Source organism: Catenulispora pinisilvae (assembly GCF_015356865.1).
Classification (GTDB): domain Bacteria; phylum Actinomycetota; class Actinomycetes; order Streptomycetales; family Catenulisporaceae; genus Catenulispora; species Catenulispora pinisilvae.
This window is the reverse complement of the sequence record NZ_JAAFZA010000005.1, coordinates 57672-115342: the sequence shown is the minus strand read 5'-3', so window position 1 is coordinate 115342 and position 57671 is coordinate 57672. Positions and strand designations below refer to the sequence as shown.

47 protein-coding genes and 1 pseudogene (2 of these 48 cut by a window edge) are annotated in these 57671 nt (G+C 70.4%); 24 read left to right on the top strand and 24 right to left on the bottom strand.

Going from position 1 to position 57671, the window contains the following annotated elements; translation table 11 throughout:
• The 3 genes and pseudogenes from IZR01_RS02940 to IZR01_RS02930 form a co-directional block, all read right to left on the bottom strand.
• Window positions 1-439 carry the 5' end (the start) of a metal ABC transporter permease gene (locus IZR01_RS02940; protein ID WP_194922770.1) on the bottom strand. It extends 467 nt beyond the left edge of the window, so 439 of the gene's 906 nt are visible here — the first part of the coding sequence; it begins with the start codon at window positions 437-439; its stop codon lies off the left edge, out of view.
• Between the two features lie 179 nt (window positions 440-618).
• Window positions 619-1392: pseudogene (locus IZR01_RS02935) on the bottom strand (metal ABC transporter ATP-binding protein); the annotation flags it as partial.
• Between the two features lie 146 nt (window positions 1393-1538).
• On the bottom strand, window positions 1539-2489 hold the full coding sequence (locus IZR01_RS02930; protein ID WP_194893091.1) for a metal ABC transporter substrate-binding protein: 951 nt from the start codon (window positions 2487-2489) through the stop codon (window positions 1539-1541).
• Between the two features lie 264 nt (window positions 2490-2753).
• On the opposite strand from IZR01_RS02930, the gene IZR01_RS02925 reads away from it, so the two are divergent.
• Window positions 2754-4136 carry a glycine--tRNA ligase gene (locus tag IZR01_RS02925; protein ID WP_194893092.1) on the top strand — a complete coding sequence of 461 codons (1383 nt, stop codon included), beginning with the start codon at window positions 2754-2756 and terminating at the stop codon, window positions 4134-4136.
• 185 nt (window positions 4137-4321) lie between these two features.
• Here the strand turns inward: IZR01_RS02925 and IZR01_RS02920 are convergent, their stop codons facing one another.
• Entirely contained in the window at window positions 4322-5095 is a 774-nt protein-coding gene (locus tag IZR01_RS02920; protein ID WP_194893093.1) for a hypothetical protein, read from the bottom strand.
• A gap of 165 nt (window positions 5096-5260) precedes the next feature.
• Here IZR01_RS02920 and dusB point away from each other — a divergent pair, with 165 nt between their 5' ends.
• Window positions 5261-6454, top strand: a complete 1194-nt coding sequence (gene dusB, locus IZR01_RS02915) for a tRNA dihydrouridine synthase DusB (RefSeq protein ID WP_194922769.1) — start codon at window positions 5261-5263, stop codon at window positions 6452-6454.
• A gap of 77 nt (window positions 6455-6531) precedes the next feature.
• Here dusB and IZR01_RS02910 read toward each other — a convergent pair whose 3' ends face one another.
• On the bottom strand, window positions 6532-7083 hold the full coding sequence (locus IZR01_RS02910; protein ID WP_194893095.1) for a YceI family protein: 552 nt from the start codon (window positions 7081-7083) through the stop codon (window positions 6532-6534).
• A gap of 336 nt (window positions 7084-7419) precedes the next feature.
• On the opposite strand from IZR01_RS02910, the gene ppdK reads away from it, so the two are divergent.
• Window positions 7420-10140 carry a pyruvate, phosphate dikinase gene (gene ppdK / locus IZR01_RS02905; protein WP_194893096.1) on the top strand — a complete coding sequence of 907 codons (2721 nt, stop codon included), beginning with the start codon at window positions 7420-7422 and terminating at the stop codon, window positions 10138-10140.
• A gap of 138 nt (window positions 10141-10278) precedes the next feature.
• On the opposite strand, the gene IZR01_RS02900 is transcribed toward ppdK, so the two are convergent.
• Window positions 10279-10746, bottom strand: a complete 468-nt coding sequence (locus IZR01_RS02900; protein ID WP_194922768.1) for a DinB family protein — start codon at window positions 10744-10746, stop codon at window positions 10279-10281.
• Window positions 10747-10804: 58 nt separating this feature from the next.
• Between IZR01_RS02900 and IZR01_RS02895 the strand changes: the two genes are divergently transcribed.
• The 7 genes from IZR01_RS02895 (at window position 10805) to IZR01_RS02865 (ending at window position 19904) form a co-directional block, all read left to right on the top strand.
• On the top strand, window positions 10805-11710 hold the full coding sequence (locus tag IZR01_RS02895; protein ID WP_194893098.1) for a sigma-70 family RNA polymerase sigma factor: 906 nt from the start codon (window positions 10805-10807) through the stop codon (window positions 11708-11710).
• 56 nt (window positions 11711-11766) lie between these two features.
• Window positions 11767-12090: an EthD family reductase gene (locus IZR01_RS02890; protein WP_194922767.1), complete on the top strand. Its 324-nt coding sequence runs from the start codon at window positions 11767-11769 to the stop codon at window positions 12088-12090.
• A gap of 157 nt (window positions 12091-12247) precedes the next feature.
• Window positions 12248-13537, top strand: coding sequence for a deoxyguanosinetriphosphate triphosphohydrolase (locus IZR01_RS02885; RefSeq protein WP_194922766.1), 1290 nt, complete (start codon window positions 12248-12250; stop codon window positions 13535-13537).
• A gap of 21 nt (window positions 13538-13558) precedes the next feature.
• The gene (gene dnaG, locus IZR01_RS52945) at window positions 13559-15703 is read left to right on the top strand and encodes a DNA primase (RefSeq protein ID WP_194893101.1); all 2145 of its coding nucleotides are present in this window, start codon (window positions 13559-13561) and stop codon (window positions 15701-15703) included.
• A 127-nt stretch (window positions 15704-15830) separates the two neighbouring features.
• Entirely contained in the window at window positions 15831-17003 is a 1173-nt protein-coding gene (locus IZR01_RS02875; protein ID WP_307856597.1) for an RNA polymerase sigma factor, read from the top strand.
• Window positions 17004-17104: 101 nt separating this feature from the next.
• Complete coding sequence (locus IZR01_RS02870) at window positions 17105-18760, top strand: FGGY family carbohydrate kinase (protein WP_194922765.1); 1656 nt, start codon at window positions 17105-17107, stop codon at window positions 18758-18760.
• Between the two features lie 37 nt (window positions 18761-18797).
• A complete protein-coding gene (locus IZR01_RS02865; protein ID WP_194922764.1) occupies window positions 18798-19904 on the top strand; it encodes a DUF8094 domain-containing protein in 1107 nt (368 codons plus the stop codon).
• A gap of 212 nt (window positions 19905-20116) precedes the next feature.
• Here the strand turns inward: IZR01_RS02865 and IZR01_RS02860 are convergent, their stop codons facing one another.
• Window positions 20117-21070, bottom strand: a complete 954-nt coding sequence (locus IZR01_RS02860) for a hypothetical protein (protein ID WP_194893104.1) — start codon at window positions 21068-21070, stop codon at window positions 20117-20119.
• 319 nt (window positions 21071-21389) lie between these two features.
• Window positions 21390-22109, bottom strand: coding sequence for a TetR/AcrR family transcriptional regulator (locus IZR01_RS02855; RefSeq protein WP_194922763.1), 720 nt, complete (start codon window positions 22107-22109; stop codon window positions 21390-21392).
• A gap of 106 nt (window positions 22110-22215) precedes the next feature.
• Here IZR01_RS02855 and IZR01_RS02850 point away from each other — a divergent pair, with 106 nt between their 5' ends.
• A complete protein-coding gene (locus IZR01_RS02850; protein ID WP_194922762.1) occupies window positions 22216-23451 on the top strand; it encodes an ABC-2 transporter permease in 1236 nt (411 codons plus the stop codon).
• Window positions 23452-23616: 165 nt separating this feature from the next.
• The gene (locus IZR01_RS02845; protein WP_194922761.1) at window positions 23617-25683 is read left to right on the top strand and encodes a phosphocholine-specific phospholipase C; all 2067 of its coding nucleotides are present in this window, start codon (window positions 23617-23619) and stop codon (window positions 25681-25683) included.
• 81 nt (window positions 25684-25764) lie between these two features.
• Here the strand turns inward: IZR01_RS02845 and IZR01_RS02840 are convergent, their stop codons facing one another.
• Entirely contained in the window at window positions 25765-26697 is a 933-nt protein-coding gene (locus IZR01_RS02840; protein ID WP_194893108.1) for a helix-turn-helix domain-containing protein, read from the bottom strand.
• Window positions 26698-26951: 254 nt separating this feature from the next.
• Between IZR01_RS02840 and IZR01_RS02835 the strand changes: the two genes are divergently transcribed.
• Window positions 26952-28340 carry an MFS transporter gene (locus IZR01_RS02835; RefSeq protein WP_438939686.1) on the top strand — a complete coding sequence of 463 codons (1389 nt, stop codon included), beginning with the start codon at window positions 26952-26954 and terminating at the stop codon, window positions 28338-28340.
• 52 nt (window positions 28341-28392) lie between these two features.
• Here the strand turns inward: IZR01_RS02835 and IZR01_RS02830 are convergent, their stop codons facing one another.
• Genes IZR01_RS02830 through IZR01_RS02820 form a run of 3 tightly spaced genes read right to left on the bottom strand, consistent with a single transcriptional unit; the run spans window position 28393 to window position 31238 of the window.
• The gene (locus tag IZR01_RS02830) at window positions 28393-29346 is read right to left on the bottom strand and encodes an ABC transporter permease (protein ID WP_228558847.1); all 954 of its coding nucleotides are present in this window, start codon (window positions 29344-29346) and stop codon (window positions 28393-28395) included.
• The gene (locus IZR01_RS02825; protein WP_194922760.1) at window positions 29336-30124 is read right to left on the bottom strand and encodes an ABC transporter ATP-binding protein; all 789 of its coding nucleotides are present in this window, start codon (window positions 30122-30124) and stop codon (window positions 29336-29338) included. The genes IZR01_RS02830 and IZR01_RS02825 overlap by 11 nt, the downstream gene beginning before the upstream one ends.
• A 13-nt stretch (window positions 30125-30137) precedes the next feature.
• Window positions 30138-31238 carry an ABC transporter substrate-binding protein gene (locus IZR01_RS02820; RefSeq protein WP_438939623.1) on the bottom strand — a complete coding sequence of 367 codons (1101 nt, stop codon included), beginning with the start codon at window positions 31236-31238 and terminating at the stop codon, window positions 30138-30140.
• A gap of 414 nt (window positions 31239-31652) precedes the next feature.
• Between IZR01_RS02820 and IZR01_RS02815 the strand changes: the two genes are divergently transcribed.
• On the top strand, window positions 31653-32885 hold the full coding sequence (locus IZR01_RS02815; RefSeq protein WP_194922759.1) for a serine hydrolase domain-containing protein: 1233 nt from the start codon (window positions 31653-31655) through the stop codon (window positions 32883-32885).
• A gap of 113 nt (window positions 32886-32998) precedes the next feature.
• Window positions 32999-33571 (top strand): TlpA family protein disulfide reductase, encoded by a 573-nt coding sequence (locus IZR01_RS02810; RefSeq protein ID WP_194922758.1) that lies wholly within the window; start codon window positions 32999-33001, stop codon window positions 33569-33571.
• A gap of 164 nt (window positions 33572-33735) precedes the next feature.
• Here the strand turns inward: IZR01_RS02810 and IZR01_RS02805 are convergent, their stop codons facing one another.
• On the bottom strand, window positions 33736-34584 hold the full coding sequence (locus IZR01_RS02805) for an oxygenase MpaB family protein (protein ID WP_194922757.1): 849 nt from the start codon (window positions 34582-34584) through the stop codon (window positions 33736-33738).
• A gap of 214 nt (window positions 34585-34798) precedes the next feature.
• Here IZR01_RS02805 and IZR01_RS02800 point away from each other — a divergent pair, with 214 nt between their 5' ends.
• Window positions 34799-35578, top strand: a complete 780-nt coding sequence (locus IZR01_RS02800; RefSeq protein ID WP_194922756.1) for a ricin-type beta-trefoil lectin domain protein — start codon at window positions 34799-34801, stop codon at window positions 35576-35578.
• Window positions 35579-35630: 52 nt separating this feature from the next.
• The gene (locus IZR01_RS02795) at window positions 35631-36827 is read left to right on the top strand and encodes a beta-propeller fold lactonase family protein (RefSeq protein WP_194922755.1); all 1197 of its coding nucleotides are present in this window, start codon (window positions 35631-35633) and stop codon (window positions 36825-36827) included.
• 520 nt (window positions 36828-37347) lie between these two features.
• Here the strand turns inward: IZR01_RS02795 and IZR01_RS02790 are convergent.
• On the bottom strand, window positions 37348-38559 hold the full coding sequence (locus IZR01_RS02790; protein WP_194922754.1) for a cytochrome P450: 1212 nt from the start codon (window positions 38557-38559) through the stop codon (window positions 37348-37350).
• Between the two features lie 107 nt (window positions 38560-38666).
• Here IZR01_RS02790 and IZR01_RS02785 point away from each other — a divergent pair, with 107 nt between their 5' ends.
• Complete coding sequence (locus IZR01_RS02785) at window positions 38667-39197, top strand: hypothetical protein (RefSeq protein ID WP_194893117.1); 531 nt, start codon at window positions 38667-38669, stop codon at window positions 39195-39197.
• Window positions 39198-39338: 141 nt separating this feature from the next.
• On the top strand, window positions 39339-40256 hold the full coding sequence (ppk2, locus tag IZR01_RS02780) for a polyphosphate kinase 2 (RefSeq protein ID WP_194893125.1): 918 nt from the start codon (window positions 39339-39341) through the stop codon (window positions 40254-40256).
• A 50-nt stretch (window positions 40257-40306) separates the two neighbouring features.
• Here ppk2 and IZR01_RS02775 read toward each other — a convergent pair whose 3' ends face one another.
• Window positions 40307-41119 (bottom strand): SGNH/GDSL hydrolase family protein, encoded by an 813-nt coding sequence (locus tag IZR01_RS02775; RefSeq protein ID WP_228558846.1) that lies wholly within the window; start codon window positions 41117-41119, stop codon window positions 40307-40309.
• Window positions 41120-41230: 111 nt separating this feature from the next.
• Here IZR01_RS02775 and IZR01_RS02770 point away from each other — a divergent pair, with 111 nt between their 5' ends.
• Genes IZR01_RS02770 through IZR01_RS02760 form a run of 3 tightly spaced genes read left to right on the top strand, consistent with a single transcriptional unit; the run spans window position 41231 to window position 43895 of the window.
• The gene (locus IZR01_RS02770) at window positions 41231-41905 is read left to right on the top strand and encodes a response regulator (protein ID WP_194922775.1); all 675 of its coding nucleotides are present in this window, start codon (window positions 41231-41233) and stop codon (window positions 41903-41905) included.
• Entirely contained in the window at window positions 41902-43386 is a 1485-nt protein-coding gene (locus IZR01_RS02765) for an ATP-binding protein (protein WP_194922753.1), read from the top strand. The genes IZR01_RS02770 and IZR01_RS02765 overlap by 4 nt, the downstream gene beginning before the upstream one ends.
• Complete coding sequence (locus IZR01_RS02760; protein WP_228554254.1) at window positions 43383-43895, top strand: hypothetical protein; 513 nt, start codon at window positions 43383-43385, stop codon at window positions 43893-43895. The genes IZR01_RS02765 and IZR01_RS02760 overlap by 4 nt, the downstream gene beginning before the upstream one ends.
• Here the strand turns inward: IZR01_RS02760 and IZR01_RS02755 are convergent.
• The 5 genes from IZR01_RS02755 to IZR01_RS02735 all read right to left on the bottom strand — a co-directional run bounded on the left by IZR01_RS02755 (window position 43879) and on the right by IZR01_RS02735 (window position 49667).
• Window positions 43879-45228 carry an acyltransferase family protein gene (locus tag IZR01_RS02755; protein ID WP_194922774.1) on the bottom strand — a complete coding sequence of 450 codons (1350 nt, stop codon included), beginning with the start codon at window positions 45226-45228 and terminating at the stop codon, window positions 43879-43881. The genes IZR01_RS02760 and IZR01_RS02755 overlap by 17 nt on opposite strands.
• A gap of 78 nt (window positions 45229-45306) precedes the next feature.
• Window positions 45307-46104 carry an SDR family oxidoreductase gene (locus IZR01_RS02750; RefSeq protein WP_194922752.1) on the bottom strand — a complete coding sequence of 266 codons (798 nt, stop codon included), beginning with the start codon at window positions 46102-46104 and terminating at the stop codon, window positions 45307-45309.
• A complete protein-coding gene (locus IZR01_RS02745; RefSeq protein WP_194922751.1) occupies window positions 46104-46988 on the bottom strand; it encodes an amidohydrolase family protein in 885 nt (294 codons plus the stop codon). The genes IZR01_RS02750 and IZR01_RS02745 overlap by 1 nt, the downstream gene beginning before the upstream one ends.
• Window positions 46985-48685 carry a class I adenylate-forming enzyme family protein gene (locus IZR01_RS02740; protein ID WP_194922750.1) on the bottom strand — a complete coding sequence of 567 codons (1701 nt, stop codon included), beginning with the start codon at window positions 48683-48685 and terminating at the stop codon, window positions 46985-46987. Before IZR01_RS02740 ends, IZR01_RS02745 begins: the two co-directional genes overlap by 4 nt.
• Window positions 48686-48740: 55 nt before the next feature.
• Entirely contained in the window at window positions 48741-49667 is a 927-nt protein-coding gene (locus tag IZR01_RS02735) for an NADP-dependent oxidoreductase (RefSeq protein WP_194922749.1), read from the bottom strand.
• A 76-nt stretch (window positions 49668-49743) separates the two neighbouring features.
• On the opposite strand from IZR01_RS02735, the gene IZR01_RS02730 reads away from it, so the two are divergent.
• Complete coding sequence (locus IZR01_RS02730) at window positions 49744-50124, top strand: winged helix-turn-helix transcriptional regulator (protein WP_194894505.1); 381 nt, start codon at window positions 49744-49746, stop codon at window positions 50122-50124.
• 125 nt (window positions 50125-50249) lie between these two features.
• On the opposite strand, the gene IZR01_RS02725 is transcribed toward IZR01_RS02730, so the two are convergent.
• The 3 genes from IZR01_RS02725 to IZR01_RS02715 all read right to left on the bottom strand — a co-directional run bounded on the left by IZR01_RS02725 (window position 50250) and on the right by IZR01_RS02715 (window position 54378).
• Complete coding sequence (locus IZR01_RS02725) at window positions 50250-51773, bottom strand: MFS transporter (protein WP_228558844.1); 1524 nt, start codon at window positions 51771-51773, stop codon at window positions 50250-50252.
• 85 nt (window positions 51774-51858) lie between these two features.
• Window positions 51859-52509, bottom strand: coding sequence for an alpha/beta hydrolase (locus IZR01_RS02720; protein ID WP_438939685.1), 651 nt, complete (start codon window positions 52507-52509; stop codon window positions 51859-51861).
• Window positions 52510-52950: 441 nt separating this feature from the next.
• Entirely contained in the window at window positions 52951-54378 is a 1428-nt protein-coding gene (locus tag IZR01_RS02715) for a hypothetical protein (protein WP_194922746.1), read from the bottom strand.
• A 107-nt stretch (window positions 54379-54485) separates the two neighbouring features.
• Between IZR01_RS02715 and IZR01_RS02710 the strand changes: the two genes are divergently transcribed.
• Complete coding sequence (locus IZR01_RS02710) at window positions 54486-55064, top strand: CocE/NonD family hydrolase (protein ID WP_194922745.1); 579 nt, start codon at window positions 54486-54488, stop codon at window positions 55062-55064.
• Between the two features lie 13 nt (window positions 55065-55077).
• Here IZR01_RS02710 and IZR01_RS02705 read toward each other — a convergent pair whose 3' ends face one another.
• A protein-coding gene (locus IZR01_RS02705; RefSeq protein WP_228558850.1) for an AfsR/SARP family transcriptional regulator crosses the window boundary here: on the bottom strand, window positions 55078-57671 show its 3' portion. Its footprint extends 571 nt past the window's final position; the window shows 2594 of its 3165 coding nt (coding positions 572-3165); its start codon lies beyond the right edge, outside the window; its stop codon occupies window positions 55078-55080.

Here is a 57671-nt window from a genome sequence, read left to right as displayed (position 1 = left end):
TGACCAGCAGCACGCCGACGGCCAGCGCCGCGATCGCCCACACGTCGCCGGCCGACGTGGACAGGATCGAGCCGAACAAGTACGAGTTCAGGTTCGCGTTGCCGCCGGACAGCGAGATCAGCATCGAGCCGCCGGCCAGCCCGCCGTAGAAGAGCATGGCCAGGGCCACGTCGCCGCTGGCCTTGGCGCGTTCCCGGATCAGCTCCACGGCTGCGGCCCCGCCCACCGCGACCAGCACCGCGCCCCACACCGGCGAGGTGTTCGTGACCAGGCCCAGGCCCACGCCGGTGAGCGCGACGTGCCCGAGCCCGTCGCCCATCAGCGCCAGCCGCCGCTGTACCAGGTAGGTGCCGATGGCCGGGGCGGCCAGCCCGATGGCCAGCGCGGCCAGGAAGGCGCGCTGCATGAAGGGCAGGCTGAAGATGGTGTCGTTCAGCATGCGGGGCCTGCCTCGGGGCTTTCGTAAATGGGGGAAATGCGAGGGCTTCCGGAAATGCGGGGGCTTTCAGGGACACGCGGGCTTCGGGGAATCTCGGAGCCGCGGGAAATGCGCGGGCCGCGGACGCTCATCGTCTCCACCGGCGCGTGTCCCGGCGGAAGTTCCGGCGTCCCGGGCGCCTCGGCCGTCCCGGCGTGCGGATGGACGTGGATGTGTCCGACCTGTGCGTGCCCGGCGTCCAGCTCGCCGTGCTCGATCGGCACGCCGTCGTACCGGACGGTCCCGGCGCGCAGCACGACCGTGCGGTCGATGAGCCGGGCCAGCGGGCCCAGCTCGTGCAGGACCAGCAGCAGCGTGGTGCCGTGCGCGGACAGCTCCGCCAGCGTGTCGGCGAAGGCCTGCTGGCTGACCAGGTCCACCCCGGCCATCGGCTCGTCCATGATCAGCAAGTCCGGGCGGCGGGCCAGGGCCCGGGCGATCAGCACCCGCTGTTGCTGGCCGCCGGACAGCGCGGCCACCGGGTCGCCGACCCGGTCCAGCATCCCGACCGTGGCCAGCGCCTCGCGCACGGCGGCGCGGTCGCCCCGGGTGCGGCGGCTTATCCAGGTGCGTGGGCCGAGCAGGCCTGAGGCGACGACCTCGCCGACCGTGGCCGGCACCCCGGCCGCGGCGGTGGTGCGCTGCGGCACGTAGCCGACCCGCTGCCAGGCCTTGAACTCCGGCAGCGGAGTGCCGAACAGCTCGACCCGGCCGCCGTCCGTCGGATACAGCCCGACGACCGTCTTGACCAGCGTGGACTTGCCCGAGCCGTTGGCTCCCAGCAGTGCGACGGTCTGGCCGCCGGGCACTTCGAGGTCCACTCCGTGCAGGATGGCCCGGCCGCCGAGGGAGACGGTCACGTGCCGCGCGGCCACCACCGGCGCGACCGGTGCGTCGTCGGCCGGGCCGGTCATCCCGGCGATCATGCCGAGGCTGTCGGTCGCGCCGAAGTTCCCGGCCGCACCGAAGCTGCCGGCCGCGTCGGAGCCCCCGGCCACGCCGGATCCGCCGGCCGCCCCGGAGCCGGGGCTCCCGGCCGGGTGCCGGACCTCGCGCCCCATCAGGAACACCCCAGCGCACTGCGCAGCGCGGCCAGGTTGTCGCGCATGATCGACAGATAGTCCTGCTTCGAGGGGTCCTTGACCCCCTCGATCGGATCGAGCACCGCGGCCTTGGTCCCGGTGTCCGCGGCCAGCGTCCGCGCGGTCTTGGGGCTGGCCAGAGTCTCGAAGAAGACCGTGGTCACGCCCTTAGTCTTGATCAGGTCCTGGATCTTCGCGAGGTGGGCCGCGCTGGGCTCGTCGTCCGGGGACAGGCCGGCGATCGGGACCTGGACCAGGCCGTAGCGCTCGGCGAGGTAGCCGAACGCCGCGTGGCTGGTGACGATGTCCTTGCGCTGGCAGTGCGCCAGTCCGGCCCGGTAGTCGGCGTCCAGCGTCCGCAGCTCGCCGTCCAGCGCGGACTGGTTGGCCTGGAAGTCGGCGGCGTGCGCGGGGTCGATGTGCTGGAGCTCGGCCGAGACCGCGTCGGCGATCTTCGCGAAGTCGACGGGGTCCAGCCAGACGTGCGGGTCGGCGCTGTGCGCGTCGCCCTCGCCGAGGTCGCCGTGGTCCTCCAGGTGCACCACGGTGGCGGTGTCCAGGGCGGCCTTGGGCTTGTTCTGCGCCACCGCGGCGTCCACGGCCGGTTGCAGGCCCTTCTCGTAGATCGCCAGGTCCGCCTTGCTGACCGCGCCGACCTGGGACGGCGTCAGCTCCAGGTCGTGCGGCTCGGCGCCGGGCTTGGTGAGGTTCCGGACGCTCACGTGGTCGCCGCCGATCTGCTCGGCGAGGTGGGCGAAGGGGTAGAAGCCGGCCACCACGTCGAGCCGGCCGTCGGCGGTGTGCTGGTCGGACTGCTTCAGACAGCCGCTCAGGGTCAGCGCCGCGATCAGGACGGCGACCAGGCCGCCCACGCGCGCCGGGACCCCGGGCCGGAAACGGCGGCGGGGCTCGGCGGTGCGGAACGGCATGCCTCCATGGTCGCTGAAAATGAAAATGATTGTCAATTCTCATGATCTTGCACACGATCCGGGGGCGGTGCGGGCCGGTCCGCGGTGGATCGCGGCGGATCCGTCCGCAACGTCCTCCTCCGGCCGCCGCACAATGCGCGACCTGGGCGGGAAACCATTCCGAAACCGCCGTGGGAACCCGCTAAGCTGGGCCATCATCCGAAACCCGGCATCCGGCCGGGCTTCGCCACCGTGGATGCGGTGGCAACAAGAAAGAGAGCGACTGTGGCCGCCGACAAGATCGAGACCATCGTCCGGCTCGCGAAGAGCCGAGGCTTCGTCTTCCCCTCCAGCGAGATCTACGGCGGTACGCGTGCCGCCTACGACTACGGGCCGCTCGGCGTGGAGCTGAAGGAGAACATCAAGCGCCAGTGGTGGAAGACCATGGTCACCGGCCGGGAGGACGTCGTCGGCCTGGACTCCTCGGTCATCCTGGCGCGCGAGGTGTGGGAGGCCTCCGGCCACGTCAAGGAGTTCACCGACCCGCTGACCGAGTGCCAGTCCTGCCACAAGCGGTTCCGCGAGGACCACCTCATCGAGGCCTACGAGGCCAAGCACAACCGGGTCCCCGAGCGCGGACTGGCCGACCTCAACTGTCCGAACTGCGGCAACAAGGGCACGTTCACCGAGCCCAAGGTGTTCAACCTGATGCTCCAGACCCACCTGGGCGTCACCATGGACGAGGCGGGCCTGGCCTACCTGCGTCCGGAGACCGCGCAGGGCATCTTCGTGTCCTACAAGACGGTCCGCGACGCCTCGCGCAAGAAGCCGCCGTTCGGCATCGGCCAGATCGGCAAGTCGTTCCGCAACGAGATCACGCCGGGCAACTTCATCTTCCGCACCCGCGAGTTCGAGCAGATGGAGATGGAGTTCTTCGTCAAGCCCGGCGAGGACGAGACGTGGTTCGAGTACTGGCTCAACGAGCGCTACAACTGGTGGACCGACCTGGGTCTGAAGGCTGAGAACCTGCGCTTCTACGAGCACCCGGCCGAGAAGCTGTCGCACTACTCCAAGCGCACCGTCGACATCGAGTACCGCTTCAACTTCGGCGGCCAGGAGTTCTCCGAGCTGGAGGGTGTCGCCAACCGCACCGACTTCGACCTGGCCACGCACGCCAAGCACTCCGGTGAGGACTTCACCCAGCTGGAGCAGGAGACCGGCGAGCGCTGGACGCCGTTCGCGGTCGAGCCGGCGGCCGGCGTCAACCGCGGCATGCTGGCGTTCCTGCTGGACGCCTACGCCGAGGACGAGGCCCCGAACGCCAAGGGCGTGATGGAGGTCCGCAAGGTGCTGCGGCTGGACAAGCGGCTGGCGCCGGTGAAGGCCGCCGTCCTGCCGCTGTCCCGCAACGCCGACCTCTCGCCCAAGGCGCGCGACCTCGCGCAGCTGCTGCGCAAGAACTGGAACGTCGAGTTCGACGACGCCGGCGCCATCGGCCGCCGCTACCGCCGCCAGGACGAGATCGGCACCCCGTTCTGCATCACGGTGGACTTCGACACGCTCGACGACCAGGCCGTGACGGTTCGGGAGCGGGACTCGATGGAGCAGCAGCGGGTGGCCTTGGACCAGGTCCAGGGGTACCTCGCGGCCCGGCTGATCGGCGCCTGAGGCGCTGCTGACGTACTTGCTGTCGACGTACGAGCTACTGACGTACGAGCTACTGACGTACTGCTGAGGCACTACTGAGGCAGCAATAGGGTGGGCCACCGGGGACTCCGGAGGCCCACCCTTCATCGTGCGGCCACGAGACTCGCGCCGGTGGGGTCAACCGAACCCCACCGACGCCTCCCAGCTCAGTGGTGGTGCTTCTTCTGCTCCCCGGGCGGCGGGCACATGGCCGAGGCCCGGGCCATCGACTCCCCGTTCACCTGCCACTGCCCCTTCACACCGGTCGGCACCATGCTGTACTCGACCCGGTTGCCGAGGGAGTTCTTCGCCTGCAGGGCCTTGCCCGGGGTGTGGGTCGCGACGTTGCCGCTCACCACGCCGGACAGGTCCTCGCAGAAGCCCACGGTGGCCTGCTCGGGGGTCAGGTTCTCCACCACCACGTTCGACAGGACCGTGAAGCCCACCGGCTGGTGCTTGGTGTCGATCCACTGCTGGGCCCAGGCGTGGGCCGCCTCGTAGCCGGTCCCGGTCCAGTAGCGCTTCAGGTCCGCGGTCGCGGCCTGGGTCGGCTGGTAGGCCGCGGCGTACATGGCCTTGTACGCCTGCGAGGCGTTCCACAGCACGATGTGGTGCGTCAGGTCCTGGAACGCGGGCGTGGTCGCGTAGAGCACCTGGATCGTGTTGGGCAGCACTATGCCCGGCTTGGGCGGCGCCTTGTGGTGCGCGCTGGACTCGGTGTCCGGGCTCTGGCCGTTGGCCGCCGGCTGGTTCTCGGTCGACGGCGGCGGGATGTCCGCGGCGTGCGGGTTCGTGTTGCACGCCGAGATCCCGATCGCCATGAACACCCCCAGCGCCCCGGCCAGCAGGCCGGTCGCCATTTTGTCGCGCCCACGCTCCGGCCCCCGCCCCCGCGGGCCGTTCGCTGCCGCACCGCTGCCGCCGGTGCGGTTGCCTCTCACCACTTCTCCACTCACTCTCGCCCACCCGCTGTTCTGCTGTTCCAGCGGTCCCCCCGCCGGTTTCTTAACTCTTTCCTTATGACGTTCAGACTAACGGGCCGGTTGTCCGAAGGCCGACTGGAATATCCGAACGGGTGTCCCGTCGTGCTATGGGATCCTGGAACGGTGACTTCCCCAGACAAACCGAACCTCACTCTGGGCTCCCTGCCCGTTGCGCCGCCCGTGGTGCTCGCCCCGATGGCCGGCATCACCAACGTGGCGTTCCGCCAGCTGTGCCGCGAGCACGGAGCCGGGATCTACGTCTGCGAGATGGTCATGACCCGCGCCCTGGTGGAGCGGAACGAGAAGACCCTGCGCATGGTGACCTTCGCCGGCGACGAGAAGCCGCGCAGCCTTCAGTTGTACGGTGTGGATCCGGTCACAGTCCGCAAGGCGGTGGAGATGATCGCCGCCGAGGACCTGGCCGACCACGTGGACATGAACTTCGGATGCCCAGTTCCGCGCGTCACACGCAAGGGCGGCGGCGCGGCTCTGCCCTACAAACGCCGGTTGTTCGGCCAGATCGTCGAAGCCGCGGTCCAAGCCGCCGCCCCGGCCGGCATCCCGGTCACCGTCAAGATGCGCATCGGCATCGACGAGGAGCACCACACCTTCCTGGAGGCCGGCCGCATCGCCCAGGACGCCGGCGCCGCCTGGGTCGCGCTGCACGGCCGCACCGCGGCCCAGCGCTACAGCGGCGAGGCGGACTGGACCGCCATCAAGGCCCTGAAGGACGAACTCGACGTCCCGGTCCTCGGCAACGGCGACATCTGGGAAGCCGACGACGCGCTGCGCATGATGAGCCAGACCGGGGCCGACGGCGTGGTGGTCGGACGCGGCTGCCTGGGGCGACCCTGGTTGTTCGCAGACCTCGCGGCAGCCTTATCGCCGCGAGGGTCGGCGACCGACGAGCACAGCGCAGACCTCGCGGCGGCGTTCGCGGGCCGCACCGAGCGCAAGCTCCCCGACCTCGGCGAGGTCATGGCCACCATGCGCCGCCACGCCGAACTCCTGGCCTCCTGGCTCGGCACCGAGCGCGAGGGCGTCATCGACTTCCGCAAGCACGTGGCCTGGTACCTCAAGGGCTTCCCGGTCGGCGGCGACATCCGCCGCGGCCTGGCGATGTCCTCGTCACTGGCCGAACTCGACGCCTTCTTCGCCCGCCTGGACCCGGCCACCCCGTTCCCGACCGACACCCTCGGCAAGCCCCGCGGCCGCACCAACTCCCCGGGCAAGGTCACGCTGCCCTACGGCTGGCTCGACGACCGGGACGACGACACGGTGCCGGCCGGCGCGGAGATGGAGGACTCGGGTGGGTGAGGCGCGCCGCTTCAGGTGCAGAAAGAGCGCCGGGACCCTCCAGGCGGTCCCGGCGCTCAGTCCGGTGATCGAACGGCTCAGCTCTGCTTGATCGCCGAGATCTCCAGCTCGATCTGGATCTTGTCGCTGACCAGCACGCCGCCGGTCTCCAGGGCGGCGTTCCAGGTCATGCCGAACTCCTTGCGGCTGACCGTGGTCTTGGCCTCGAAGCCGATGCGGGTGTTGCCGTAGGGGTCCACGGTGGTGCCCAGGAACTCGACGTCGAAGTCGACCGGCTTGGTGACGTCCTTGACGGTCAGGTCGCCGCGCAGGGTGAACTGGTCCTCGCCCTTGGGCGTGATGCCGGTGGACTTGAAGGTCATGTCCGGGTACTTCTCCTGCTCGAAGAAGTCGCCGGAGAGCAGGTGGCCGTTGCGCTGCTCGTTGCGGGTGTCGACGCTGGCCACCTTCACCGTGGCGGTCGCGCTGCTCTTCTCCGGGTTCGCGCCGTCGAGGTGGATCTCGCCCTCGAACTCGTTGAAGCCCCCGCGCACCTTGGTCACCATGGCGTGCCGGGCGATGAACCCGACCGAGCTGTGTGCGACATCAAAGGTGTAATCGCCGGTCAGGGACGCGTAGTCGGTGCTCATTGTGGCTGCTTCCTCCTGCTGGGCTCGGAGCACGGGCGCCGAGGATCTTGATTGAGGCTTCAACTAACCTATCGTCCCCCACAGCACACCCTGCGGTACTTTCATTCCCCGCGATTCCCGGCGGGGTCCGCACGGGTGACCCGCCCCGCGCCCCGGCACCCCCGGGTGAGGCGGCTCACAGGAACGAAACGCTTGAATCGGGGTATAGCCCAGGCGAACACGCCCGGCCGACGCGCTACGCTCCGCAGCGTCAGGGCAGTGCGGCGGGACACCCCCTCAGTTCCGTCCCGTCGTCGCCGCGGTGTGTGCCACACAGATCAGTCAGGGAGTATCTGCGTGCCGAAGTTCGTGTACGACTTCACCGAAGGCAACAAGGACCTCAAGGACCTGCTCGGCGGCAAGGGTGCCAACCTCGCCGAGATGACCAACATCGGGCTGCCGGTCCCTCCCGGCTTCACCATCACCACCGACGCCTGCCGGGTGTATCTGGAGCAGGGCCAGGAGCCGCCGGAACTGCGGGAGCAGGTGTCGGAGTACCTCGACGCGCTTGAGGCGAAGATGGGCAAGAAGCTGGGCCAGGCCGACGGCCCGCTCCTGGTCTCGGTCCGCTCCGGTGCCAAGTTCTCCATGCCGGGGATGATGGACACGGTCCTGAACATCGGATTGAACGACGAATCGGTCCACGGTCTGGCCGCCCAGGCCGCCGAGGCTGAGGCCGGTGGACAGACGGGACGCTTCGCCTGGGACTCCTACCGCCGGCTGATCCAGATGTTCGGCAAGACCGTGCTGGGCATCGACGGCGAGCACTTCGACGAGGCCCTGGACACCGCCAAGCACGCCAAGGGCACGCAGAACGACCTGGACCTGGGCGCCGATGACCTGCGCGGCCTGGTCGAGGCGTTCAAGGCGATCGTGGAGAAGGAGGCCGGCCGCCCCTTCCCGCAGGACCCGCGCGAGCAGATGGACCTGGCGATCCGCGCCGTGTTCGAGTCCTGGAACGGCGACCGCGCCAAGCTCTACCGACGCCAGGAGCGCATCCCCAACGACCTGGGTACCGCGGTCAACATCTGCTCCATGGTCTTCGGCAACCTCGGCATGGACTCCGGTACCGGCGTCGCCTTCACCCGCGACCCGGCGTCCGGCCAGACCGGCGTCTACGGCGACTACCTGCAGAACGCGCAGGGCGAGGACGTCGTCGCCGGTATCCGCAACACCATGCAGCTCGAAGAGCTCGGCTCCCTGGACCCCAAGTCCTACGCCGAGCTCACCGCCATCATGGCCAAGCTCGAAGAGCACTACCGCGACCTGTGCGACATCGAGTTCACTATCGAGTCCGGCAAGCTGTGGATGCTCCAGACCCGGGTCGGCAAGCGCACCGCGGCCGCCGCCTTCCGGATCGCCGTCCAGCTGGTCGACGAGGGCCGGATCAGCTCGGACGAGGCCGTGGACCGGGTCACCGGCGCGCAGCTGGCGCAGCTGATGTTCCCGCGCTTCGATGAGAACGCCAAGGCCGACCGCATCGCGACCGGTATGAACGCCTCCCCGGGCGCCGCGTCCGGCAAGGCCGTGTTCGACTCCTACACCGCGGTCAAGTGGTCGCGCTCGGGGGAGAAGGTCATCCTGATCCGCCGCGAGACCAACCCCGACGACCTCAACGGCATGATCGCGGCGCAAGGCATCCTCACCTCGCGCGGCGGCAAGACCTCGCACGCCGCGGTCGTCGCCCGCGGCATGGGCAAGACCTGCGTGTGCGGCGCGGAGTCGCTGGACGTGGACACCAAGGGCCGCCGGATGACCGCGCCGAACGGCGAGGTGGTCGAGGAGGGCGACGTGATCTCGGTCGACGGCACCAACGGCGCCGTCTACCTCGGCGAGGTCCCGGTCGTCGCCTCCCCGGTGGTGGAGTACTTCGAGGGCCGGCTCGGTGCCGACTCCCCGAAGGCCGGCGACCTGGTCAAGGCCGTGCACCGGATCATGACCTGGTCCGACGAGCGCCGCCGGCTCTACGTCCGGGCCAACGCCGACACCCCCGAGGACGCCGCCCGCGCCCGCCGCTTCGGCGCGCAGGGCATCGGCCTGTGCCGGACCGAGCACATGTTCCTCGGCGAGCGGCGGGCGCTGATCGAGCGCCTGATCCTGGCCGGCGACGACGACGAGGAGCGCCAGGGCGCCCTGGGCGAGCTGCTGCCGATGCAGCGCGACGACTTCGTCGCGATCTTCACCGCCATGGGCGGCCTGCCGGTGACCGTGCGCCTGCTGGACCCGCCGCTGCACGAGTTCCTGCCGGACATCACCGAGCTGTCGGTGCGGGTGGCGGTGGCCGAGGCCCAGGGCGAGCACAACGAGGGCGACCTGCGGCTGCTCCAGGCCGTGCACAAGATGCACGAGGCCAACCCGATGCTGGGCCTGCGCGGCGTGCGCCTGGGCCTGGTCATCCCCGGCCTGTTCATGATGCAGGTCCGCGCGATCGCCGAGGCCGCGGCGCAGGTCGCCAAGGCCGGCGGCGTGGCCCGGGTGGAGATCATGGTTCCGCTGGTCGGCGCGGTCCAGGAGCTGGAGATCGTCCGCGACGAGGCCCAGCAGGTCCTGGACGAGGTCAAGGAGCGCACCGGCGCCGACGTCCGCAGCCTGATCGGCACGATGATCGAGCTGCCCCGCGCGGCCCTGACCGCCGGCCAGATCGCCGAGGCCGCGCAGTTCTTCTCCTTCGGCACGAACGACCTGACGCAGACCACGTGGGGCTTCTCCCGCGACGACGTCGAGGGCGCGTTCTTCTCGGCGTACCTGGAGCGCGGCATCTTCGGCGTCTCGCCGTTCGAGACCCTGGACCGCGAGGGCGTCGGCAAGCTGGTCCGCATCGCCGTCGAGGAGGGCCGCAAGGCCCGCCCGGAGCTGAAGCTCGGCGTCTGCGGCGAGCACGGCGGCGACCCGGACTCGGTGCACTTCTTCCACGAGGTGGGGCTGGACTACGTGTCCTGCTCGCCGTTCCGCGTGCCGGTGGCGCGGCTGGAGGCGGCCCGGGCGGCGATCGAGTCGGCGGGGAGCGATTCCCGGTGAGGTAGGTAGTCGACAGTGATGCGGCCGGGTGTCCTTCGGGGCGCCCGGCCTGCTTTCATTCCGCGGCCGCTACTGGTGTCGCAGGTATCGCAGACCCCGCAGGTAGCGCGAGCGCAGACCCCGCAGGTCTCGCGGCGCTCACCGCCCCACATCCCCGTCGATCAGCTCCCGCAAGATGTCCAGCTGCCCGGCATGCCGCGCCAGCTCCTCGACCGTGTGTACCAGGATCCAGCGCAGCGTCCGGTCCTCGCGCGCCGAGACCGCGTCCAGGTCCTCCAGCGATGCCCAGAGTGCGTCGGCCCGCGCCGTCGCCGCGCGGTAGCCCGCCACGCACCCCGCGACGGTGTCCGTCTGCGCCACCTCCATCGAAGTGTCCGGGAACGGGTCCCGGCCGAGGAACGCCCACTCCAGCCACACCAGCTCCGCCCCGGACAGGTGCTTCAGCATCCCCAGCGGGCTGGTGCCGGACGGGACGCCGGGGCGGCGCGCGACGTCGTCCGGCAGTCCCTCGACCTTGCGGATGATCGCCTCGCGCAGGTAGCGCAGAAAGGCGAGCAGCGTCTCCTTCTCCCCGGCGACGACGGCGGGCGGGCCCAGATCGCTCATGAGCGCAACGCTAACGTTCGCGTGGCCGCAGTGGGTGGGGCCTCCGTAGGCTGGACCAGTGGACCTCGAAGCGCACCGGGCGGAGCTCACCGCGTACTGCTACCGCATGCTCGGTTCCGTCCACGACGCCGAGGACCAGGTCCAGGAGACGCTGCTCCGGGCCTGGAAGGCCCGCGACCGCTTCGACCCGGCCCGCGCCTCGCTGCGGACCTGGCTCTACCGCATCGCGACCAACGTCTGCCTGACCGCGCTGGAATCCCGCAGCCGCCGTCCGCTGCCGTCCGGCCTCGGCGCGCCCAGCCGCGACACCGAGGCGGCGTTGCGGCCGGCGCTGGACGTCCCCTGGCTGGAGCCGTTCCCGGACGCCCGCTTCGACGCCGACGCCCGCGCCGACCTGCGTCTGGCCTGGATCGCCGCGGTGCAGGAACTGCCCGCGCGGCAGCGGGCCGCGCTGGTGCTGCGCGACGTCCTCGACTTCTCCGCCGCCGAGGTCGCGCAGCAGCTCGGCACCAGCGTCGCCGCCGTGAACAGCGCGTTGCAGCGGGCCCGCGCGGCGGTCGACAACCTCGGCGACGCCACCGACGTCCGCGAGACCCCCGACCCCGAGCGGCACGCCACCATCGAGCGCTACCTCCACGCCTTCGAGGCCGCCGACGTCCCGGCCCTGGTGAAGCTGCTCGCGGACGACGTGGTCATGGAGATGCCGCCGGTCCCGCTCTGGTACCGGGGCCGCGACGACTACGGCCTGTTCATGGAGCGCGTCTTCCGTATGCACGGTCCGGGCTGGCGCGCCGTGCCCACCACCGCCAACGGCCAGCCGGCGCTCGCCGCTTACGCCCCGACCGCCGCGGGCACCCACAAGCCGCACACCCTCCAAGTCTTCACCGTCGTCGGCGGCCTGGTCACAGCCAACGTGGTGTTCGCCGACCCGGCCCTGTTCGAGATTTTCGGCCTGCCGCGATGAGTCCGGCCGGTGCCGCCGGTATGTACAGGCGAGACACCGACCGAGAGGAACCCGTCATGAGCACCGAACCAGTCCGCTTCCTCTTCCTTTGGGAGCAGCCGACCGACCCCGAGGCCTTTGAGAAGCACTACCGCGAGGTCCACATCCCGCTCGCCCGCGAACTCCCCGGCCTACGCTCCTACGCCATCACCGACGACCCCCAGCCGGTCCGCGGCGAGCCCTACTACCGGATCGCCGAGCTGCGCTGGGACTCGATGGACGAGTTGCGCACCGCGTTCGCCTCCCCGGCCGGCCAGGCCTGCGCCGAGGACGCCACCGGCATGGCGGAGAACGCCGCCGCCCGCTCCATGATCCTCGGTGCGCCGCAGGAACTGTTCTAGTAAGAAGGACACACCGCATAACCACACCGGCCTAACAAGGACACACCGCAAACGGCCGCCCCGGGGACAACCCTCCCGGGGCGGCCGCGTCGTCGAGCAAGCCGCCTCGCCGCCGAGTCTTCAGTTCCTGTTGGTCCGCGCGGGTTACCGTGGGGCCGTGAGCGATGTGTACACCGACGCCGACCGACAGCGTCATCTGCCCGACCATCCCAGCAACAAGTGGCGGACGGCCTTCGAGCGGGACCGAGCCCGGGTGCTGCACAGCGCGGCGCTGCGCCGGCTGGCGGCCAAGACCCAGGTGGTGGCGCCGGGCTCGAACGACTCGGCGTACGGCGCCTACCTGGACAGCCCCCGCACCCGGCTCACACACAGCCTGGAGTGCGCGCAGATCGGCCGCGAACTCGGCAAGGAACTGGGCGCCGACCCGGACCTGATGGAGACCGCCTGTCTGTCCCACGACCTCGGGCACCCGCCGTTCGGCCACACCGGCGAGGAAGCGCTGGCCCTGGCCACGGCCGACTGCGGCGGCTTCGAGGGCAACGCGCAGTCGTTCCGGATCCTGGTCCGGCTGGAGGCCAAGGCGCTGGGCCCGAACGGGGAGCCCGGCGGGCTGAACCTGACCCGGGCCGCGCTGGACGCCGCGACGAAGTACCCGTGGACCCGGGCCGAGGGCCAGGCCCGCGGCACCGCGAAGTTCGGCGTCTACGCCGACGACGAGCCGGTCTTCGAGTGGATGCGGCACGGCGCGGTGCCCGGCCGGGGCTGTTTCGAGGCGCAGGTGATGGACTGGTCCGACGATGTGGCCTACTCGGTGCACGATCTTGAGGACGCGCTGCACGCCGGCTTCCTCGTCCCCAAGACCCTGCTTTCGCTGACCGAGCAGGCCGAGCTCTTCGAGCTGACCGAGATCCGCTACGCATCGGGAGCCAGCGCCCCCGAACTGTCCGACGCACTGGCCCGGCTGCAAGCCCTGGACTACTGGCCCGGCGACTACGACGGCTCGTTCGCCGCGCAGGCCGCGCTGAAGAACGCCACCAGCAGCCTGATCGGCCGGTTCTGCCAGTCCTCGGCCGCCGCCACCCGCGCCGCGGCCGCCCAAGCCGCCGGCCTGGACCCCGGCCAGGACGCCGGCCCGTTGACCCGGTACGCCGCCGACCTCGTCGTGCCGCGCGAGACCCGGCTGGAGTGCGCGCTGCTCAAGGCGATCACCGCGCGCTACGTGATGCAGCGCGACGACGCCCGCGAGCGCCGCCGCCGGCAGCGGGAGCTGGTCACCGGCCTGGTCGAGGGGCTGTCGGCGCTGCCGGAGTACCTGGAGCCGGCCTTCCACGCCTGGTACGCCGAGGCCGCCGACGACTGCACCCGGCTGCGGGTGGTCGTGGACCAGGTCGCGTCACTCACCGATGACGCCGCGTACGCGCTGAGCACACGACTCGGAACGGTCTGACACCCCCGATAAGCTTTCTCCGTGGCCGGACGGATCAATGACGACGATATCGAGCGAGTACGCAGGGCGGCCTCGATCGTCGATGTCGTCGGCGCCGTCGTGCAACTCGCCAACGCCGGCGGCGGCAACCTGAAGGGACTGTGTCCCTTCCACGATGAGAAGTCGCCGTCCTTCCAGGTCAGCCCGGCGAAGAACTTCTACCACTGCTTCGGCTGCGGCGTCGGCGGCGACGTCATCAAGTTCGTGATGGAGTACGACCACCTCTCCTTCACCGACTCGATCGAGCGCCTGGCGGGCCAGTACCAGATCGAACTGCGCTACACCGAGGGCGGCTACACCAAGCAGGGCGAGCGCAGCGAGCGCACCCGGCTGTTGGAGGCGCACAAGGTCGCCGCCGAGTACTTCGTGGACCAACTCGCCACCCCGGCCGCCGTCCACGCCCGCGAACTGTTGAGCTCGCGCGGCTTCGACCCGACGGCGATCGAGCGTTTCCGGGTCGGCTACGCACCGGAGTCCTGGGAGATGCTGGTCCGGCACCTGCGGGCCCGCGGATTCGTCGACAAAGAGATCCTGACCAGCGGTCTGGCCTCCGAGGGCCGGCGCGGCGCGATGGACCGCTTCCGCAACCGGCTGATGTGGCCGATCGCCGACCTGTCCGGCGACGTCATCGGGTTCGGCGGGCGCCGGCTCACCGACGACCCGGACACCCCGAAATACCTCAACAGCCCCGAGACCCCGATCTACAAGAAGTCCTCGGTGCTGTACGGCCTGGACATGGCGCGCCGCGAGATCGTCAAGCAGGAGCGCGCGGTCGTGGTCGAGGGCTACACCGACGTGATGGCCTGCCATCTGGCCGGAGTCCCGACCGCGGTGGCCACCTGCGGCACCGCGTTCGGCGAAGACCACATCAAGATGCTGCGACGGCTGCTGGCCGACCGGAACCAGTTCCTCGGCGTGGAGGTGGTGTTCACCTTCGACGGCGACTCGGCCGGGCAGAAGGCGGCCATGCGCGCCTATCTGGACGAGGACAAGTTCGTCACGCAGACCTTCGTCGCCGTCGAACCCAACGGGATGGACCCCTGCGATCTGCGGCTGTCCAAGGGCGACGCCGCGGTCCGCGAACTGGTCGCCACCCGGACCCGGCTGTTCGAGTTCGTGATCCGCGCCGAACTGGCCAAGCACAACCTCGACGAGCCCGAGGGCCGCATGCACGCCCTGCGCGCCACCGCCCCGATCGTGGCGAAGATCCGCGACGCGGCGATGCGCAGCGACTACACCCGGCAGCTGGCCGGCTGGCTCGGGATGGAGGAACCGGAGGTGCGGCCCGCGGTGCGCCGGCTCGTCGCGGCTTCCGGCGGCCGTACCGACGCCGCGGCCGCCGCCGATGCCGCCGGGGCCGGCGGTTACGGGGCCGGGGGCGGCCGTGGCGGCGACTGGAACGACCGCCGGGGGAATCAGGGCTCGAACAACCGGCGCGGCGGCCAGGGCGGCTATGGCGGCGGTCGCGGCCAGGACGGTCCCGGAGGCCGCGGTGGCGGTGGCGGTGGCGGCCGGGACGGCGGCTGGGGCGATCGCGGTGGCAACCGCGGCAACTACGGCGGCGGCGGAAACCGTGGCGGTTACGGCGGCAACGGCAACGGTAATGGCGGTTACGGCAACGAGCCGGCCGGCCTGTTCGGCGCCGAGGCCGCGACCGTTCCCAGTCCCCGCGATCCGGTCGCCGGCGCCGAGCGCGAGGCGTTGAAGATGGCGTTGCAGTTCCCACAACTGGCCGGCGCCACCTTCGACGGGCTGGCGCCCGAGGAGTTCACCGTTCCCGCCTATGCCGCGGTCTGCGCGGCGGTGCGCGGCGCCGGCGGATGTACCACCGCCAATGACAACAATTGGACCGGTCGCATCCAAGATCAGGCCCCTGATGACGCCATCCGCGGCCTGGTCACGGAGCTCACCGTCGAGCGGGTCAACGTCCGCGGCGCCGCTGACGAGCGGTATGTCGCCGAAGTCATGACAAGGGTGCGCATCCACACCGTGGACCGGCGTATCAAGGACGTGAGATCCAAACTCCAACGGCTGAATCCGGTTACCGGACAAGAGGAATACAACAAACTCTTCGGTGAACTGGTCGCGTTGGAGCAATACAAGCGTGGCCTGGCGGAAGTCTCATAACGGTCACGGTTTCGTGACCGGCGTGGAACACTGATCTTGGTTCAGTTTCCGTTATCTGGGATAGCTCAGCGGTACGCGGGGTAAGCGTGTGGCGAAGACGTCGCGAACCCCCCACTTGGAGCTTGTCGTGAACAGTGCTGTCGCACAGGGACCGGTGGCCCTCCTCGACACCCTCGCGCCGACCCCCCACCCGACTTCCTCGTCCGTGGCCGAACCCAGGACCGCAGTGGTCCTGGACGACCCGGAAGCCCTCGGTTCCCTGCGGATGCCCGGCCCGGCCGCACCGGAGATCGCAGAGCTCGAAGCGGTGCTGGAGGAAGAGGCCGAGACCGAGCCGGAGAAGGAAGCAGAGGCCGACCACAAGGTCAACGCCTGGGCCGATTCCGCCGGACCGGCCGGTGACCTGTTCCGGCAGTATCTGCGGGAAATCGGTCGGGTGCCGCTGCTGAACGCGGTCTTGGAGGTGGAACTCGCACAGGCCGTGGAAGCCGGTCTGTTCGCCGAGGAGAAGCTGACTTATGAGACCAACCTCAAGCCGCAACTGCGGCGGGAGATGGCCATCCTGGTCCTGGAGGGCCAGGCCGCCAAGCGCCGGCTGATCGAGGCGAACCTGCGGCTGGTGGTGTCCATCGCCAAGCGTTATCTGGGCCGTGGCATGTCGATCCTGGACCTGGTCCAGGAGGGCAACCTCGGTCTGATCCGGGCCGTGGAGAAGTTCGACTACACCCGCGGCTACAAGTTCTCCACGTACGCGACCTGGTGGATCCGGCAGGCGATGAGCCGGGCGCTGGCCGACCAGGCCCGCACCATCCGGGTGCCGGTGCACGTGGTCGAGCTGATGAACCGGGTGGTGCGCCTGCAGCGCCGGCTGTTGCAGGAGAACGGCGTCGAGCCCTCTCCGGACGACATCGCCGAGGTGCTGGGCGTGGCCTGCGAGCGGGTCGTGGAGGTGCTGCGCCTGGCCCAGGAGCCGGTGTCGCTGCACGCCCCGGTCGGCGAGGAGGACGACGTGGCGCTCGGCGACCTGATCGAGGACGCCGACGCGGTCTCGCCGGCCGACTCGGTCGCCGTGGTGATGCTGCGCGAGCACCTGGACGCGCTGCTGTCGACGCTCGGCGAGCGGGAGAAGCGCGTGGTGCAGTTGCGCTACGGGCTCACCGACGGCCAGCCGCACACTCTGGAGGAGATCGGGCGCACCTTCGGCGTCACGCGCGAGCGGATCCGGCAGATCGAGGCCAAGACCCTGGCCAAGCTGCGCGGACACACCTACGCCGACCAGCTGCTTGACTACCTTCGATGACGGTGGGTCACCCTCGGGTGACTGAATCGCTGCGAATGCCACGAAACAGTTGGCGCCGAGGCGGTTTCCGGCGCGCGGCGCATACGGCATGATCTGGCGTCATGCCGATCGTCGCGGGTATCGATTCCTCGCCCAGCACCACTCGAGTCGTCGTCTGCGATGCCCTCAGCGGGAAAGTGATGCGCAAAGCGGCGGTCGCCCACGCGGCCGCCGCCGACGACGACCCGCACGAGTGGTGGAACGCACTGGTCAAAGCATGTGACGGCGACATCCTGGACGGAGTGCAGGCGGTCGCCGTCTCCGGACAGCGTCAGGCCCTGGTCGCCCTGGACAACGCCGGGGGAGTGGTCCGCCCGGCACTGATGTCCACGGACTTCCGCGCCGCGAACTCCGCCGACGACCTCGTCGTCGAGGGCGGCGGTCCGGGCGCCTGGGCCGCCGCGGTCGGCTCGGTGCCGACCGCGGCCTTCCCGATAGCCAAGCTGCGCTGGCTGGCCCAGCGTGAACCGGAGAACGCCGCGCGGGTGGCCGCCGTGCTCCAGCCGCACGACTGGCTCACCTGGCTGCTGCTCGGCGGCGCCGCGGGCCCGGTCACCGACCGCGGCGAGGCCTCCGGCACCGGCTACTGGTCGCCGTTCTCCAACGACTACCGCACGGCCCTGCTGACCCACGCCTTCGGCCGCGAGGTCGCGGTGCCGCGGGTGCTCGGCCCGGTCGAGCCCGCCGGCGCCACCAGCGCGGGCGTTTTAGTCGCCCCCGGCACCGGATCGGCGATGGCGCAGGTGCTCGGCCTGTCCGCGGAACCCGGCGACGTGGTGATCAGCGTCGGTGCCACCGGCACGCTGTTCGCCGGCGGTCTGGAGCGGCCGGTGGCCGACCCCAGCGGCATCGTCTCCGGGTTCGCCGACGCCACCGGCGGCTTCCTGGCCATGACCCGCACCGGCGAGGCGATGGCGACGCTGGAGGCCGCGGCGAAGATGACCGGCGTGGATCTACAGACGTTGTCGCGCCAGGCGCTGGAGTCCACGCCCGGCGCGCAGGGCGTCGTGCTGGTGCCGCCGACCGCCGGCCAGCCCGGCTCGCTGACCGGGCTGCGGCTGGCCCGGATGACCGCGCCGAACCTGGCGCGGGCGGCCGTGGAAGGACTGCTGTGCGGGATAGCCGAGGGACTGGACGCGCTGGCCGCGCAGATGGCCTCGGTGGGCACGCCGCTGCGGCGCGTCATCCTCACCGGCAAGGGCGCGCGGCTGGACGCGGTGCGGCTGATAGCGCCGGCGATCTTCGGCGTCCCGGTCGCGGTCGCGGTCTCCGGCTCCTTCGAAGACGGCCCCGGCGGCGGGCTCACGTCCACCGGCGTGTTCGCCGCCCTGGACGCCACCGGCGTGCCCAAGCCCGGCTCCGGCCGGCCCACCGGCGCGGTGATGCTCGGCGGCAGCGAGATCATGGCGATCGGCGCGGCCCGGCAGGCGGCGTGGGTGCTGGCGGCCTCCACGGCCCCCGGCGGCGAGGCGCCCAAGGCTCCGCCGACGTGGAACGAGTCCGTGATGTTCAAGGACTCGCCGAACGCGAAGGCCGGCATCGGGGCCGGGGTGCGGGCGCAGTTCGCCGGGGCGCGGGAGGCGACGCTGGCATCCATGGGGGTCCTTGCCACGCCGCCTTCGCCGACGAACCCGACGAACCCGACGGGCCCGGCGCTCGCGGCACCCGGCGGGAATGGCGTAGGAAGTACCGTCCCGGCGGGCATACTGCCGCAGTAACCTGCGCTCTCCGCAGAAGGACAGTGCAAGGAGCGATATGCGTAGGTGGGGAACGGCCGACCGCAGGGGCTCGGCGGCCGTGCTGATACTGGGCTTGGCGCTCGCGGGATGCTCCACCGGCGGAACGGTGAGCGGCAGCGCGAAAACCGCGACGGGTAAGGACTCCGGCACCACGACCCCCGGTCGAGGTGGCGCGTCGACAGCCCCGTCGGTCGCCTCGGGCCGACAGGGCCTGCCGACCGCGCCGCCACCGCCGGACACCACGGTGTCCCAGGCCGACGCCGCGGCGGCGCTGAAGGCGTATCAGAGCACGAACAACGCCGCCGACGCCGGTCTGGACACCGCCGCGATGGCGAAGATCGAGAGCGGGTCACAGCTCGCCCTGGACCAGACCACCCTGGTCTACGACCAGGGAATCGGCGGCGACCGGGCGAAACAGGCCAAGATGCCGAGCACGTATACCAACCCGGTGTTCTACCGCGTTCCCGCCACCACCTATCCGCGCGGGTTCTTCGTCACGACGGACGCGGTGACCTCCGGCGTGGCCAACAGCTCGTTCCTCATGCACTTCACGCAGGATCAAGCCGGCGCGTCTTGGCTGCTGGACACCACGGTGACCCTGGGTTCGGGCCAGCAGTGGCCGGCGTTCGCCGTGGGTCCGGACGGGCTGCTGGACTACAACGCGACCCAGCAGAACAATCTGCTGCTCGCCCCGGCGGACCTGGCGGCCGCCGACCGGACCATGCTCGCCGACGACAACGCCGGTCAGCCCGGCTCGCCGTTCCTGAGCGACGACCCGACCACCGCCGAACTGCGCTGGATCCAGGGCATGACCGAGAACGTCGCCCCGGCGAGCGCGGCGCTGACGGTGACCACGGCCCCCACCCCGCCGCCGATCTACCTGCCGCTCAAGGACGGCGGCGAACTGGTGCTGTACGGAACGCGCCTGTCCCTGCGCATCTCGCAGTCCGGCCGCACCTTCACCTTCGGCGACGAGGGCTGGGCCAAGGTCGCCGGCTCCGACAGCATCAGCGACGAGTACACCGCGGACGCGCTGTGGATGGTCGCCGCGATCGACCCGCCGGACAAGGCGGCGAAGGTTCAGAAGATCGCTCAGTATGGCGGGCTGGTCGCCGTGCACTGAGGCTGTGAACCCCGCCGCGGTCCCGGACCGGCCCCGGTCCTGGGCTCTCGCGCGAGTCCTAACTGGTGGCGTTGCGGCTGTGAATCCCGCAGCGGTCCAGGACTTGCCGGAGCCGACCCCGGGCGCGTGCGGGGGCCGACTCCGGCGTGCTCATCTCGTCTATCTCAGGGTGCTTATCCCAGCGTCACTGTCGCGGCGCCGTCGGCCGTCGCTCAACCCGACATCGCGCAGCCGTTGGCGGAGTTGCTCCATGTCGGCTGCATCGCGAACGAACCCGTGGACAGACTGACCGAGCCCAGGTTGTACCAGGCGCACAGGTCGCCGTCCTCTTCACCGTCGCCGGCCACCCAGCCCGAGGAGGGCTGCGGGTCGGTCATCGACTCGGCGTACTCGTGGCCTTCCACAATGCTGAAGCCGTCGAGCTGGTTGGAGACGCTGTTCGCGCCGCAGCTGCTGCCGGCGTCCAGGACGTACGGCATGTTGGTGTAGGACACCGTGCCGTCGTAGTCGTGCCACGCGCAGAACCCGGAGTTCGGGAACCCGTCGGGGTTGGTCCCGGACGGGCTGAGCACCACGATCTGGGTGTCGTTGGTCGGCGTGATCCCGAAGTGCGACACGCCGTTCTCCGCCTCGGCGGCGATGTCCGACTGGGCGGCGGACTGCGGCGCCGCGCTGGCGTCGTCCACCCAGGTACCGGCCAGCACCGCGCCGTTGAACGTCGGGCCGGAGCCGGAGCTGTCGGTGTACTGGCTGGTGACCGTGGACCAGGAGTCCGAGCTGGTGCCCAGCCCGCTGAACAGGTTCTGCATGTAGCTCTCGACGCCGTTGGAGTCGCTGTCCCACTGGTTACCCCAGAATACGAGGTAGACCTGAACGTTGTGCTGCACCGGGCCGCCGCCGTAGTTCAGCGGACCGCCGGTGCCGCCGGACTCCGGCGAGAAGGTGTGCACCCGGGAGGCCGTCGACGCTGTCGACGCCGACCGCATCGGGACGATGCCGAACCGCCCGTGCGGCTGCGGCTTGTGGTGCTCGGCCTGTTGCGCGATCTGCGCCGTCGCCGACGCCGTGCCACCGCTCAACGCGGCCAGACCGACGGTCAGCGCCAGCGCGCCGAGCGCCGCCAGGCCCCGGCGGAGCCGACGCGGGGCGAGGTTCCGTTCGCTCATTCCCAGTACTCCATTCCGCCGCACCCGTGGAAAGGCGCAGGCAGGGGTGGGCCCGCGACAGGGTGACGGCTAAGAGGGATCCGGGCGGAGCGGGATGGTCCGCCCGGGTGGAGCCGGGGATCAGAGAGTTGATGTCAGCTCACTGAACCCACTGCGACGGACGGTAGCGCCGGGGGCTGGGGCGGTCGAGGAATGAACGGGTCAAAGATGCCAAGGACAGGTAAAGGCCTGTCCATTGCGTCCATCTAGTTGACTTGCGTCACTTACGACACGCGCGTCACATGGTGCCGGGGCGGAGTGAAGGCGAAGCCGATCGGCTTCAGCGTTGCGTCTTGCTGTCCGGTGTCGGTGTCGGTGTCGGCGTCGGCGTCGGCGTCGGACCGGCCGCGTAGACCCGGGCGAGGACTTCGTCCAGCGTGGGGCCCGGCGGCAGCGGGCTGCTCGGGTCCGGACCCGGGCGCAGTCCGTCGAGGAACACCCGGACGTGCCGCTCGGCCAGCACCTGGCCGGTGGCCGCGTCGAGGTGCGGCAGCGGCCGGCACGCCAGCGCCACGGTGGTGGTCAGGTCGGCGGCGGTCACGTCGGGCCGGATCGCGCCCTGGTCGCGGGCCGTGGCCAGCAGCTCGTCGAGCAGAGCGCCGAGTTCCCGCTGGATGGCCAGGGCCTCGGCGTCGTTCACCACCGGCCCGCCGATCAGCGGCAGCACGAGCATTTCGCGCTCGGCCACCAGGCCCAGCAGCCAGCGCTCGATCGCCGGCAGCGCGCCGTCGGGGGTCTGCCGCACTGCGGTCTGCGCGGCGTGCAGCAGCACCGTGTAGCCGTCGATCACGACCTGGCGGATGAGGGCCTCGCCGTCGGGGAAGCGCCGGTACAGCGTGGCGATGTTGACGCCGGCCCGCCGGGCGATCTCGTCCAGCGGCGCCGCGGTCCCGCGCTCCCGGAACGCGGCGCGGGCCGCGGCCAGGATCCGGGCGCGGTTGCGGGCGGCGTCGGCGCGCAGCTGGGGGCCTGTGCCGTCGCTGGGTGCGGCTGGGGTCATCGGTGCCCGCGTCCTTCCTCGATCCGGCCTCGATCTGCCTTGATCCGGTGCTGCTCAGAGGCTACGGCATGGCCTGCCGGAATAAGTGAAGGATATCCTGCGGTTAGTGACCCTCATGTATCGGAGCCCGATTGTGGATATGAACGTGCCGACCGTGGCCACCCCGCCTTTCGCCGACCCCGAGCCCCCGGTCCGCACGCGTGGCGGAGCACATGCCCGCCGGCCCATGGGTCCTCCCGGGTCCGGCCGGGCCGGGCGCTCAGGCGGTCCGGGCCCATCCGGCGGTCCGGGCCGCTCGGGCCGCACCGCCGGCGTCAGCCGAACCCGCCGAATCCTCGCCGTCGCCGGCTCCACCACCCGCGCCGTGTTCGCGCCGCTGGTCACCGCGCTGGCCATCTGCGCGATCTTCGTCAGCGTGTACCTGGCGGCCTTCCACGCCCCGGTCGCCCACGGCCAGCCGATCGGGATCGCGGCCTCGGACCAGGTGGCCGCGTCCACCCAGACCGCGATCGACCACATATCGCCCGGCGCCTTCACCTTCACCCGCTACCCGGACGCCACCGCCGCCCTGGACGCGGTCACCCACGACCGGGTTCCGGCCGTCCTGGTCGACGACGCCCAGGGCGCGCGCCTGATCGTCGCCGGCGCCCAGGGTCCGAGCCTGGTCCAGGTCGTGTCGACGACCGTGGCCAAGGCCGTCGGGCACCCGGTCGCGGTCCAGGACGTCGACCCGCTCTCGACTGGCGACACCCGCGGCCTGTCGGCGTTCTACGCGGCCTTCGGCGTGGTGCTCGCCGGGTTCTTGTTCTCGGTGTCCACGCATCAGGCCCTGCCGCGCATGCCGCTGGCCGCGCGCGCCGGCGCCACGCTGGCCTTCGCCGTCGTCTCCGGTGTGCTGGTCTCGCTGATCGCCGACACCGCGACCAAGGCGCTGCCGGCCCCGTTCCTCACCGTCGCCACGGTGATGGGGTTGCTGGCCTGGGCCTCGGCGTGCGCGGCCGGGATGTTGCTGCGGCTGTTCGGCAAGCTGGGGGTGCCGGTCGCCTCGATCCTGTTGCTGACGCTCGGCAACGCGACGTCCGGCGGCACGCTGCCGGTCAGCTTCCTGCCGCCGTGGCTGGCGCCGCTGGCCCACTTCATGCCGCCGGCCGCGGCGGTGCAAGGACTGCGCGGCGCGAGCTACTTCCACGACGCGCACCTGGTCAGCTCCCTGATGATCCTCATCGCCTGGGCGATCGGCTGCCTGGCTGTGCACCACGGCCGCGAGGTGCACGCGACCCGCCGCGCCCGGAGCGCCCGGAGTGCCGAACCGGTCCCGGCCACAGCAGTGTCAATGCTTTGATTCCTACGGTCGCGGCCGAGCCCGCCTTCCCTCTTTCACGTTCGCGTCATCTTCTCTATGTTCATAGGTCGCGTGCCGACCCGAAAGTGACCCGGCCGTAGTAAGTCGCTGGCTCCCCCTCCAGCGGCTGTCGGTACGCCGCCACCTTCAACCCCGGAGGAATTCGTGTCGCCTCTGACCCGCCGTACGTTCCTGGGCACAGCCGCCGCGCTCGGCGCGGCACTCGGCCTGGAGTCGCTGCCCGGCGCCGCCCCGCGCGCCTCCGCCGCGGCCTCGGCCACCGGCACCATCGCCGACGTTAAGCACGTCGTGGTGCTGATGCAGGAGAACCGCAGCTTCGACCACTATTTCGGGACGCTGCAAGGCGTGCGCGGGTTCGACGACCGCGCCACGGTCCAACTGCCCGGCGGCGCCTCGGTCTTCAACCAGCCCGACGGCAGCGGTACCCAGTACCCCTGGCAGCTCAGCGCCACCGGCGGCTCGGGCAGCACCACGCCGGAGCAGCTGGCGCAGTGCGACGGCAGCCTGGACCACGGCTGGGCTTCTCAGCACAGCGCGTGGGACGGCGGCGCGATGAACGGCTGGATCTCCGCCAAGAACTCCAACCGCACCATGGGCTACCTGTCCCGATCCGACATCCCGTTCCACTACGCCCTCGCCGACGCCTACACCATCTGCGACGCCTACCACTGCTCGATCCTGTCCGCGACCGGCCCGAACCGCACCTACCTGTGGTCCGGCATGATCGACCCGGCGGGGACCGCCGGCGGACCGGCCTACGACGGCGGCGACGAGTCCGGCCTGAGCTGGCAGACCTACGCCGAGGCGCTCCAGAACGCCGGAGTGAGCTGGAAGCTCTACCAGAACGCGAGCGACAACTTCGGCGACAACGCCCTGGCCTACTTCAAGCAGTTCGCCAACGCGTCCCCGTCCTCGGCGCTCTACCAGCGGGGCATGGGCTCGGTTCCGGCCACCACCGGCTCCACCCCGGACGACATCGCCGCCGCGATCAAGGCCGACGCGCTCGCCGGCACCCTCCCGCAGGTGTCCTGGGTGGTCGCCAGCCAGGCGTTCTCCGAGCACCCGGACGCCCCGCCGAACGACGGCGCGCACTTCGTGAACCTGGTGATCCAGGCCCTGGCGGCGGATCCCACAACCTTCGACTCGACCGTGCTGTTCCTCAACTACGACGAGAACGACGGCTTCTTCGACCACGTCCCGCCGCCGGCCCCGGCCGCCGGCACCGCCGACGAGTTCTACAACGGCGCCCCGATCGGCCTGGGCATCCGGGTCCCGATGATCGTGGTCTCCCCCTGGACCCGCGGCGGCTGGGTCGACTCCCAGGTCTACGACCACACCTCGGTCATCCGGTTCCTGGAGACCTGGACCGCGGCCCTGGGCACCCCGGCCACCTGCCCCAACATCAGCGCTTGGCGCCGCCAGGTCTGCGGGGACCTGACCGGCGCCTTCGACTTCGCGAACCCGGTCACCGGGCTGCCCTCGCTCCCGGCCACCGGCACGGTCATCGGGCAGGGCTTCTGCAACCCGCAGCCGAACCCGGGTCCAACCACCAACTCGATGCCGAGTCAGGAGGGCGGGACGAGGCCGGCGCGCGCTCTGCCGTATCAGCCCAATGCTTGGGTCGATCACATCGAGTATGACGCCAACAACAAGATTCTGGTGTGGCTCGCGATGGCGAATCAGGGCTCGCAGGCGACTTCGGCGACGCACTTCGCGGCGTATGCCAATGCTTATCGCGGGGGCGGGCCGTGGCAGTACACCGTTGCGCCCTACAGCAATGGCACCGATGGCAGCGCATCGGACTTCTTCAATGTCGGCGCGAACTATGGGGATGGTAAGTACGATCTGAGCGTCACCGGGGCGAACCGCTTCATGCGGCGATTCATCGGCGACGCCACGGCCGCCGGCAAGACCGCGGAGGCTTCCACGTATTACGCGGTCGCCTCGAACACCGGCAAGCAGGCGATCTGGTTCAAGATGACGAACACCGGCACCGCCGCCGTCACCTTCACGATCACCGCGAACCACTACCGCACCGATGGCCCGTGGACTTACGACGTCGCAGCCGGCGCCACGGTTTCGGACTACTTCAACGCGGTCGCCTACGCCAATGGCTGGTATGACTTCACGGTCACGGTGAGCAGTGACGCGTCGTGGAGTCGGCGGGCAATGGGGCACATCGAGGTCGGGGCTGCGAGCATCACCGCCTGAGCGCTGCGGAATCCGCCACGCCCGAGTGCGGGCGTGGCGGCGATCGGCGAGCGTTGGTGAGCGAGGCCGGTCCGGCGCGTCTCAGACGTCTGCTGCCGCGGACTTCTCGGAGGCGGCGTCGAGATCGGCCTCAGCGCCGGAGGCACGGGACCCGTCAGCCGTGCCGAGCGCCCCGGCGGCCTTCATGTCCAGCAGCACCATGGCGTCGTGGTCCGGGGTGCCGGGCTCGGCGCTGTACACCACGATCCGGGCGCCGTTCGCCTGGTTGACCTCCATCACCTCGTGGCTGAGGGTCATGGTGCCGACGTCGGGGTGCAGGAAGGTCTTTCGGCCGTTGCCGACGCGCCGGACGTCGTAGCGCTCCCACATTCGGCTGAACTCCGGGCTCTTGACCGCCAGCTCGCCGACGAGCGCGGCCAGTTCCGGGTCGTCCGGGTCGCTGCCGGCGACCGCGCGCAGTTGCGCGACGCAGTTGCGGGCCTTGGTCTCCCAGTCCGGCCACAGGCTGCGGGCCTGCGGGTGCAGGAAGGTGTAGCGGATCGTGTTGCGTTGCCGGGCCGGCCAGTCCGCCATGCCCGGGGTCAGATACAGGCCGCTCGGGTTGGTCGCGAGCATGTCGTTGGTGTGGCCCAGGAGGTAGGCCGGGCAGGGGCGGACGGACTCGAGGATCTGCTTCAGCGTCGGGCGCACTGTTCGCGAGGCTGCGGGGCGGGAGGGCACGCTGCCGCGTGCTGCCCGGGCCACTACCTCGCGCAGGTACGTCAGCTCCTCGGCGTCCAGGCGCAGTGCCCGTCCGAGCGCTTCTACGACGGCTGGGCTCGGCCGCGTTTCTTTTCCGCGCTCCAGACGGATGTAGTAGTCCATGCTGACCCCCGCGAGCGCCGCCAGTTCCTCGCGGCGCAGCCCCGGGGTGCGGCGGATCCGCTGGCCCGCCGGCAGCCCGAGGTCGGCCGGGGAGACGCCGGCGCGGCGGGCCCGCAGGAATCGGCCCAGTTCGGGTTGCTGCTCGTTCATGATTTCCAGGCTGCCAAGTCGGGCCGGGGGGTGGAAGACGCGAGGGGGGCCCTGTCACACCCCCGCTCGCGCACCCCTGAACAACGCGGCCTGCCTGTGGCGCGTGCGCTCTGGGACCTTGGTATCGCGGCCGTGTGACCTGCGGCCCGCAGAAGAGGGGAACCGAAGTGTCCATCACCACCAGTGGCCGGACCGGCCGCCGGACTGACGTGCCCGAAGCGGCTGGCTCGCGCGATCTGCCCGAACCGACAGAACTGCCCGAACTGCCCGAACTGCGCGGAGTCGCCGGGACGTCCGCCGCGGGCCGCACCGGCTCGCCGCGCCTCACCCTGTTCGCCGCCCTGCTCGGCTTCGTCATGATCGCCGTCGACGCCTCCGCGGTGAACGTCGCCCTCCCGGCCGTCGGCCGCGGCCTCGGCGGGTCCACCGCCGGATTGCAGTGGATCGTCGACGCCTACACGCTGATGTTCGCCGCGCTGCTGCTCTCGGCCGGCGCGTTCTCAGACCGCCTCGGTGCCAGCCGCCTCTACGCCGGCGGCGCCGTCGCCTTCACCCTGTCCTCCGTCGCCTGCGGCCTGGCGCCCTCGCTCGGCTTCCTGATCGGTGCCCGGCTGGTGCAGGGCAGCGCGGCCGCCCTGATGCTGCCGTCCTCGCTGGCCCTGGTGCGCCAGGCGTTCCCGGACGCGGCGGTCCGGGCCCGGGCCATCGCGCAGTGGACGATGGCCGGCGCCGCCGCCACCGCGGTCGGCCCGGTCCTCGGCGGCGCCCTCACCAGCTCGGTGAGTTGGCGCTCGATCTTCTTCCTGAACCTGCCGGTGGGGCTGGCGGTCCTGGCCGCGATGCGCCGCACCGCGCGCTCCGCGCGGCGTCCCGCTCCGCTCGACGTGCCGGGCCAGCTCGCGGCGGTCCTCGGCCTCGGCGCGCTCACCTACGGCGTCATCTCCGGCGGCGCCGACGGCTTCGGGCAGCCGCGGGCCTGGGCGAGCATCCTGCTGGCCGTGGTGTCCCTGACCCTGTTCGGGGTCGTCGAGCACCGTGCCGAGGAACCGATGCTGCCGCTGGGCCTGCTGCGCGATCGCGTCGTCGCGGTCTGCCTGGCGATCGGCTTCGTGGTCAACGCCGCCTACTACGGCCTGATCTTCGTCTTCGGCCTCTTCGCCCAGGACGTCCTCGGCCGCTCAGCGGTCGGCGCCGGCCTGGTCTTCATGCCGACCGCCGTCCTGTGCACGATCACCAACCTGCTGTCCGCCCGCGCCGCCGCCCGCTGGGGTGCCCGCACCCCGGTCCTGCTCGGCCAGCTCGCCTGCGCCGCCGGCCTGCTGATCCTCCTGCTGGTCAACGGCCACACCAGCGCCCTGACCCTGGCCCTGCTGCTGCTCCCGCTGGCCGGCGGCCTCGGGTTCGCAGTGCCCTCACTCACCGCGATGATGCTCGGCGGCATCGCCCCGGAGCGGGCCGGACTGGCCGGGGGAGTGCTCAACTCGTTCCGGCAGACCGGCGGCGCGCTGGCGGTGGCCGGGTTCGGGGCGCTGGTCGCGCAGCACGGCGGCTTCGTCAACGGCCTGCACATCAGCCTGCTGATCGCGGTGGTGCTGTTGGCGGTCACGACCTTGGCCACGCTGGCGCTGCCCAGGGTGCGGTAGTCAGGCTTCTGATGGTGCTTCGTTGCCGGCTCCAGGGTTGGTCTGATCTCGTTCAGACCAACCCTCTAGCCTTCAGCACGCGTCGCTCCAGCGGTACGAACAACACCTGGTTCACCGTGACGCCGACCGCCAGGATCAACATGATCGCGGCGAAGGCGCCGGCCATGTCGTTGCTGTCCTGCGCGTTCTTCAGCAGGAACCCGAGCGAGTGCCCAAGCTGCGCCGACTGCACGATGATCTCGGCCGCCAGCAACGACCGCCACGCGAACGCCCAGCCCTGCCGCAGCCCGGCCAGGTAGCCCGGCAGCGCGGCGGGCAGCAGCACGTAGCGCACCGAGGCCAGGCCGCGCGCGCCGAGGTTGCGGCCGACCCGCAGGTACATCGGCGGCACCTGATCGAGCCCTGATACCACCCCGACCGCGATCGACGGCACCGCGCCGAGCAGCACCACGGCGTAGAGCATCGACGGCTGCGGTCCGAAGAACATCAGCGCCGGCGGGACCCAGGCCACGGAAGGCAGCGACTGGAGGCCGGACAGGATCGGTCCGACTCCGGCGCGTACCGGCTTGAAGCGGCCGACCAGCAGGCCCAAGGGCGTGCCGATCACGAGTGAGGCGGCGAAGCCGACCGCGCCGTGCTCCACGCTGTGGCCGACGGCCGTCCACGCGTCGCCGCCGCTGAACGTCGCCTTGAGCGAGGTGAAGACCTCCGAGGGCCCGGGCAGCTTCCAGTCCGGCCAGATCTTCGCCAGGTACAACGCCTGCCAGACGGCCAGGATCAAGGCGATGGCGAGGATCGGCGGGTAGGCCGAACGCAGAATACGTATCAGCCTGCTGACTTCGTGCTCTGTCGTGGCGTCCAGCGCGTCGAGACCGGCCTCGACGGTCGCCAGCGTGTCGGCTGGCTCGGCGGTTCCGGCAGGCTTGGCGGTCCCGGCGAGCTCCATGGCGGCGGCGGCCTCGGCGGCCTCGGCGGTCCCGGCACCCGCAGCCGTCTCAGCGGCCATGGCGACTGATCTCCTGACGCAAGTGATCGGTGATCTCCACCGACAGGTCGGCGACGGCCTTGTCCTCGACCCGCCGCGGCTGCGGGATGTCCACGTACCACTCGTGCGCGACCCGGCCGGGCCGGCTGGACAGCAGCACCACGCGCTGCCCGAGCCGCACCGCCTCGCGTACGTTGTGGGTGACGAACACCACCGCGAGCCCGGTCGTCTCCCACAGCCGAATGAGCTCCTCGTGCAGCACGTCCCGGGTGATGGCGTCCAGGGCGGCGAAGGGCTCGTCCATCAGCAGGACCTTGCTGTCCTGAGCCAGCGCCCGCGCGAGCGCGACGCGCTGCCGCATCCCGCCGGAGAGCTGGTGCGGCCGCTTGTCATACGCACCGCGCAGCCGGACCAGCTCCAGCAGCCGCTCGGCCTCGGCCCGGCGCTCCCGCTTGCCGGAGCGGCCGCGCAGCCGCAGCGCCAGGTCGATGTTCGCCCCGGCGCTCAGCCACGGGAACAGCGCCGACTCCTGGAACATCAGCGCGGCCCGGCCGGACGGGACGTCGACCGTGCCGCCGGAGGGCTTGTCGAGGTCGGCGATCAGGTTCAGCAGCGTGGACTTCCCGCAGCCGGAGGCGCCGAGCAGACACACGAACTCGCCCGGCGCCACGTTCAGGTCGATGCCCTCCAGCACCGGGGCGCCGCCGTCGCGGAACGTCTTGCCGACCTTGGTCAGGCGCACCGCGGCTTCGGCGGTGACCGTGGTGCTTCCCGTTTCCGTCTCGACGGCGGCGGTCATGAGGTGCCCCCTGCTACTTTTGGCCCAAACCGGCGTCGGAGACGGCGCTCTGGCCGTTCTTCGTCAGCTCGGCGTTGAGGATCGACAGGTCGAAGATGCCGTGCAGATCGGTCTTCTTCAGCAGGTCCACGGCGACGGCGTGGTCCAGCGCGGTTTGCAGGGTGGACGCGTCGGGGTCGTTGGTGACCTTCTGCTCGGTGAACGACCGGGCGATCTCGGCGTCCGTCAGCGCCTTGCCGGTGAGCCGCTTGAGCTCGGAGTTCACCAGCTTCTGCGCGTCGGCCGGGTCGGAGGTGATCCAGGCGTTGGCGGCGATCTGGCCGTCGATCAGGGCCTTGACGGTCTCCGGGTGCTTCTTCAGGAAGTCGGTGGACACCACCAGGTTGGTGGTGGCGAACTGCCCGTTCGGCCACAGGTCCTTCTCATCGACCAGCACCTTCGCCCCGGCCTCGGCCACCAGCCGGGAGGCCCACGGCTCCGGCAGCCACGCGCCGTCGATGTGCCCGGCCTTGAACTGGTCCAGCGTGGTGGCGTTGTCCTGCGGGTCGACCGAGACGTCGCCGGTGCCGTCCGGGTTGGCGGTCAGGCCCTGCTGCTTGAGCCAGTAGCGCAGGGCGACGTCCTGGGTGTTGCCCTTCTGCGGGGTGGCCAGCACCTTGCCCTTCAGCTGCGCCGCCGAGGTGATGGACGGCTTGACCACCAGCTCCGCGCCGCCGGTCGTGGCGCCGGCGACGATCCGCAGCGCCTCGCCATGGGACTGTACGTAGGCTGACAGCGCCGACGAGGGCCCGACGTACGCGGCGTCCAACTGCCCGCCGAGCAACGCGGTCATCTCAGCCGGACCGGCGTTGTAGATCTGGGTCGAGAGCTTGGTGCTGCCCAACGCCTTGGCGAAGTCGCCGTGCGCCACGGCGACCATCGCGGTGGCGTGGGTGACGTTCGCGAAGTAGCCGAGCCGCAATTGCGAAGCCGCGGTTCCGCCGGAGGCCGCCGCGGCGGCTGACGAACCGCCCTTCGACGACGATGACGACGACCCGCACGCGGCGGCCGATACGGCGATCCCGGCGGCGATGCCCAACGCCGCGGCCGAGCGGATCAGAGTCTTGATGCGTATCACAGGAAGGCTCCCGAAAGGATCGCCGGGCAGGCCGGCGGGCAGCGGCTGAGGCGCTGCGCGAGAGTGGGGGGACGAGGAAGGATCACACCTGATCAAAGCCGGGGCGAACAGCAGGCGCTGGACAGCCGTCCGAAGTCGACGTACCGCCGACTGACTAGGGCTATTCCATCGCGGGACATGGCTAGAGAGTGGCACGGATTTCGAATTCGCGTCTATTTCCCGTCCAATATACGGACACTGAAAAGCGTTGGCGGGCAAGCATTTCTGAAGCAATTAGTTTCGGAGTCCGAATGTTTTTCCGTCCAACGGATCGCCGGCGGTCGCGGCCGGGACCGATCGGGGGGACGGCCCGCGCCGCGAGTGGGGCTGGCCCCATTCCAGGTGCCGCGGCCGCTCAGCAGAATCGATCACATGAAGCCCACGGCCCGACGTGCCGCAACCCTCGCCCTCACCTGCTCCGCCCTCGCCGCTTCGACCATCGGCGTCGTCGGCGGCGGCCAGGCTTTCGCCGCGAGCGCCCCGGCCTCCAGCACCACGACCGCGTTCCCGCCGCTGAACCGCGCCGCGCTCCAGGCCGCCATCCAGACCCGGCCCACCGACGGCGCCGCCGGCGCGATCGTCCGGGTCGCCGAGCCGGGCCAGCTCTGGCAGGGCGCCACCACCGACGGCGAGACCGGCCGGCCGATCCCGCCGAACGCGCACTTCCACATCGGCAGCATCTCCAAGACCTTCGAGACCGTCGTCATCCTGCAACTGGCCGCCGAGGGCCGGATCGACCTGGACCAGAGCGTCCAGCACTACCTGCCGGGCCTGCTGCCGGACACCTTCGCCCCGATCACCGTCCGCAACCTGATCACCTTCACCAGCGGCCTGCCGGACGTGGACGAAGGCGCCCCGGCTCTCACCGCCGACCAGACCATCGCCGACCGCTACGGCTACCGGACCTTCGACCAGATCATCCAGCAGACCCTGCGCCCCACCGGCCGCCCCTGGCCCGGCCCGCACTTCGCCCCCGGCACCGAGCAGGAGTACAACTCCCTCGGCTTCCGGATCGGCGGCGCGCTCATCGAGCAGATGACCGGCCACTCCTACCGGCAGGAGGTCACCGACCGCATCCTGCGGCCGCTGCACCTGACCCAGACCACCGTGCCCGAGGCCGACCCGGTGATGCCCAAGCCCTACCTGCACGGCTATATGACCGACGACGAGGGCGCGGCCGTGGACGTCAGCGAACAGGGCGGCGACCCGTCCAACATGATCTCCACCCCCGCCGACCTGGACCACTTCATCAGTGCACTGATGCAGGGCCGCCTCCTGCCCCCGGCGCAGCAGAACGAGCTGTTCACCCTGCCACTGAACAGTCAGGGCCAGCCGGTCCCGTTCGTCGGCGGCACCTCCTGCCCGAAGGTCGCCTGCTTCGGCGCCGGCCTGATGTCCACCCGGCTCCCGAACGGCGAGGTGCTGTGGGGCAAGACCGGCCACGACGACGGCTACGCGAACGGCATGTTCGCCACCCGGGACCTGTCGATCCGGGCCGTGTACTCGGTGTCCAACCTCAGCCTGGACTTCGGCGCGCCGACACCGTTGTCGAACCGGCTGATCGCGGCGGTTCTGGCCCCGGCGGTTCTGACCCCGGCTTCGTAGGGCGCGAGCCACGACCGCCGCCCGCATCGCCGGGCGGCGGTGTGCGCTGTGTGCGGCTCGGGTGGGCCAGCCCCCGACGAAACGGTCCGACCGCCGCATGCGAGACTTCCCCCATGCCACGCCGCATGAACTCCCTCCGCAGGTACACGGCCGTGGCCTCGGTTGCCGCCCTGGCCTTCACCCTGGCTGCTTGCGGGTCGGGGAAGAAGAATGCCGACAATCTTGGCTCGGTCAGCACTATTTCCGTAAAAGACCGCAAGCCTTTCCCGGAGCTTTCCGGCACCACCCTTGACGGCACCAAGCTCGACCTGAGCGCGTACAAGGGCAAGGTCGTCGTGATGAACCTCTGGGCGTCGTGGTGCGACGCCTGCCAGGCCGAGTCCCGGTACCTGGAAAGCACCTACGAGGCTTACAAGGACAAGGGTGTGCAGTTCGTGGGCATCGACGCCCGCGACGACTCCGGCCAGGGCCAGGCGTTCGTCAAGGACCAGCAGATCACCTACCCGAGCCTGGTCGACGGCGACGACGGGAGCCTGCTGGCCAAACTGGTCGGCATCACCTCGCTGGCCGCGCTGCCGTCCACGCTCATCATCGACAAGAACGGCGACCTGGCGTGGCGCGCGTTGCGGGGCATCGACTCCGCCGAGCTGTCGGCGGCGCTCGGCCCGGTTGTCGCAGAGAGCTGAGAGGCTGAGCTCAGGTCCTGAGCTGAGGGGCTGAGCCGAGCTGGGCTGGGGAGCTGACTGGGCTGAGCTTGGCTGAGCTTGGCTGAGGAGCTTAGCTGGGTTGGGCTGGGTTTGGCTGAGGAGCTGAGCTGAGCAGTTGGGCTGAGTTGAGCTGAGTAGCTGCCCTACTCAGAGCTCTGCGGCCCCAGTTCCTCCATCCGATAGCCGTTCGGGTAGCTCTGCGCCGTGCCGAGCGTGAGGTAGGGCTCGGTCCGCGGCGCCTTCCACGCCGCAACCGTGGCACGCACGCGTATCAGAGCACTGACAAGTATGCGGACCGGCAGCGCCGGGGCCGGCGCCCCGACGGCCTTGCGCAGCGCCGGTGTCAGCAGCGTGTCGGCGACCGGCCCGGCCAGCCCCTTGAGCCGGTCGGGCAGCCGGCCGGCGAACAGCCCGCGGGTGGCCGTCATCAGCGCCTCGGCGGCCGCGGTGGGCGCGAAGTGCTCGGCCTCGTAGGCGTCGAGGAGCCGCTCGAACCCGGCGTAGTCGGCCGGGATGTCGGTGACGTGCATCAACGCGCCCAGCCGCCGGTAGAACTCGACGGTCGCGGTGCGCTCGTGGCAGCACATCGGCCGCCACCCGGTCTGCTCGATCCACCGGGTCGGCACCACGACGAAGGTGGCCAGCACGTACCGGTAGTCCTCGGCGCGGATGTCGAAGCGGCGGTGGATCTGGCTCAGCCGCCGAACCCCCACCCGGCCCCGCTCCGACTCCAGACCGTGCGTGATCAGCTCGTACATCAGCAGCCCGGTGTCGTCCGCGCGCTTGCGCGTCCGCTCGGTCATCTCCCCGGTCGAGTACAGCAACTCGGCGATGGCCGGGATCCCGAACGTGCGGTAGAACGCCAGATTCAGCCCGAGCAACGTCTCCCAGCCGAACTCGTACTGCACGACCGTCCGGTAGATCTCCTCGTGGTCCGTGACCGGATCCAGGGTGCGGAGGTGCCGGAGGCGGGCCAGATCGCGGTTGCGCATGGCTGTGGACTCTACTGGCCGCGTGGCCGCCGCACTAAGTAAGGATCCTTATTTTCCGACGCGACAAGTCTTACGGATTGCGAAAGGCCCGCCCTCGAACGGTCCGGTCAGCCCCATCCCGTGGCAACGTCGGTCGAGCGCCGCGCCGGGGTGAGGCACCCCCCGGCGCGGCGTGACCGAAGCGATGTCCAGGAGGGGCAGGAGGGGCGGGGCGATGTCCGAAGGCTCGACCACGACCGGTGGCGTGTGGCCGGCGCGGGTTCCGCGTGCGGTGCGACGTGGCCGGGGGAGCGGTGCGGCGGTGTCGAGCGCGGTGCTGGTCGCCGTGATCGTCGCGGGCGTCGCAGCGTGTTCGAGCGGTGCGGGGAACGCCGGGGCGAGTGCGGCGGCCGCGCCTTCGTTGACGACGACCGGCACCGTGACCGGCACGACGACCATCGCCGAGCCGGTGCCTGCTTCGTCCGCCGGTGCCCCGTCGTCGAGCGCGGCGGCCGCGCCGTCGCCGCCGTCGCCGACGTCCGTCGTCTCGGTCGGGGCGGGGCAGCCGACCGGCTCGGCTCCTGGCGCCGCACCGAGTCAGAGCCCTCATTCGACCGCCAAGCCGCCGCCTCGTCCCTCCCCGTCGCTGTCGATGGGCCCGGCGACCCCGTTCGAGAACACGCACAGCGGCCAGTGCCTGGGCCGGACGTCCGACGTCCCGGGCACGCCGCTGAGCACAGCCGCTTGCGGCACCGCGGCGAGCCTGGGCTGGAGCATCGCCTCGGACGGCACGATCCGCGTCGGCGGCCTGTGTATGGACGCGGTGGGCACCCAAGGGGGCGCCTTGGTGCAGCTTGCCGGGTGCGGGACCGACCCCGCGGAGCAGTTCGTCTTCAGCGACGGCGAACTGGTCAACACCCGCGCCGCCAAGTGCGTCGACGACGAGTTCAAGGGAACGCAAGTCCGCCTGCAGCGGTGCGATGCCGGCACCGCGCAGATCTGGCGACATCTGTGAGACGTCCGGACAACGCGTCTGGATGAACGATCAACGAGGAGTGCGATTCATCATGAGCAAGAACTTCCGCCGCACGAGCCTGTCCATAGCCGCCGTCGCGTTCGGCTGTGCGGCCATCGCGGTGACTGCCGCCCCGGCTGACGCCGCGACCGCGGCCACTGCCAACGCGGCCACCGCCAACGCGGCCACCGCCAACGCGGCCACCCCCGCGTACAACGGCCACGGCTCCCACGCCGTCTTCGTGCAGACCGACAACACCGCCGGCAACCAGGTGGTCTCCTACCAGCGCGCCGCCGACGGCACGCTCACCCTGGCCCACACCTACGCCACCGGCGGTCTGGGCGGCGTGCTCACCGGTAGCGCGGTCGACCACACCGCCTCGCAGGGCGCGCTCACCTACGACGCCGCGCACCACCTGCTCTACGCGGTGAACGCGGGCAGCAACACGGTCTCGGTGTTCGCCGTGCACGGTACCGCGCTGACGCTGGACCAGGTCGTCTCCTCCGGGGGCACGTTCCCGGTCAGCGTCGCCGTGCACGGGGACGTCGTCTACGTGCTCAACGCCGCCGACGGCGCGAGCATCCAGGGCTACCGCGTGTCCCACGGCCGCCTCGAGCTCCGGACGGACTGGAACCGCCCGCTCGGTCTCGACGCGACCGGCACGCCGCAGTTCACCCACACCCCGGGCCAGGTCGGCTTCACCGGCGACGGCCGGCAGCTGGTGGTGACCACCAAGGCCGCGAGCAACGACGTGCTCGTCTACCGCCTCGGCTACGACGGCGCCGCGGCGCAGGCGCCGACCGTGAACTCCTTCCCCGGCACCGTGCCCTTCGCCTTCGTGAACACCGGACGCGACCAGATCGCCCTCGTCCAGGCCGGCACCAACTCGGTCGTGACCTACCGGGTCGGCGCCGACGGCACCCTGGCCCAGCAGTCGGCCTACGCCACCGGCCAGGCCGCCACCTGCTGGATCGCCCGCTCCGGCGACCTGCTGTTCGCCTCCAACGCCGGCAGCGCCACCGAGACGGGCCTGCGCGTCGGCACGCACGACGCCCTGACCGCCCTGGGCAACACCAAGACGGACATGGGCACCGTCGACGCCGCGGCCGCCGGCCACAACCTCTACGTCCAGACCGGCGCCACCGGCATCGTGGACGAGTACTCGATCGCTCCCGACGGCGCCCTGACCGCCATCGGCTCGGTCACCGTGGCCGGCGCGGCCGGCGGCGAGGGTATAGCAGCGAACTGATGCGGTAGCCGACAGTCGCGAACCCCGACACCCATCGCCCACGCCCCGACACCCATCGCCCACGCCCCGGCCCTCACCGACGGCCGGGGCGTGGGCGAATTCCCAGCTGATCCAGGTAGTTCCCCACTGGTCACCCGCCGCCATTCACCTACTATCAGCAATAGTACTGACCCGTAGCGCTGATGAGAGCCACCTCACATTCGAACGCCCTAGCGACAGGGTTCTCCGTCCTGCGAGGATCACGGCCACGCGATCATGAGAGCCCTCGTGTCGCGTCAGCGGGCGGCGTCGGGCGCTGCTCGTTCCTTCACATCGATGGGGAGCGGTGGAAGCGCGTGCGCTCATGGGCAGGACATCTCGTGCCTCGTGCCACGAACGGCTGGGCCGTCATCGGTTTCTGACTCCTCCACGAGCGGTGTCCATGCAGAACGAGTGGGGACTCGTTCGTAGGTGGGCATCGGAAGGGTCAGGAAGTGCGGGGCCGCTCTTCCGGGCGGCCCTGCACGTTTTAGCCCGCCGCCTACCAGGCCGCCGGGAGCGCGATCATCGAGTCGACGATCTCGCCACCGCTGAACTCCAGCTCGTCGCGGGCGACGGCCATCCGCAGCGTCGGCAGGCGCTGGAGCAGCATTTCGAGCCCGATGGTCAACTCGGCCTTCGCCAAGTGCGCGCCCAGGCAGTAGTGCGGGCCGCCGCCGAAGATCAGGGTCGGGGGCGCGTCCCGGTCGAAGCGGATGGTGTCCGGGTCCGGGTAGGCCTCGGGGTCGCGCAGGGCGCCGTTGTGCGGGAGCGCGATCGTCTGCCCGGCCCGGACCGTGCCGGAGGGGAGTTCGACGTCTGCGACCGCCCGGCGTAGCAGGGTGCTGTTACTCAGGCCGGTGAACCGCAGCAGCTCCTCGACCGCGGCCGGCAGCAGGTTCGGCTGGTCGAGCAGTTGCTTCCACAGTGTGCGCTCGCCGTCGAGCAGTTCGGCCAGGGCCCGGCTCAGGGCGGTCGCGGTGGTCTCGTTGCCGGCCGCGATCAGGCCGGTCGCCAGCGTTAGCAACTCCTGCTCGGACAGCTTGTCCGCGCCGTCGCGGGCCGCGATCAGGTCGTCGATCAGATCCTCGCCGGGCTCGGCGCGCTTGGCGGCGAGCAGCTCGGCCATGTAGGCCAGGAACGCGCCGATCTCCGCCCCGACCTGCTCCGGTGTCATCCGCGCGCCGGCGGCGAAGGCGTTGGACCAGAGGCGGAAGCGCAGCGCGTCGTGTTCGGGCACGCCGAGCAGCCGGCAGATGATGCGCACCGGGAGGGCGAAACAGTAGCCTGCGACCAGGTCGGTCGGCGGACCCGCCTTCTCCAGATCGTCGATCAGCTCGCTCGCGACCTGCCGGATCACCGGCTTCCAGCGTTCGGCCCGGCGCGGCGTGAAGGCGGCGGCGACGATGCGGCGCAGGCGCAGGTGGTCCGCCCCGTCCTTGTTGAGCACGATGTCAGGGTCCTGAAGAAAGCTCGGCTCGGCGGTCATCCGCGGCGCGTCGGGCCCGGTCAGGTCGTGGGACAGCAGCGGCTCGGCCATCGCCGCGGCCACGTCCCGGTAGGTCAGCAACAGGATCGCCGGATCGCCGCTCGGCAGCCGCACTTGCCCGAAGGGGCACCTCGCCCGCCGCTCGGCGTATTCGGCCGGGGGAGTGAGCGAGTGGCTGGGGAACGGAAGGGCCGGCAGGTCGGGTATGCGGTCGGTGTCAGTCATGTCTGCGACCTTTCCGATGAGGGGTCTCAACGCGCACCATGGATCCGGGCCACAGACTTCGTGGGACTCACCGTAATCAGAACGCTGTGATACGCAAGAGAGGTCCGATGAACACCGCGAACGTCGTCTCCTACCCCGGCGTGGCCGGCCCCCGGCCGCAGCCGCACGTCCGCGCCTGGCTCGTCGGCTCCGCCACGGTCGTGGGCGCTCTCATTCCCGCGGCCGCGGCGCTCGTTCCCGTGGTCACGCTCCAGTCCCCGGCGGTGAGCTCGACGGTGCAGTCGGGGGACGTGCCTCCGGCGGCACCGCCGGTCGCTCCGGTGCTCCGGGCCCAACCGCGGGTCACGCTGCTGGCGCACGACGGCGTCGCGGCCCTCGGCCTCGCGGCGATCCCGCTGGTGGTGGTGCTCGGAGTGGGACTGCTGCTGTGGTACGCCGTCCGACGCGGCTCACGACCGGCCGCCGGGGCGGCTTGGACGCTCGCGGTCGCCCTGACAGTGGCCGGCGTTGTCGGCTTCGTCACGTTTCTGATCGGGGTGGTGGTGATCCCCGTGGGTGTCTTCCTGATCGTTGCCTGCGCGCAGCCGGCCCCGGATGTGCCATCACGGACCGGCGTCGCGCCACGGGAGTTGGCGTAATGTTCCACGTATGGTCGATCATCTGGTGAATGCGTTCGGGATATTGCCGCTGTGAGTGGAGAACCGACTGACCCGCCGTCCACAGCTGCCGACGCCAGCACCAACCCCACCTCCGACGAACTCGATCGCGAGCGCGCCTGGCTGCTCGCCGACGTGAACGACACCGGCGGCCTGCGCATCGAGCAGGCGGATGACGACGATCCGATCCTCATCGGCCCCGACGGCGTGCCGATCGACACCTGGCGCCAGGACTATCCGTATCGTGAGCGCCTGGATCGCATGCAATATGAGCACGACAAGCGGCTGTTGCAGATAGAACTGCTGAAGCTCCAGAACTGGATCAAGGAGACCGGCGGCCGGCTGGTGATCCTGTTCGAGGGGCGGGACGCGGCCGGCAAGGGCGGCACCATCAAGCGCTTCATCGAGCACCTGAACCCGCGCGGCGCGAGGGTCGTCGCCCTGGAGAAGCCCACCGAGCGCGAACGTACCCAGTGGTACTTCCAGCGCTACGTGACCCACCTGCCGGCCGCCGGCGAGATCGTGATGTTCGACCGCTCCTGGTACAACCGCGCCGGGGTCGAGCGGGTCATGGGCTTCTGCGACCCGGCCGAGTACCTGGAGTTCATGCGCCAGGCCCCGGAGTTCGAGCGGATGCTGGTGCGCGACGGCATGACGTTGGTGAAGTTCTGGTTCTCCGTCTCCCAGGCCGAGCAGCGCACCAGATTCCTGATCCGGCAGGTGGATCCGGTCCGCCAGTGGAAGCTGAGCCCGATGGACCTCGCCTCCCTGGAACGCTGGCAGCAGTACACGGACGCGAAGGAGGCGATGTTCTTCTACACCGATACCGCCGACGCGCCCTGGACCGTGATCAAGAGCAACGACAAGAAGCGCGCCCGCCTCGCGGCGATGCAGCACGTCCTGTCGCTGTTCCCGTACGCCGAAAAGGACCCTGAGATCGCCCGCGCCCCCGACCCCCAGGTCCTCGGCTCGGCCGCGCTCCTCACAGAGCGCGGCACCGAGGCCGATCGGCAGCGCGTCCTGCCCCGCCTGTCCAGCTGAAACGGGACGTTCTCCCGTCTCCCAGTCTCCCGTCTCCCGGTCTCGCCGGATCAGCAGCCGTGAAAGTCAGGGCTCGCAGACCACCCGGCGTTGGCCCAGGTTTGAGCCGCCGCGGGGTGGAACCCGGCGAACTGTCCGTGCAGCTGGTCCAGCAGCCAGTTGGTGAAGCGTGCGGCGCTTTGCGGGCAGGTGTGGACGCCGTCCCCGCTGCGGTCGGGCTTGCCGTCCCGGTCCTGCTGGTACGACGGGCCCCACACGGCGGCGGCGTCGAGCACGGCCGCCTGGTTCGGCGAGCTCGCGGCCACCGCCTGCGCGGCGGCCTTGGTGTGCGCGAGGTCGGCCAGGTGCGGCTGGTAGAAGTCGTCGGCCTTGATCGGCGGCATGGTGACGAAGACCAGCTTGGCGCCGTTCGCCGTGGCCGTGGTGAGCAGCTTCTGGTACGCGGCCTGTTGGTCCTGCTGGCTGCCCCAGTCGTAGCTGGCTATCTGGTAGACGAGCACGGTCGGTTTGGCCGAGGCGATCTGCCCCGGGAGCGCCTGCCAGTTGTGGTCGCTGTCCGGGCCGAGCACGTTTCCGCCACCGTCGGCGGCGATCGACTGGAACTGGACGTTGCTCGCCTTGAACGCGGCGGCCAGGGGCAGTGCCTCCTGGACGGCGATGGAGTCGCCGAGGAAGAGCACCTTGGCCAGTCCGCCGTTGGTGCCGTTCGCATTGTTAGCGCCGTTCTGCCCACTCGCGCCGCTCGCGGTAGCCGCCATGGCCGCACCGCCTGAGGCGCCGGAGGTGCCGGACTGAGCCGAGCAGGCGGCGGCGAGCAGGGCGACGCCGGCCAGGCCGAGCGTGAGGCTTCGTGTCTTGGTCATGGCGGCAACGTTCGTCCGGCCGTGTCCGAGCCCCTGCGCGGTCGTGTCGCGGTTGTGTCGTAGGAATCCGCTCAGCCCGGCGTGGAAGTCCAGGTCGCCGATACTGGACGGGTGGAGGCGATTTTGATCATCGAGGACGATCCGCGACTTCGGCGGGGCCTGGAGCTGGCGCTGAGCCGGCTCGGTTACGCCGTGCGGGCCGCGGGCACGGGGGAGGAGGGCCTGCTCCTGCTCCAGGAGTCCAAGCCGGACCTGGTCGTGCTCGACGTGGTCCTGCCGGGCATCGACGGATTCCAGGTGTGCCGCCGGATCCGGGCCGCCGGCACGACACCGGTGATCATGCTGACGGCGCGCGGGGACGACTTCGACGTCGTCGCCGGGCTCGAAGCGGGCGCGGACGATTACGTGGTCAAACCCGCGCGGCCCAGTGTGCTCGACGCGCGCATCCGGGCCGTCCTGCGGCGGATGCCCGGTGCCGGCGAGGACGTGCGCGAGTTCGGCGAGCTGCGCATCGACACGTCCAGCCTCACCGTGGCGCTGCGCGGCGAGCAGGTACCGCTCACGCCCACCGAGATGCGGCTGCTGCTGACGATCTCGCGGGCACCCGGACGCGTGTTCAGCCGCCAACAGCTGCTTGAGCAGGTCTGGGAGCACGACTACCTCGGGGATTCCCGGCTGGTCGACAACTGCGTGCAGCGGCTTCGCGCGAAGATCGAGGCCGATGCGGCGAACCCGGTGTACGTGCAGACGGTGCGGGGGTTCGGCTATCGGTTCGGACCGGTATGACCGCCCGGCGGGTGTGGCCGCGTGGGTTGCCTGGGCTGCATGGGTTGCGTGGGCTGCGACGTGAGTTGCGAGGACGGCGCGTGTGGCCGGGCGGGCTGCGCGCCCGGCTGCTGGTCGCCTTCGTGCTGGTGACCGTCCTCGGTGCGGCGGCGGTGGCCTGGTCCAGTGCCCGATCGGCGAGCTCCGCGCTGGCGGCCGGCGCCGAGCAGCAGTTCGTCGAGACCGTCACGAACCAGATCACCGCGAACGCCGCCGGGCTCACCTACCCGCCGGGCCAGTCCACCCTCGACCAGCTGGCCTCGGCCGTCGGAGCGGACACCACGGTGACCTACCAGCACCTGCGCTCCACGACCGGCCCCGACACCGACTTGGTCACCGACGCCGTCCGGGCCGCGGTACAGCATGGCGACTCCCTGTTCGTGCAGCGGATCGCGGCTCAGGGCCGGCCGTGGCTGATCGTCGGGACACCCGTCATGATCACCTCGACGACGGGGGCGCGTACCCCGTCCGGCATCCAGGTCTACGCCGTGCGGGATCTGACCGGTGTCCAGCGGCAGATCGACAGCCTCACCAGATCTGAAGCGATCACCACCGGGCTGGCGCTCCCCCTGGCGGTACTGCTGGCGTTGGTGGCGGCCGGCAGCGTGCTGCGCCCGGTGCGGCGGCTGCGCGATACCGCACGCCGCCTGTCGGCGGGCGACCTCGACGCGCGTGCGGTGCCGCGGGGCGCGGACGAGCTGGCCGATCTCACCGTCACGCTCAACGTGATGGCCGAGTCGGTGCAGACCTCGATGGCGGCGATGCGGCGGATGCAGGACGACGCGCGGCGGTTCGCCGCCGACGCCTCGCATGAGTTGCGTACCCCGCTCAGCACGCTCACCGCGGTGATGGAGGTGCTCGCGGCCGCGAGCGAGGAGATGGACGGCGACGCGCGGGAGTCGGCGCAACTGGCGATCGCCGAGACCCATCGCCTGGTACAGCTCGCGGAGGACCTCATGGAGGTCTCGCGGTTCGACGCCGGGACCGCCCGACTGCGGACGGAGGACGTCGAGATCGGCGGCGCCGTGCGCGACTGCCTGCGTACCCGAGCGTGGACCGACCGGGTGGCGCTTTCGGCGCCGGAGGAGATCTGGTCGCGCTGTGACCGGCGCCGGCTGGACGTCATCGTCGCCAACCTGGTCGGCAACGCGCTGCGCCACGGTGCCCCGCCCGTGCGGGTGAGCGTGTCGGGCACGCCTGAGCAGGTATGGATCGAGGTGACGGACAGCGGCCCGGGCCTGCCCGAGCATGTGTTGCCGCACGTATTCGACCGCTTCTACAAGGCGGACGAAGCGCGTACCCGCGCCCCGGGCAGTGGCTTGGGGCTCGCGATCGCGCTGGAGAACACGCTTCTGCACGGCGGTGAGCTCACCGCCGGCAACGCGAGCAGTGGCGGCGCGCGCTTCGTGGTGCGCTTGCCGCGCGGTAGGGAGGACACATGAGGCGGGCGTGGCGGGCGTGGTGGGCGATGGCGGCGGCGCTCGCGGCGGTCCTCGCGCTGATCGCCGGCTGCGGCGTCACCCCGACCGGGGTGCGCGCCGCAGGCCAGGCCCCGGGTGGGGTCGCCCCGGGGCCGACCCTGTACTTCGTCGACTCACACGAGCATCTCCAGCCGCAGCTGCGCCCGACTGAGCAACTGGGCACCATCGCCGAGGCGCTTTCGCTGCTGCTCGCCGGTTCCCCCGGGGATGCCGATCTGCACAGTGAGATCTGGGGAGTGGGAACCGTGCAGGTCACGGTGACCATGGCCCCCGGGGTGGTCCGGCTCATGGCGCCGCTGGCCTTCACCGACGTGACCGCCTTGGGTATCGAGCAGATCGTGTGCACCGCGCTGGGCGTCGACGTGCAACGCGGCGGGGCGAGGTCCAGCAAGGTCCAGATCGTTTTCACGCAGCCGACTCCGGAGTCGGACACGCTGCGGACCTGTCCGCTGATCAGCCCAGGCGGGTGATGTCGATCGCGGGCGCCGCCGGTGCGGGCAGCGCCCACCACAACACCGCCAGCCCGACCATGAGAGCGACGAACGCCACCAGCCCGCCGCGCCCCCGCGCCCACCCGGCACGAAACCGGATCGGGTCCTCGACCAGGTACTTCGACGCCGCGGCCAACCCGACGCTGACCGCACACACCACCGCGATCCACGTCCACCCGGCGACGTGCAGACGCTGCGGGGACAGGAACACGAAGACGGGCCAGTGCCACAGGTACAGGCTGTAGGAGATCTGCCCGACCCAACGCAGCGGCGACCAGCCCAGGACCCTGGCGACCACCGACCCCGGCACCTGCACACACAGCCCGATCAGCAGCGCGGCCGCCAACGAGTGCCCGAACAAGCCTCCGGCATACAACCAGTGCGAACCCGTCCCATTGGCGAAGTACCAGGCCACTGCGATACCCACCACCAGCACCCCCGCCACCGCGCCGCCACGCCGCCCGACGACGCGGGCCAGCGCCTCGCGGACCGGCCGGGTCGCCACGACCGCGCCCAGCAGCAAGGAGAAGGCGCGCGTGTCGGTACCGGTGTAGACGCGCGTCGGGTCGTTCGGATCGACGAGGGCGATCATGAGCACCAGTGACAGAAGCGAGATCACCAGCGCACTCGCCGCGACCCAGCGCTCCACTCGCTGCTGGGCCGGCAGCCCGTCGCTCTGCTCCATCCGCCGCTTGTCCGGTTGCCGGACTCGTTGCTCGATCTGCCCGTCCACTCGCCGTTCCACTCGCCGCTCGTCGCGCTGCTCCGCCCGCCGCCCCGTCCGCCGCGCCCACTCGGCTATCAGCAGCACGACCACCGGCCACACCACGTAGAACTGCTCCTCAACCGCGATGCTCCACAAGTGCTCGAAAACCCGTGGCGCGTCGTGGGAATCCCAGTAGCTGGCCGACTCGGCAAGCAGGTGCCAGTTGACCAAGTCGGCCTGCGTCCAAGGCCCGTCCGAAAGCGTCGAGCGCACCAGATCCGGGGCCCCGAACCCCCAGACCACCACCGTGACCACCACCAACATCACGGCCAGCGCCGGCACCAACCGCCGAACCCGCCGCCCCCAGAACCCCACCAGCGAAACAGACCCGGTGTCACCAACCTCCCGCAACAACAGATCGGTGATGAGATACCCCGACAGCGCGAAGAACAGGTCCACCCCCAGAAAACCCCCGCCGAGATGCCCGGCGTGAAACAGCAGCACCCCGAGAATCGCCACCCCCCGCAACCCGTCCAACGCGGGCAGATGCCGTCTCCCCGGCACCGAGGACGCTCTACTGGCAGGCTTCAGCTGGACTGTCGTCATCATGCCGCCGACTGTCCAGCGCCCCCGTCGGCACCCGGTCCCCGTCGTGTCGCAGCCGTGTCGTAGCGACTCGCTATCTCACGCCGAAGCGATCGGCGATTCGAAGCCGGTCCCGACGGTGGACCCGCCGTCGACGGGAGCCACGAGTCCGGTGATGAATCTGGAGTTCGGCGACACGAGCGTCGCGACGATGTCGGCGAACTCGTGCGGCTCGCCGATCCGTCCCATCGGCACCTTGCTCCCGAGACGGTCCTTCGAGAGCTCGGGCTGTCTGGCGATCAACTTGTCGACGAGCTGCGTGTCGAACATCCCGGCCATCAGGGTATTGACGTTGACGCCGTCCTTCCCGACCTCCAGGGCGAGAGTCTGGGCGTAGCCGATCACGGCCGACCACACCGCGACCGGGGCCGCCATGGCTATGGCCGGGCGCTGGACGACGCTGGAGACCACGTTGAGGATGCTGCCGCCCTCGGCGCTCAGGTGCGGCAGCGTGGCTCGCACCGACCGGACCACGTAGAAGAAGTGGCGTTCGAAGGCCGTGAGCCAGACGTCGTCGGTGAGTTCGGAGATGCGGCGGATCGGCGGTCCACCGTCGTTGGTGACCAGCACGTGCACGGCCGGGCCGAACCGGGCGACCGTCGCGGCCGTGACCCGGTCGATGTCGGCGGCGTCCGAACAGTCGGCGGCCAGTCCGAGGACCTTCTCCGGGCCGTACTTGCCGGCAAGCTTCTCAGCCGCGGCTGCGACCTTCTCCGCGCGTCGCGCGAAGAACGCGACGAATGCGCCCTCTTGCAGGAGACGATCGACGATCGCCAGTCCCAAGCCGTCGCTGCCGCCGCCGACGATGGCCACCTTGCCGGTCAGTCCCAGATCCATCAGTGAACTCCGATCGATGTCAGGAACGATTCGGCGTTGCCGGAGAACACGTCGTCGAGGACGTCCGCCGCGAAGCCCTGCTCACGCCATTCGGTCACGAGCCGTTCGTGGCTGAGCATCGGGTAGTCGGCGGCGAAGAGCGCCTTCTTGCGGAGCCGTCCGCCGATCTCGCGTTTGAGTTCCTCGGGGTAGTAGCGCGGAGCCCAGCCGTGAAGCTCCATCCAGACGTTCGCCTTGTGCAGGGCGATCGCGATCATCTCCGACTGCCACGGCCACGCCACGCGGGCCGCGATCACGTTCAGCTCCGGATACCGGGCTGCGATGCGGTCGACGTAGCGGGGATGACAGTCGTCGAGCTCGAAGCCCATGCCGCCACGCATCCCGGCGCCGTTGGCTGACATGCCCACGAGCATCAAGATCGGACGGTTGGCCTCAACGCACAGGTTCAGGCACTCCTCCCACCCCGGCTGGTCCGGCGTACCGGCCGCGGAGAACGGGTGAACCGAGAGCCCGACCAGTCCCGGCCCCTCACTCAGGCAGCGCTCGAACTCCTTGACATGGCCCGGCCGCGTCGGATCGATACCGATCCAGTTGCCGAGTACGACATCGGGGTGGTCGCGTGCGAAGTCGAACGCGTAGTCATGCTGGTCCCGTACCGCACCGACATCCATCGTGTAGGTGTACGCCAGGTCGAGCATCGCCTTGGCGTTGGCCCGACGGAGCTGGACCGCCTGCTCCTGTTCACTGACGAAGCTCATGTCCCACTTGAAGTACTTGCGCACCGCCTCCCGAGCCTCAGGGGTCTGATACGGGCTGCCCTTCCAGCCTTGCTCGGTGCCCCAATGGGAGTGGAAGTCGATGAGTCGGTGCGGCGATGTGTTCACTGCGGTGCTCCGTTGGATGTGGATGTGGCTGCGGATGTGTCCGCAGCCGTCCGGCGCATTCGGCGCCTGTCAACCTCTTTGGTGAGTTCGCGCTTGACGACTTTGCCTGTCGGTCCCAGCGGGAACGACTCAAACAGTTCGAGGTGCTGAGGGAGCTTGTACTTGGCGACCTCGTTCTTCATGAAGCCGATGATGTCCTCCAGCGTGAGATCGGCGCCGGGGCGAGGTACGACACAGGCGCACACGTTCTCGCCGAAGTAGTCGTCGCGAATGCCGACCACTGCGACGCCCGCGACTCCTGGGTGTCTGAGCAGCACCTCTTCGAGCTCTCGGGGCCAGATGTTGGCACCGCCGTGGATGATCATGTCCTTGGAGCGGCCCGAGACTGTGAGCCTGCCGGCCGCGTCGATATAGCCGCGGTCTCCGGACCGGAACCACCCGTCCGAGGTCCAGCTCTCCTGGTTCTTGGCCGGGTTGCGGTAGTACCCGACTGTCATCGTCGGGCCGGTCTTCACGATCTCACCCTCGGTTCCGACGGGGACGTCCACATCGTCGGAATCGAGGATTCGCACTCGCATGAATGGATAGGGCCTGCCGACCGTGCCCACCCATTCCTCATAGGGCTCTTCCGGAGAAGTACACGAGGTCACACCGGTTTCGAGCATGCCGTACAAGTCGACGACCGGGCAGCCCAGCCTCTCGTTCGCTTCTCTCAACACTTCCGTGGGTGTCGATGACCCACCGGTCTGCACGACGCGCAAGGACGAGAGGTCCCGGTCGTCGAGACTCTCCTCGGCCAGGATCGCGATGATGGCGGTGGGCGCGGCGAGGAACGTCGTCACAGCATGCCGCTCCACCAGGTCCAGTACGGCACTCGGCTGGAACCTCTCCATCAGGACGCCGCGGGCCCCCGCGACTGCGGCCTGAAGGACGGTGCCGAAGCCGGCGTTCAGACCGACGGGCAGGAAGATGAGGAGGGTGGCGTCGCCGTCGACGCCCCGCTCATCGTTCTCGCGCTGAACCATGTACAAAGTGGTGTTCGCGGTGTGCATCACCGCCTTGGGTTCTCCGGTCGTCCCCGAGGTGAACGCGATGCGCATGACATCGTTCGCGGCGCTGGGACGGTCAGGTGCGGGGTCGGTGGGATCCAGGTCGCCGCGGATCTGGTCGAGCGTGCCCCAAAGGTCCCCATCGAGCGTGACCGGTGACTCACCGGTGGGTACGGCGATCGTGTTGACCAGCTGCGGAAGGCGATCCCGGATGCCGTCGACCATCTCGATGTGGTCGAAGCCCCGGAACCGGTCCGGCACCACCACCGTGTGCGCCTCGGAGAACCGGAGGATGAACTCGATCTCGCGTGCGCGGTAGTCCGGCGGGAACTGACAGAACACGGCGCCCAAGCGAACGACCGCGGCCAGCACGTAGACGAATTCGAGCCGGTTCGGGAGTTGAACCGCGACGACATCGCCGCGCCGGACTCCCCGGTGGGCAAGGCCCGACGCCACCTCGCCGCTGATGCGCCACAGCTCGCCCCACGTGACCTTCGACCGGTCATCGATATAGGCGATCTTGTCCGGAGCCTCACGGGCATTGCGCCTGAAGACATCGGCGGGCGTCGTGTCTGTCCAGTAGCCGGCGGAACTGTATCTCTCGATCAACTCTTGCGTGAGGAGGGTGTCGTCTTGCGTGATGGCCATGAGGACCTTCTCGGTGATGAATGGGGCCCCGCTCACGTGCGACCCCACGACGGGATCAGACGGTCAGGACGAGCTTGCCTTGGAGGTGGCCGGCATCGAGCAGTCGGTGCGCGTCGGCGACGCGCTCGAACGGGAACGTCTCCTGCACGTGGACCCGGAGCCGGCGCTGCTCGACGAGTTCGACCAGACCTCGCAGAGCGACCGGATCGGGGTCGACCGCGATGGCGCTGAAGCGCATGCCGGCTGCCTCGCACTCGGCGATGAGCTCCAGATCGTCCTCGGCGACCGCCGTCACCAGATGACCGCCCGGGCGGAGCACTTCCATCGACCGCCGGGCGGTGTCGCCCCCGATCGTGTCCAGCACGACGTCGATCTCGCCGGCCGCGTCGGTGAAGTCGACCGCCGTGTAGTCGATCACCTCGTCGGCGCCACACGCCTCGACGACCTTCCGCTTGCTCGCGCTGGCGGTCGCGATCACGTGCGCGCCGATTGATTTCGCGATCTGGATCGCGACGTGGCCGACTCCGCCGCCACCGCCGTGCACCAGGACGCGGTCGCCCTCGGTCACCCCGGCGAGGTCGACCAGGCCCTGCCACGCCGTGAGCCCGACGGACGGCAGCGCCGCCGCCTCGACGTGCGAGAGCGACGCCGGCTTGAGTGCCAGGTGCAACGCCGGCGCCGCCACGAATTCGGCGTACGCGTTGGCCGCCCTGGGGAACAGCGGCATTCCGAACACTTCGTCGCCGGGCTTGAACCGCCCTGTCGAGGCCTCTTCGACCACGCCGCTGATGTCCCAGCCGAGGGTGAACGGCGGCTGGTGGAGTAATGGGAACTCGCCGGCGCGCAGGCGTGCCTCCAGCGGTCCCAGCCCGATCGCCTTGACGCGGACGAGGACCTCGGTCGGCAGCGGCCGGGGCTCGGGAGCGTCCAAGATGGTGAGCACCTCGGGACCGCCGAGCTGGTACTGGGTGATGACTCGCATGACTCTCTCCTGGCTTTGGAGGGGGAGAGATTCCAGGCTATGTATCCGATAGGAACCGGCAGGTAACCTTGGCGCCATGAGCGATTCCGGTCCTGATTGCGGCTTTCTCGCCGACTGCCCGGCCCGCCTGGCGGTCGAACTGCTCGCCGATAAATGGACGGCGGTCGTGCTCTACGGCCTCAGCGAGGGCCCGGTACGCCACGGCGAGCTGATCGAACTGATCGGCGGCATCTCCCGCAAGATGCTCACCCAGACGCTCCGCCGGCTCCAGGCCCACGGACTCATCCGCCGCCACGCCTACCCCGAGGTGCCGCCCCGCGTCGAGTACGAACTCACCCCGCTCGGAGCGACGCTGATCGATCCGATCCACATGCTGACCGAATGGGCGAGGGCGAACGGCGAGGCGATCCTCGATGCGCTCGACGCCGCCCCCGAACCGGTGGCCCACGGCGACTGAGGCCCCTGCCAGGGCAGAGACCTGCTGACGACGGGGTCACAGATGGGGTCGGTTGCCGGCAGCGGCCGAATCCGGCGTGCGCCCCCGATGGCGGAACCCCGGGAATCCGGCGTGATCAGGTTGACTCAGACCTCATCGATAGTCGGGTACGCAACTGGCGTGTCGTGTTCCGCGCCCGGAAGGAACCGCAGCGTCAGCAGCGCCCCCGCCAACGCGACGCCCGCGCCGATCCAGGCGGCGGTCTGCGTCCCGTCCAGGAACGATGCCCGCGCGACCGCGGCGAAATCGGCCCCGACCGGCCCGCCGACCCGGTCCGCGGCCTCGATCGCGCCGCTGACCGACTCGGTCGCGACCTTTCGCAGCTCGGCCGGGAGCGCCCGGGCGGCCGAGGCCAGGCCGGAGGCGAACCCGGCCGCGTAGACGCTGCCCATGACCGCGACGCCGAGCGTGCCGCCCAGCTCGATCGAGGTCTCGTCGACCGCCGCCGCCGAGCCCGCCTGGTCCGCCGACACCGAGCTCATGATGGACTCGCTGGCGGCGATGCCCGCCGCGACCAGGCCCAGCGTCAGCACCCCGAGACCGGTCAACACCAGCGTCTCGTTGTTCCGCCAGCCGACCGTTGAGAACACGGCCATGCCGAGCGCCGTGACCACCAGGCCGCCGGCGACGACGTCGCGCGTCCCGAACCGGTGGACGAGCGGTTCGGCTGCGACCGCGGCGACGCCGGCGGCGACCGCCATCGGCGTCAGCCGCAGCGCCGAGCCGACCGGGCTGTGGCCCTGGACCGTCTGCATGTAGAGCGTCAGCAGGAACGCGGTACCCATGAGCGCGAAGTAGGCGATCGTCACCGCCATGCTCGCCGCCCAGAACCGCGGATTGTGGAACAACGTCAGATCGAGCATCGGATACCGCGTTCGGCGCTCCCACCACAGGAACACGGCGAACCCGACCACGCCGCCGCCGAACGTCCCCAGCGTCCCCGCGCTGATCCAACCCGCGTGCGGAGCCTGGATCACCGAGTAGACCAGGGCCGTCGTCGACGCCGCGCCCAGCACCATGCCCAGCGGGTCCAGCGGACGCCGGCCGGCCGCGCGCGATTCCGGGACCACCAGCCCGACGGCCAGCAGCGCCAGGGCGACGAGCGGCACGTTCATCCAGAACAACGCCGGCCAGCCCCAGGCCTCCACGAGGACCCCGCCGGCAATCGGCCCGAGCATGACGCCCGCGCTGACCACGCCGGTCCAGACCGCCATCGCCTTGACCATCTCCTCGGGCGGGAAGACGTTCCGGACGATCGACAGCGTGGACGGCATGATCATCGCCCCGGCCGCACCCGACACCGCGCGCACCATGATGAGCTGCCACGGCGCGTGGCACAGCGCGCCGAGCGCCGAAGCGGCGGCGAACAGGAGCAATCCGGCCACCAGCACCCGCCGGCGGCCGAAGCGATCGGCGAGCGAGCCCGCGGTGATCATGAGCGCGGCCAGGGCGAGGACGTACGCCTCGGTGATCCACTGGAGCTGGCTGGTCGTCGCCCGCATCGCCACGCCGATGCTCGGCAGGCCGATGTTGAGCGCCAACGTGCCGATGTTGACCGTGCAGAGCGCGACGCTCAAAGCCATGAGAATGTGCCAGCGCCGCGGGTGCATGCGACCATTGTCGATCAAAGACGGGGACTGTGCGGGCGACGACTCGCCACGTCCTGGAGTCGTCGCCACGACCTGGCAGCCGGCGTCACTGCACCGGACGACGCCAGCCCGCGTCCAGGAAGGCCACGATCGCGGGGGTCTGCGCACCGACGAAATCCACGTTGTGGTCGCCGCGCTCCATCCGTAGCTCCACATCGTCGGCGCAGTGACAGGCGCGCAACCGGCTGGCGAAGTCGGCGGCCTGGCCGGCGACCAACGGCTCGGACTCGTTCTTCGCCTCGATCAGCAGGAACCGGCGGCCCGAGGCGGCCCGGACCATGGCGTCCGGCGTGTTGGCGGCGATCGCCGCGCGGCGTTTGGCGAACATGCCGGACGTGTCGTCGACATGGAAGTAGCCCGACACCGAGACCACCTGACCGAACAGATCGGGATGCCGCAGGGCGAGATTCGCCGCCCCGTAACCCCCTATCGAGAAGCCCCCGATCGCGCGCATCCCCGCCGGCAGCGGGACCGGCCCCTCGACCGCCGGGAGGATCTTCCGGATCAGCGACGACTCGACGAGCGTCCGCCCGTCAACGGAGTCGGCCCACTCGGTGTCGGAGTGCGCCGTGCTGTTGCCATCCGGAATCGCGACGATGAACGGGGCCGCACCGCGCTCGAATGCGGTATCCAGCATGGGAGCCATCCAGCGCATCAACGCTGCGGGATGTCCTGGATAGCCGTGCAACATGTACAGAACCGGTAACGCCGAACTCGCGGTCACGCCGGGACGATAAACATAGACATCACGCGACCGGGGGCCGGCATCGGCCGCCGCTGAGACGTGGAGCACTTCCACAATGCCCTTATCCACTGCGGTGCGGGCTCGTGGTACTGGAGCAGGCACGGGAAGAACATCGCCCGAAGCCACGCCGCCCATGGTCAGCGACACGGCGGTGATGGTTCCGAACGCGGCCAGAAGTACGCTGCGGCGCATACCGAGATGCGTACCAGGATGCATACCAAGATGCGTACGAAGATGCATGGCAGGGTGCCCCTTTCAGCAGGTTCGGGGCCCCTGCCCCATGTGCTCAGCAGAAAGCTACCCCGCCATATTTGGAGAACATAACTGTGATTCACTCGGTCAGCCTCAGGCCGGCGGTCGTGCCGGCAGGCGGATGCCAGGCGGATGCCGTGCTCAGCGCTGCAAAAGGACCAGCGTGAGGGAGTACGGCGGCAGTGTCTTGGGGACCGTCCCGTGCGTCACGGTGATGCCGTGCGTGGCCGCGCTGCAGGTCAGGATGGTCGCTTCGGACCGCGCGTGGAATCCGGCGACCCGCAGGTCCACCGGGGCCGCGTGGCCGGGATCGTTGTTCGCCAGCAGCACGCCGAGTTCGGAGTCGGGCAGCAGGGCGGCGTGCGCCACGACGGTTCCGCCCGCGGTGGCGGTCACGAGCTTGGCGCCGGGGCGGGCCAGCGCGCCGAGAAGCTGCATGCCGTAGTAGGGGTCGAATTTGGTGTCCGCCCCGGGGCCCTGGGACTTGCCGTCGTCGCTGACGTTGCCGGATGCGAGAAGCCCGAGGTCGCCGTAGCCGTTCTCGGCGCTCCCGCCCCACTTGTTGTACAGGGCCCACCAGTCGACTTCGCTGGCGCCGTTCTCCAGCATGGCCAGGACGGACTCGGGCAGGTAGAGCGCGTTGGTGGGGCTGATCTGCTGCGGTGCCTGCCGGTAGAAGGAGTTGGTCTCCCCGATGTCGATCTTCAGCTTGGGGTTGTAGGACGCGACCAGGGAGCTCAGGGCCGACATGCCCTTGGGGATCGCGGTCTGCGGTGAGGCCAGCAGCGCGTCGTCGGTCTGGGCGCCGGTGTAGTAGTGGACGTCGACGAAGTCCGCCGCCGATCCGGCCACCTGGAGCACCGTTTTGTCCCAGTCCGGCATCGGCGTCCCGGGGATCGGGGCGGCCAGTTCCAGCCCCACCCGGATGCCGGGATCGGCGGCCTTCATCGCCTTGATGAAGGCGAGCGAGTTCGTCGCGTAGGCCTGCGCCGACTTGTCCGCGTGGCCGTCGGGCTCGGTGTTCAGACCGGCACCGAGCGCGCCGTTGAAGTACGTCTCCTCGCCGATGGCCCATTCCTGGACGCCGTAGTGGCGGATCTTGTTGGCGTAGCGCACCCAGTCGGCGGCCTCCTGCGGCGTACCGGTCCCGTAGTCGACGTGGACCAGCATCTTGCTGCCGGTCGCCCGCGCGGTCGCGGCGAACTGGTCGAAGCTGAACTGCGGCTTGAGGTCCTCATAGTCCAGGCCCTGGGCATCGTGCACGGCAGCCTGGGGATCGGGGCTGAGCTCGCCGGTGCGCCAGTGGTACAGGTCGCTGACCCCGCCGCCGTCGAAGGCCAGGGTCTGGATTCCGGCGTCGCGGATCAGCCGGTCGGTCGGCCGGTCGAGCAGGTCGGGGTTCCAGATCGCGGTGTTGACCCCGACTGCCCCGTCGGTCAGCCGGGTGATCACGTGGTCCGCGCTCACGGTCACGTGGACGGCCGGCGCCGGGGCGGGGGCCCCGCCGGGCAGGCTCACGGTCCCGACCAGCATGGAGGACAGCGCTGCGGCGTAGCTGCTTTTCAACATGGGCCGAGTGTGCTGCGGGCCACTGGCAGTCGGCTGTCGGCCACCACCGGGCCGGTCTGCCAGCGGTCTGCCAGTGCCTTGCCAGCGGGTCCGCGCAGAGTCTGATCATGACGAACCGGCACTGGCCGCAGCACCAGCATTACCGCTACTACCTGCTCAGCCAGGGCCGTGCCAACACCTACAGAGGGGACGGCGCACTCAGCGCTTCTGAACCGGTGCGGGCCGCGCTGGACCGGTTCGACTACGACCCGTTCACCGCGGTGCCCACGACCGACCTCCTCGACCAGCGTCCGGTCGAGGTCCGGGAAGACGTCCTGTGTTACACGAGCCCCGCGTTGACGGAGCCGGTCCGCATCGCCGGCGCCGTCGAACTGGTCGTCTTCGTGACCTCTTCCATTCCGGACGGCGGGATCACCGGAAAACTGGTCGATGTCGGCCCCGATGACAGCGCCCGCTTCATCACCGACGGGATCGCCCGGGTCCGGCGCGCCCGCGAGCTTTACGAGCTGCACATCGACCTCGGTGCGGCGACCGCGCTGTTCGCGTCCGGGCACCGGATCCGGCTCGACGTCAGCGGCGGTAGCGTCCCCAAGTACGCCGAGCCGGGCGAACTCCCGGCCGTGAACCGGATCCATCACGGCCCCCGGACGCCCTCCCGGCTACTGCTGCCCGTCGCCGAGCACTGATCGCATCATGCGGCTACTGCTGCCCGTCGCCGAGCGCTGATCGCATCACGGCGATCACCTCCTCGTAGGCCATCGCCGCGCCGCGCTCGTGAGCCCGCTGGTATACCGGGACACCCAACGTCGCGGCCGTACGCTCGCGCGCACTGACGATCTCGGGACCGCGAACAAGCCCTGGCCCCATGAGCGCGACCTCCGCACCGAACAGGACCGCCGCTTCCTCGGCTCGACCGGCCGCCTCCAGCGTCACCGCCGCGCCCAGCACCACCACGGTGAGGATCGGGATGTCCCGCAACGCGCCGAGCGCGTCCAGCGCCAGCCGGTGCTGGACGATGCCGGCGCCCGGATCCCCCGAAGCGGTGAGGGCGCGGCCATAACCGGCCCGAGCCCAGGCGACATCCTGCGGGACGGTGAGCCGGCCTCGCTCCATCGCCTCAAGCCCTTCGGCGTACGCGGGCCAGGCCGCCGCGAAATCGCCCCGGCGGCGCGCGATGTCGGCCTCGGCGAGCTGGATCTGGGCGTTCCACTCCGGTGGCACTCCGGCCGCGGCGATCTCCTTGGCCCGGGCCACGTCCCGGACCGCGCCGTCGACATCCTCGGCGATCAGCCGCTCATGGGCCAGGCGCATCAGGGCGGCGACGATCTCCTCCGGACTGAGCCAGTCCGCGATGAGCTGACCCGCTTCGGCGATCAACGGCGACGCGGCGACGATGCCCTGCGTGATCGCGGCGTGCCGGAACCGCAGCAGCAGCGCTTGACTCAGGCCCCACCGCTCGCCCAGCGCACGGAACCCGGCGACCGCCGCCTGCAGGTCGGGTCCGGCCAGATCCGGCCGGGCCAGCATGATGCGCAGGTTGCCCCGCATCATGCGACCGGCCGCCGCCAGCCACGGATCGGGCGCGTCCACGCAGCGGTCCAGCCAGCGCAAGGCCCGATCCCGGTCGCCGGCCATGGCGGTCAGCATCGCCCCGGACACCTCCAGCATGGGATGCACCGGCCCCTCGGCCCGCGCCAGGGCCAGCAGTTCCTGGAACCGCGCCGCCATCGCGGCCAGCCGCTCCGGCTCGGCGGTGACCGCTGAGAAATCGGTCGGATGAACGAAGGAGGCGAGGTGGGTGGCGAACACCGACGCCGCGTAGGCGCGCGCCGCGCCCGCCGGAACCTGCTCGGCGGCCGAGGCGATCGCCTGCCCGGCCCACTGGTAGGCCTCCAGCCGATGGCCGCGCAGCCACCAGAACCAGACCAGTGCTCCGCACAGTCGCAGCGCGACCTCCGCCTCGCCCTGGTCGATGGCCCATCGCAGGGCTGCGACCAGGTTGTCGTGCTCGGCGCCGAACAGCTCGATCGACTCCAGTTGGGAGTCGGAGAACAACATCGGGACGGCGTGTTCCGCGGTCTGTAGGAAGTAGCGTGCGTGCTCCCGGGCAGCGCTCTGCTCCTGGCCGGCCTCGACCAGGCGCTCCTGCACGAATGCCCGGATCGTCTCCAGCATCCGGTAGCGGTCGGCGCCGTCGACCTCTAGCAGAGACTTGTCGACAAGCGCGGGCAGGACGTCGAGGGCTTCGTCCCCGAACATCGCCTCGGCCGCGTCCAGACTCGCCCCGCCGGAGAACACCGCCAGCCGGCACAGCAGTCGGCGTTCCCGATCCGAGAGCAGTCCCCAGCTCCAGTCCACCACCGCACGTAGCGTCTGGTGCCGGGGCAGCGCGGTGCGGCTGCCGCCGGTCAGCAGGCGGAACCGGTCGTCCAGCCGCTCGGCGATCTTCTGCGGGGTCAGCGCGCGCGAGCGGGCGGCGGCCAGCTCGATCGCCAGCGGCGCCCCGTCGAGCCGGGAACAGATCGCGACCACCGCGGCGACGTTGTCGTCGGCCACCGCGAACCCCGGCCGGACCGAGGCCGCGCGGTCGGCGAACAGCCGCACCGAGGCGTAGCCGAGCGCCTGGGCGGCGTCGGCGCCGGGCGGCGAACTCGCCAGCGGCGGCACCGGGCACAGCACCTCGCCGTCGATCCCCAGCGGCTCCCGGCTGGTGGCCAGGACCCGCAGCCCCGGGCAGCGGACGAGCAGATCCTCGACCAGGCGGGCGGTGGCGTCGATCACGTGCTCGCAGTTGTCGACGACCAGCAGCGTCGGCTCCCCGGACAGCACCTCGGCGACCCGCTCGGCCGCGTCGTCGCCGTCCGCGTCCCGGATCGCGAACACCTTCAAGAACGCGAACGGCACCCCCGAGGCGTCCCCGACCGGCGCCAGCTCGATCTGCCACACCCCGCCCGGCCAGCGCTCCAGCGACCGCAGCGCCGTCTCCTCGGCCAACCGGGTCTTCCCCGCCCCGCCGGCCCCGACCACCGTCACCAGCCGGGAGGCGGCCAGCCGCCGGGTCAGCGCCTCGACCTCACCTTGCCGCCCGACGAAACTCGTCAGCCTGGCCTGGATATTCGTGACCACGGCCGGCCGCGCCCGCGGCGCCTTCTCCTCCAGCGACTCCAGATGCGCCTGAGCCAACGGCGCCGAAGGCCCGACCCCCAACTGCTCGGCGAGCTCCCGCCTGGTGCGCTCGAAAACCGCCAGCGCCTCAGATCGCCGGTCATCCGCCCGCAGCGCCCGCATCAACA

Bases quoted from the DNA above. Each gene is read 5' to 3' on its own strand.
- IZR01_RS02805 (WP_194922757.1), bottom strand. From the start codon at position 34,584: ATGCGCAACCGCGATCTGGCCCGCCTCCGGCACCTCCGCACCCTGGAT.
- IZR01_RS02840 (WP_194893108.1), bottom strand. From the start codon at position 26,697: ATGAACGAGCAGCAACCCGAACTGGGCCGATTCCTGCGGGCCCGCCGC.
- IZR01_RS02815 (WP_194922759.1), top strand. From the start codon at position 31,653: ATGAAGCCCACGGCCCGACGTGCCGCAACCCTCGCCCTCACCTGCTCC.
- IZR01_RS02765 (WP_194922753.1), top strand. From the start codon at position 41,902: ATGACCGCCCGGCGGGTGTGGCCGCGTGGGTTGCCTGGGCTGCATGGG.
- IZR01_RS02900 (WP_194922768.1), bottom strand. From the start codon at position 10,746: ATGAGCGATCTGGGCCCGCCCGCCGTCGTCGCCGGGGAGAAGGAGACG.
- IZR01_RS02775 (WP_228558846.1), bottom strand. From the start codon at position 41,119: ATGACCAAGACACGAAGCCTCACGCTCGGCCTGGCCGGCGTCGCCCTG.
- IZR01_RS02740 (WP_194922750.1), bottom strand. From the start codon at position 48,685: ATGGCCATCACGCAAGACGACACCCTCCTCACGCAAGAGTTGATCGAG.
- IZR01_RS02855 (WP_194922763.1), bottom strand. From the start codon at position 22,109: ATGACCCCAGCCGCACCCAGCGACGGCACAGGCCCCCAGCTGCGCGCC.
- IZR01_RS02715 (WP_194922746.1), bottom strand. From the start codon at position 54,378: ATGTTGAAAAGCAGCTACGCCGCAGCGCTGTCCTCCATGCTGGTCGGG.
- IZR01_RS02725 (WP_228558844.1), bottom strand. From the start codon at position 51,773: ATGCACCCGCGGCGCTGGCACATTCTCATGGCTTTGAGCGTCGCGCTC.
- IZR01_RS02755 (WP_194922774.1), bottom strand. From the start codon at position 45,228: ATGACGACAGTCCAGCTGAAGCCTGCCAGTAGAGCGTCCTCGGTGCCG.
- IZR01_RS02890 (WP_194922767.1), top strand. From the start codon at position 11,767: ATGAGCACCGAACCAGTCCGCTTCCTCTTCCTTTGGGAGCAGCCGACC.
- IZR01_RS02930 (WP_194893091.1), bottom strand. From the start codon at position 2,489: ATGCCGTTCCGCACCGCCGAGCCCCGCCGCCGTTTCCGGCCCGGGGTC.
- IZR01_RS02870 (WP_194922765.1), top strand. From the start codon at position 17,105: ATGCCGATCGTCGCGGGTATCGATTCCTCGCCCAGCACCACTCGAGTC.
- IZR01_RS02730 (WP_194894505.1), top strand. From the start codon at position 49,744: ATGAGCGATTCCGGTCCTGATTGCGGCTTTCTCGCCGACTGCCCGGCC.
- IZR01_RS02790 (WP_194922754.1), bottom strand. From the start codon at position 38,559: ATGACTGACACCGACCGCATACCCGACCTGCCGGCCCTTCCGTTCCCC.
- IZR01_RS02785 (WP_194893117.1), top strand. From the start codon at position 38,667: ATGAACACCGCGAACGTCGTCTCCTACCCCGGCGTGGCCGGCCCCCGG.
- IZR01_RS02710 (WP_194922745.1), top strand. From the start codon at position 54,486: ATGACGAACCGGCACTGGCCGCAGCACCAGCATTACCGCTACTACCTG.
- IZR01_RS02810 (WP_194922758.1), top strand. From the start codon at position 32,999: ATGCCACGCCGCATGAACTCCCTCCGCAGGTACACGGCCGTGGCCTCG.
- IZR01_RS02760 (WP_228554254.1), top strand. From the start codon at position 43,383: ATGAGGCGGGCGTGGCGGGCGTGGTGGGCGATGGCGGCGGCGCTCGCG.
- IZR01_RS02795 (WP_194922755.1), top strand. From the start codon at position 35,631: ATGAGCAAGAACTTCCGCCGCACGAGCCTGTCCATAGCCGCCGTCGCG.
- IZR01_RS02825 (WP_194922760.1), bottom strand. From the start codon at position 30,124: ATGACCGCCGCCGTCGAGACGGAAACGGGAAGCACCACGGTCACCGCC.
- IZR01_RS02910 (WP_194893095.1), bottom strand. From the start codon at position 7,083: ATGAGCACCGACTACGCGTCCCTGACCGGCGATTACACCTTTGATGTC.
- IZR01_RS02860 (WP_194893104.1), bottom strand. From the start codon at position 21,070: ATGAGCGAACGGAACCTCGCCCCGCGTCGGCTCCGCCGGGGCCTGGCG.
- IZR01_RS02735 (WP_194922749.1), bottom strand. From the start codon at position 49,667: ATGCGAGTCATCACCCAGTACCAGCTCGGCGGTCCCGAGGTGCTCACC.
- IZR01_RS02865 (WP_194922764.1), top strand. From the start codon at position 18,798: ATGCGTAGGTGGGGAACGGCCGACCGCAGGGGCTCGGCGGCCGTGCTG.
- IZR01_RS02800 (WP_194922756.1), top strand. From the start codon at position 34,799: ATGTCCGAAGGCTCGACCACGACCGGTGGCGTGTGGCCGGCGCGGGTT.
- IZR01_RS02750 (WP_194922752.1), bottom strand. From the start codon at position 46,104: ATGGATCTGGGACTGACCGGCAAGGTGGCCATCGTCGGCGGCGGCAGC.
- IZR01_RS02830 (WP_228558847.1), bottom strand. From the start codon at position 29,346: ATGGCCGCTGAGACGGCTGCGGGTGCCGGGACCGCCGAGGCCGCCGAG.